Raw genomic sequence first — 55,358 nt, 5'->3', positions numbered from 1 at the left:
AGGAACAGGACCCCGGCCAACACCGCAGCTTTCTTCATCGTCTTCAACATCACTTGCTCCCCTTGCAGACGCGTATTCCGTTATGGTCCAGAAAATCGAAAACTTCCTTGTAATGGATGGAAAAATTGAGTCCTTGCGCAGGCGCGTCGGACCCGGTTTTCTTGATGCCCCAGTCATGCACGCCGACCACGTATTTCCCGTAGAAGACCGGGCCGCCCGAGTTGCCGCCGTTGGAGGCGGCGTCCGTCTGGATGTACAGGACCTTGCTGTTGGTGGACTCCATGAAGTTGATGGGCGGAATTTTCCGGATGGCGCTGATGACCCCCCGGGTGATGGAGAACTCCAGCCCCTGCGGGTGGCCGATGATCTCCAGGGTCTCGCCCAACGGCAGCTCCCGCCTGTCGTAGAAGCAGACCGGTTTGCCGCGCACGTCGGCCTGGATCAGGGCCAGGTCCAGACGCGCGTCGCGGGCGATGACCCGGCCCATGGTCTCGCGCTCGTCGAACCGCTTGAGCTGGACATAGTTGGACTCCTGGACCACGTGGTAGTTGGTGATGACCATGTCGTCGGTCACGTAGAACCCGGTTCCGATACCGGTCCCGGTGTTGCGCACGACCACCACGGAGTCGAACCGCTTGTCCGAGTACTTGTCATACCCGTAGGTCTCGTTCCTGCGCTTGCGCTGGGTGGCGCTGCGATCGGCCGTGAAGACCCGCTGCACGTCCCCCATGTTGCCGTATTTCTTCGCTTCGGAGGAACGGCCGACATACTGCTCAAGCAGGTCCGACAGGTTGACCGCCGCCGGTTCCAGCTCGTAGCGGACCACGTCCTCCTCGAGCACGGACTCCTGCAGGAACCTGGTCCGCTGAGGGTCGCTGTCCTTGAGGGCATAGCACACGGTGAAGAAGGATTTCTCGCTGATGTCGAAGGTGTCCCGGAAGAGGCGCTTTTTGCGCTTGTCGACCACGTAGTAGTTGACCGTACCGGCCTTGTAGATGTCCATGTGCGCCTTGGTCATGGGATACGGCTGGTAATCGGCCACCTGGATGTACTTGGGCGTGACTTTGAGCTTTTCCTTGGCGACCTTGAGCCGCTTGCCCGTGTCGGCCACGAGGTCATCCTTCTCGTTCTCGTCGATGTAGTGCAGGATCGGATCCACCAGCCAGTGGGTGGTCTCCTTGTTGGCGGCGGCCTGCTGTTCCCTGGTGGCCGCTTCCATCTCGGCCTTGGCGATCTCGTACTCCGGGTTGTCCTCGCGCACGTAGGAGGCCACGTAGGTGGACTGGACCGTTTCCTCCCGCTCCACGACCCGCCTGGCCTTGGCCACGGCGATGGAGACCAGGACGAGGATGTCCGCGTTCTGTACTGCCTCGCTCTGGAAGGCCGAACGCATGGAGGCCTTGGCGGCCTCGAACGGCATGTCGAGCTTGATGTCCAGGCCGAAATCGATGGCCTTGTCCTTGATCAGGTCCGGGCTGGTCACCTGCAGAAAGGCGATCTTGATCCCGGGAATGGTCTTGAGGTCCAGCCCGGCCTCCCGGCACTTGCCGTAGGCGGCGACGATGGTTTTCAGGTCCGCCGTGGCCGGGTCGGGGCACAGGGACTTGAAATACTCCTGGGCCAGCCGGTCCCGAGCGGACGACGGAAGGGACTCGCCGTAATGGTTCAGGAATGCCGAAGACTGCGCCAGGGTCATGGAGCCGAGAGCCTTGCTCCAGACGTCCTGATTGACCTCGAGAAAGACCGCTTGGTCGAGCTCCACCGGATAGTCCTCGAAGAAATCGCGCTCGCCGCCCAGGGGGAACGTGGCGAAATTGCCCGGCGCATCCGCCCGGATGGCTTCCTGCCTGGCGGCCACGGCCTTGATGGCCTGGTCGTACCCGGCGGGCCGGAAACGGGGGTATTTGAAAATGCCCATGCCCGTCAGCGATTGCTCTCGCTCGGCCAGGGCCGCCATCCGCGCCTTGACCTCGCTCCAGCGACTGCGGTCCACCGGCCAGCTGACGGCTGCGGCCCCGGCCGCGAGATCGGCTACCTGCGGCGAATATTTGAATTCGAGCCCCTTGGCCAGACGGTCCATGGCGGCCGCCACATCGGCGTTGCCCATGGCCCCGGTGAAATAGGTTTCATTGTCCACCACGACCTTGGCGGCCTGGTCGACCTGCCCCTGATCGAGGAGTTCGGTCACCTTGGCCGCCGGGGAATCGTCGGGATTCGCTAAGGAGCCCCCCATTTTGGCGTTGCAGGAAGAAAGGAGAAGACAGGAACAGACCAACAGGACAGAGACAGCAAAAACACCGCGCATGCAGACCTCACTACTTGTCAACCTCGATAAATACCGAAAATAGCACTCGCTCAACTCCCGATTTCATGCGCCATCGGCTTCACGGGCATACGACAATTAAATACCTATCGCAATATATCAGCTGCAAAAAATCGCATTTCGGCAAAAAAAAGCCCTGTTGAAGACAGGGCTTTGGATATCCGAAGGTTGTTAGACCTACCGTTGCGACAGCGCCAGCGCCCGGTCCAGGTCGTCGATGATGTCGTCCGCGTCCTCCAGGCCCACCGAGATGCGCACCAGATCCAGGGGCACGCCCGCGGCCTCCTGCTCCTCGGGGGTGGACTGGCCGTGGGTGGTGGACGCCGGGTGGATGACCAGGGTCTTGGCGTCCAGGATGTTGGCCAGGTGCGAGCAGAGTTCGACGGACTCGATGAACTTGCGCCCCGCCTCCAGCCCGCCCTTGACGCCGAAACCGAAGACCGCGCCCGGCCCGAGCGGGAAGGTGTTCTTGGCCCGATCGAAGTCGGGATGGCTCGGCAGTCCGGCGTAGTTGACCCACTCCACCGCATAGTGCCCCTCCAGGAACTCCGCCACCTTGCGGGCGTTCTCGCAGTGCTGGCGGGCGCGCAAGGGCAGGGTCTCCATGCCTTGCAAAATCAGAAAGCTGTTCTGCGGGGCGATGGTCGCGCCCGTGTCGCGCAGCATGCCGATGCGCACCTTGGTGGTGAACACCGGGCACGGCTGGCCCGAGGGGCCGCCCAGGGCCTCCCACAGGTTCATGTCATGGTAGGTCGGATCCGGCTCGGTCAGTTCAGGGTATTTGCCCCCGGCCGACCAGTCGAAATCGCCCTTCTCCACGATGGCTCCGCCCATGGCCGTGCCGTGGCCGCCCACGATCTTGGTCAGGGAATAGACCGCGAGGTCGCAACCGAAATCGAAGGCGTTGAAGATGGGCGGCGGGGCCACGGTGGCGTCGAGGATGAACGGCAACCCGTGGCCGTGGGCCACCTTGGCGATGCCCAGCAGGTCGTCCACGTTGCAGCGCGGATTGCCGATGGCCTCGGAATAGACCAGCCGCGTGTTCTCGTCGATGGCCGCCTCGAAGTTGGCCGGGTCGCTCGAATCCACGAAGCGCGCCTCGATGCCGAACCGCTTCAGGGTGTGCTCGAACAGGGTCTGGGTCCCCCCGTACAGGTTGGCCCCGGTGACGATATTCTGCCCGGCGGAGGCGATGGTCGTGACCGCGTAGAAGATGGCGGCCATGCCGCTGGCCGTGGCCAGGGCCCCGGCCCCGCCGTGCAGGGCGGCCAGCCGTTTTTCAAGCACGTCCGTGGTCGGGTTGTTCAGCCGGGTGTAGATGTAGCCCGGTTCCTTGAGGGCGAACAGGTTGGCGGCGTGCCCGGTGTCGCGGAACAGATAGGCCGTGGTCTGGTATATGGGCACGGCGCGGGAACCGGTCTCGTCCGGGGCGTGGCCCGCGTGCAGGGCCACAGTCTGGGGTCCGTATTGATGGTCTTGCATATTCTTTCTCCTTGGTCAGGGCGAAAACGACGCCCGTTTGACCCGTAAAATGCGCCTTACCCCCAGGCTTGGCAAGGGTACGGCACATAGCGATTCATTATCCGGGCCATAAGCGCCGGGGGATGGAACGGATCCTACCGATGAATCGGACGGGAACTATTTCCCGACGCGATTTGCGAAGGCCGTGAACAAACGTTTCACCTTTCGCCAACATGTGGGTCGGCGAAAGGTTTCCGTTCCGGAGACAGAGCAGACCGGAGCGGGGATCAGTCCTTCAGGCCGGACTCTTCGAGCCAGGCCGCGAACGCCTCCTGGGCACGCTTGCCGTACGCTTCCTTCCTGAACTTCTTCTTGATCCTGCCTTCCAGGCCGGGCATGAGTCCGAAATTGACGTTGGACGGCTGGAACCGCTTGTCCGGCTTGGTCCGCAGGTGGTTCATGAGCGCCCCGAGGGCCGTCTCCACCGGCGGTTCGGGCAATGATTCGCCGCGCAACCTGCGGCCCATGGACAATCCGAGCCACAGCCCGCAGGCCGCGGACTCCAGGTACCCCTCCACCCCGGTGATCTGCCCGGCCAGGTACACGCCGGGCCGGTTCTTCAGCTGCAGGGTATTGTCCAGGACCTCGGGCGCGTTGACGTAGGTGTTGCGGTGGATGGACCCCAGGCGCAAAAATTCGGCGTTCTCCAACCCCGGGATCATCCGGAAGATACGCTTTTGCTCCGGGTACTTGAGTTTGGTCTGGAAGCCCACCAGGTTGAATGCGGTCTTGTCCACGTTCTCGGTGCGCAGCTGGACTATGGCGAACGGCCGCTCGCCGGTGCGCGGGTCCGTGAACCCCACGGGTTTGAGCGGGCCGAAGGCGAGGGTCATCTCCCCACGCTCGGCCATGGCCTCCACGGGCAGGCAGGCCTCGAAGTGGACCTCCTTCTCGAACTCGCGCGGCTTGACCTTCTCACCCGCCAGCAGCGCGGCCACGAACGCCTTGTACTCGGCCTCGTCCATGGGGCAGTTCAGGTAGTCGTCGTCCTCGGGCTTCCAGCGCGAGCCCCAGAACGCCTTGTCGAAATTCACGGAATCGCGCGACACGATGGGCGCGATGGCGTCGTAGAAATAGAGCCGCTCGTCGCCCACGGCCGCCATCAGGCTCTCGGTCAGCTCCGGGCTGGCCAGGGGACCGGCGGCGATGACCACCGCGTCGCATCCCTTGAGGGCTTCGTCGTCCAGGGAGGCTATCTCCCGGCGGACCACGGTGATCAACTCGTGATCTTCCAGCTTGTTGGTAATGTATTCGGAGAACAGGGTGCGGTCCACGGCCAGGGCTCCGCCCGCCGGGACTCGGGTGGCGAAGGCCGACTCCATGACCAGGCTGCCCAGGCGCTCCATCTCCTCCTTGAGCAGCCCGATGGCCGCCGCCGGGCCCGTGGCCCGGAAGGAGTTGGAACAGACCAGTTCGGCCAGCCCGTCCTCGGCGTGCGCCTCGCTGCGCTTTTCCGGCTTCATTTCAAAGAGGGTTACCGACACCCCGGCGTTGGCCAGCTGCCAGGCGCAGTCGCACCCGGCCAGGCCGCCGCCCACGATCACTACTTCCGCCATTTCCCCTCCCCGATATCGTTTACGTCCGCAGCAATATGCCGTATAGGTGGCGTGATGGCGAACCTGCGGAATTTCTTATGACAAAACCATTGCTGGACATACGCGAACTGACCACCTGCTTTTCCTCTGCCCAGGGCATTGCCAAGGCGGTGGATAACGTCAGCCTTTCCTTTATGCAAGGAGAAACCCTGGCCATCGTCGGCGAGTCCGGCTGCGGCAAGACCGTACTCGCCCTGTCCATCCTCGGGCTCATACCCGATCCGCCGGGCCGCGTCACGGACGGGACCATCATGTACCGGGACAAGGACCTCCTGGACCTGTCCGAGCACGAGCTCATGCGCATCCGGGGCAACGCCATCTCCATGATCTTCCAGGAGCCCATGACCGCGCTCAACCCGGTCTTCCGCATCGACGACCAGATCGCCGAGCCGCTCAGGCTGCACCAGGGTTTCGGCAACCGCGAGGCGCTGGACAAGGCCGTGGACGCCCTCAAGCTGGTGGGCATCCCCAACCCGGCCAAGATCGCCAAGTCCTATCCGCACGAGCTGTCCGGCGGCATGCGCCAGCGGGTCATGATCGCCATGGCCCTGGCCTGCAACCCGGACATCCTCATCGCGGACGAGCCGACCACCGCCCTGGACGTGACCATCCAGGCCCAGATCCTGGACCTCATGGACGATTTGAAGCAACGCATGAACGGCTCGCTCATGCTCATCACCCACGACCTCGGGGTGGTTGCCCGCATGGCCCAGCGCGTGGCGGTCATGTACTCGGGCAAGATCGTCGAGTTGGCCGGGGCCAACGAACTCTACGCCGAGCCGCTGCACCCCTACACCAAAGGGCTGCTCGCCTCCATGCCGTCCCTGGGCGAGACCAGGGAGCTCAACCCGATCCCCGGCATCGTGCCGTCCATCTTCGACCTGCCTCAGGGGTGCCGGTTCCATCCGCGCTGCCCCAAGGCGTACGAGAAGTGCTCGCTCATGCTCCCCCCGCTCTACGAACCGAAGCCGGGCCGCAAGGTCCGCTGCTGGCTGTACGAGGACTAGGCCATGGCCCTGCTCGAACTGATCGACGTGACCAAGCACTTCAAGGTCTCCGGCGGCATGCTCGGTTTGACCACCGGCACGGTGCGCGCCGTGGACGGCGTGACCTTGAGCGTGGAACGCGGCCGGACCCTGGGTCTGGTGGGCGAATCCGGGTGCGGCAAGTCCACCCTCGCCCGGTGCATCATGGGGCTGGAACCGGTCACCTCCGGCGAGGTCCTCTTCGGCAACCGGTCCATTTCCGCCTGGGACGAGAAGAAGCTGCGCTCCAAGATGCAGATGATCTTCCAGGACCCGTACTCCTCCCTGAACCCGCGCCAGAAGATCTCCTCCATCATCCGCGAGGGGCTGGACATCCACGGCATCGGCACCCGGGACGAACGCCGTGAAAAGGTCCAGCAGCTGCTCAAGCTGGTCGGCCTGCGGCCCGAGCACGGCAACCGCTATCCCCACGAATTTTCCGGCGGCCAGCGCCAGCGCGTGGCCGTGGCCCGGTCCCTGGCGCTCGACCCCAAGCTGGTGGTCTGCGACGAGCCGGTGTCCGCCCTGGACGTGTCGGTCCAGGCCCAGGTCCTCGGCCTGCTCAAGGATCTGCAAAAGAGGCTGGACCTGACCTACGTGTTCATCTCCCACGACCTGTCCGTGGTCAGCCACATCTGCGACCAGGTGGCGGTCATGTACCTCGGCCGGATCATGGAGATCGGCGAGAGCCGGACCCTGTTCGCCGATCCGAAGCACCCGTACACCAAGGCCCTGCTATCCGCCGTGCTCAGGCCCGATCCGACGGACCGGCCCGAGCGCATCGCCCTGACCGGCGACCTGCCGAGCCCCATGAACCCGCCAGCGGGCTGCCCCTTCCATCCGCGCTGCCCCGAAGCCTTCGACAAATGCCGGAACGGTCGCCCCGATCTCATGGACCAGGCCGACGGCATGCGCGTGGCCTGCTGGCTCTACGGCGAACAGTAACTGTACCGGTCCGATCGCCGCCCATCTGTATCTGGACCGGACAGTCGGGCCGGATATGCTTTCTCCCAACCTAACCATAAAGGAGTACTTATGATAACCCGGAATGACGCCGTGGCCCTGCTCAGAAAGCACAACAGCGAAACCAACCTGATCCACCACGCCCTGGAGTCCGAGGCCGTCATGCGCGGCCTGGCCCGCAAGCTGGGCAAGGACGAGGAACTGTGGGGCCTCACCGGCCTGCTGCACGACCTGGACTACGCCGTGACCAAAAAGGACGAGGCCCGCCACGGCCTGGACACCGTGGAACTGCTCGAAGGCCAGTTGCCCGTCGAGGCCCTGAACGCCATCCGCCGCCACGCGGGCGAGATGAACGGGGCCGAGGACCCGGAGACCGATTTCGACTACGCCCTGCGCTGCGGCGAGACGGTCACCGGCATGGTCCACGCAGGCGCGTTGGTGCGGCCGACCAAGATCGACGGCATGACCCCCAAAAGCCTCAAGAAGAAAATGAAGGACAAGGCGTTCGCAGCCTCGATCAACCGCGACTGCATCCGCGAGTGCGACAAGATCGGCCTGGAGCTGGGCGAATTCCTGCAGATCGCCATCGACTCGGTATCCGGCATAGCCGCCGAGGTGGGGCTGACCGCGGACTGACCCCGGTTGCGCGGCCACAGCTTTTGTATTACTCCTGTGGCCCGGCCGGAAGGCCGGATTGACCTCCCCGACATGTACCGAAAACTGGAGCTTGCGTGGCCTCACTGACCGAGCCGTTCGCCTCGGGCGATTCCTTCCTGCACGGCATGGACCCGCGCATCCGCCTTCTGGCCGCGCTGGTCCTGACCGTGCCGGTGGCCGTGCTTCCCGAACCGAGGCCCGCCTGGCTCGCCCTGGCCGCCGGGCTGATCCTGGTCAAAATGGCCCGGCTGAACATGCTCGTCGTGCTCAACCGGCTCATGGTGGTCAACCTGTTCATCGCCTTCCTGTGGCTGTTCCTGCCCTTTTCCGTGCCGGGCGAGCCGATCTTCGACCTCGGTCCGCTGCACGCCACGGCCCAGGGCATCGACCGCGCCCTGCTGATCACGGTCAAGTCCAACGCCGTCGTGGTCAGCCTGATGGCCCTGCTCGGGACCATCTCCATCCAGAACCTCGGCCCGGCCATGCAGCAACTCGGCGTGCCCGACAAACTGTGCCACATCCTGCTCTTCACCCACCGCTACATCTTCTCCATATACCAGGAGTACACGACCATGCGCCAGGCCATGCGGGCGCGCGGGTTCAAGCCGCGCACGGACACGCACACCTACCGCACCTTCGCCTGGCTGGTGGGCATGCTCCTGGTCAAGAGCTGGGACCGAGCGGAACGGGTCCACGGGGCCATGCTCTGCCGGGGGTTCAGGGGCCGCTTCTACAGCCTGGCCGCCTTCCGGACCCGGCCCGCCGACTACCTGTTCCTGCTGGCCTGCGCCGCGCTCAGCGCAAGCCTGATCTACATGGGCTTCATCCAAGGGAGGCCGCTGTGAGCCACGCCGTCATTGAACTGTCCGAGATCTCCTACGCCTTCCCGGGGCGCGGGGAGACCCTCAAGGGACTGACCTTCCACCTGCATCCCGGCGAGAAGCTCGGCCTGTTCGGGCCCAACGGCGCGGGCAAGTCCACCATGCTGCACATCCTCATGGGACTGCTCACCCCGGACAAGGGCGAGGTCACCCTGTTCGGCGCGCCCATGTCCGACGCCAAGGCGTTCGAGGCGGCCCGGCTGAAAATCGGCTTTCTGTTCCAGCACTCCGACGACCAGTTGTTCTGCCCCACGGTCCTCGACGACGTGGCCTTCGGCCCGCTCAACCAGGGCCTGAGCCGGGAGGAGGCCTCTGAGCGCGCCCGCGAGGCGCTCGAGACCGTCGGCCTGGCCGGGTTCGAGGACCGGGTGCCGCACCGGCTGTCCGGCGGCGAAAAGAAGCTGGTCGCCCTGGCCACCATCCTGTCCATGCGTCCGGAGATTCTGGTCCTGGACGAGCCGACCACCGGCCTCTCGCCCGAGGCCAAGGACCGGCTGGTGGACATCCTCAAAAAGCTGGACATGGCACGACTGGTCGTCTCCCACGACCCGGACTTCCTGGCCGCCACCACGGACCGGCTGCTGGCCATGCGCGACGGCCGGGTCCAGCCCGGCGAGCTCAAGCCGCACAGCCATGTCCACGTACACGAGGAAGGGGACGTGCCCCATCAGCATTAGGGAAAAATCAGCAGACCGCGCCGCAGACCTTCTCAATCTTTTCGCGCAGCTGCTGGGCGCTGAAGGGTTTGACCACGTAGTTGGAGACGCCGAGCTTGATGGCATGCAGGACGTTTTCGCGAAAGGCTTCGGCCGTGATCATGATGAAGGGCAGGCAGTTGTAATCAGGGTGCTTGCGGACGACGGTAAGCAGTTCCAGGCCGGTCATGCCGGGCATCTTGTGATCGGACAGGATCAGCTCGATGGCGTCCCGCTGGATAATTTCCCAGGCCGAGCGGCCGTCGTCGGCCGTGATCACGTTTGAAAAGCCCAACTCCTTCAAGTCGTTCTTTATAATCCGCCGCATGGTGCTGGAATCGTCCACCACCAGGATCCGCATATCCATGTTCAACTGTATCTTCCCCACTGTCGTACGGCCAGCCCCCGAAGAGCGCGCCGCTCCCCTTTGGAATTGAGAATTCACCATACAGTGACCCGGCTCCGGCGACAACTCAATTAGAATCGGGCGCAGGGGGAAAAAAATAACCCCAGGCCCTTGGCATTCTGAAATAAGAACCTATTATGAAGCCACACCACGCCGAATCCGGTCAACCCGAAACAAAATCCCAGTCCATGCCGAACAATGATCTCACCGCGCAGATGTCGCACTCCCCTACCCGAACCATCTGGAAGCTGGCCTGGCCCCAGCTGATCATGACCATGTTCCACGTGCTCATCGGCATGACGGACGTATGGGTGGCCGGATACATCTCCCGCGAGGTCCAGGCGTCGCTGGGCATCATCACCCAGTCCCTGTTCTTCCTGCTGGTGGTGGCCATGGCCGTGGCCAACGGCGCGGTGGCGGCCATCAGCCAGTCCATCGGGGCCGGGCTCGAGAAGCGGGCCATGCGCTACGTGGGGCTGTGCCTCATCCTGGCCTGCCTGCTCGGGGCCGTGTTCCTGGTCGTGGGGTTGCCGCTCAAGGAACTGCTCCTGTCCGCCCTGCAGGTCCCGGAGTCCATGCGCCCGGTGACCCACTATTTCCTGACCGTGTTCCTGCTCCTGCTGCCGCCCTACTACATGCTGCTGATCACCAACGCCATCTTCCGGGCTCGCAAGCAGGTCTTCTACCCGCTCTACTGCATGATGATCGTCACCGGCCTGAATATCGTGCTCGACCTCGGCCTGGGGCTGGGCTGGTTCGGCCTGCCGGAAATCGGCTACAAGGGGCTGGCCTGGGCCACCTTCGGCTCGGTCACCTGCGGAGCGCTTTTCAACCTGGCCCTTCTGGCCGGGCAGGGGCAGCTCAACCCCGCCTGCTTCGCGCCCTGGCGCTGGATGAAGCGGGCCACGCCCTACCTGGTCAAGGTGGCCTGGCCCTCGGGGCTCATGCAGGTCGTCTGGCAGTCCGGCTACCTGGTCCTGTACGCCATCACCGCCAGCCTCCCCGGCGGCGCGGTCAACGCCCTGGCCGGCATGTCCATCGGGTTGCGCATCGAATCCCTGCTGTTCATGCCCGCCATGGCCTTCAACATGACCGCCAGCATCCTCATCGGCCACTACCTCGGGGCGCGGCAACCGCTGGAGGCCAAGCGGTTCGGCTTCCGCATCCTGGCGTTGGGGCTGGTGTCCATCTCCCTTTTCGCCCTGGTGGTCTGGCAGTTCATCAATCCGTGGGTGGCCCTGCTTACCCGCGACTCGGCCGTGGCCGCCCAGGCGGTCAGCTACCTCAAGTGGAACATGCTGGCCATCCCCTTCACCCTGACCAGCATGATCCTGGCCGGGGCGTTCAACGGGGCCGGGGCCACCCTGTACAACATGCTCATCATGGGCGGCGCCACCTGGGTCCTCAGGCTGCCGCTGGCCTACGTCCTGGGCCACGAGGTCATGGACGGGGCCGAGGGTATCTGGATCGCCATGTTCTGTTCGCAGATCGTCCAGTCGTCCGTGCTGTTCTATTTCTTCAATTTCAAAAACTGGCAGCGTTTCGCCATGATCCGGCATCGAAACGGCCAAAAAGGATAAGGATTGTCCATGACCCTGAGCTTCGAACCCATTTCACTGGACCGGCAGGACGAATACCACGAAGCCCTGACCGGCTGCCCGCAGTTGCTGACCAGCGACTTTTCCTTTGCCAACGTCTTCGGCTGGGCGGACCACTACGGCCTGGAATGGGCCTTCCACAGCGGCCTGTGCTTCATCCGCCAGACCAGACCCGAAACCATCTGCTGGGCCCCTGTCGGCCCGTGGGAAGACTATGACTGGGCAGGCTGCCGGGCCATGACCGAAGGCAAGAAGTTCGTCCGCGTGCCCGAGGCACTGACCCGGCTGTGGTCCATCGCCTACGGCAACAGGATGACCATCACCGAGAGCCGCGAGCACTGGGACTACGTCTACTCGGTGGAGGAGCTCATCGCCCTCAAGGGCAAGACCTTCCACAAGAAGAAGAACCTGCTCAACCAGTTCAAGAAGAACTACCCGTACAGCTACGAATCCATGGCCCCGGAGTGCGTGGAAGAGGTCCTGGAGATGCAGGACGAGTGGTACAAATGGTACGAGGAGAACAACCCGTCCGAAGCGCTCAAGGCCGAGAACCACGCCATCACCCGCGTGCTCCAGCACATCGACCAGATCAAGGGGCTGATGGGCGCGACCATCCGGGTGGACGGCAAGGTCATCGCCTACACCGTGGCCGAGCCGCTGTGCGAGGACTCCCTGGTCATCCACTTCGAAAAGGGCGACATCCGCTTCAAGGGCGTGTACCAGGCCATCAACCAGATGTTCCTGGAAAACGACGCGGCCGAATTCACCAACGTCAACCGCGAACAGGACCTCGGTGACGAGGGGCTGCGCAAAGCGAAGCTGTCGTACAATCCCACGTTCTTTCTCAAAAAATTCGAGGCGGAACTGCTCTAACCCATGTCCCTGCTCCTGCCCTCCGAGCCGCGCCCGAGGCTGGCCGTCCTCGGCCTGGACGGCCTGCCGCTCGACCTCGCCCGTTCCCTGGGCGGTTCCCTGTCCAACCTGCGCAGGCTCGTCGAAGACGCGGTCACGGTCCGGGCCGAACGGCCCGAACTCTCCCCGGTGAACTGGACCTCCTTTTACACCGGGGAAGGCCCGGAGGCGCACGGCGTGTTCGGCTTCTCGCACCTGGACCAGAAGACCTACGCGCTGCGCGTCACCCAAGCCACGGACGTGGCCTGCCCGACCATCTTCGACCGGCTCGGCGGGCGCGGCCTGGTCTCGCGGGTGGTCAACCTGCCCAACACCTACCCGGCCCGCCCCCTGCGCGGCATGCTCGTGGCCGGGTTCGTGGCCCCGGAACTGCGCGGCGCTGCCTACCCGCCGTTTCTGGCCGACAAGCTCCATGAGGCGGGCTACAAACTCGAGGCCGACACCAGCCGAGGCCGGGCCGACCTGGATTATCTGCTGAACGAACTGCGCGCCACGCTCGATTCCCGGCTGGCCGCCCTGGACATGCTCTGGCCCGACCTGGCCTGGGACCTGTTCGTGCACGTCTTCACCGAGACCGACCGGCTCTTTCACTTCCACATGGACGCGGTACTCCACGCCAACCATCCGAACCACATGGCGTGCATGCGCTTCCTGGCCGACTGGGACCACGCCCTGGGCCGGTTCCTGGAACTATACGACGCGCTGCCCGGTCCCAAGCGGCTCCTGGTCCTGGCCGACCACGGCTTCACCGAATTGAAGACCGAGGTCTGCCTGAACACCTGGCTCATGCGGGCCGGGCTGCTCTCCCTGTCCGGGCCGCCGCGGGACGAATGGGACGCTTCGAAGATCACCCCCGAATCCAAGGCCTTTGTCCTGGACCCCGGCCGCATTTATCTTCACGAGCGCAGCCGGTTCGCGCGCGGAACCGTGGGGCCGGTCGAGCGCGAGGGGCTGCTCAGGCGCATCGCGGACGGGCTCATGGCGCTGAAATACGAGGGCGAACCGGTCATGAAGGCCGTGCATCGGGGCGCGGACCTCTATCCGGGCGCGACCTCGGACCAATGCCCTGACCTGGTCGCCGAGGCCAGGCCCGGGTTCGACCTGAAGGCCAAATTCGATCGCCGAAATATTTTTGGTTTGCATGGACGCACAGGGACACATACGGTGGACGGAGCCATTTTCGCCGATTCCGACGGCGCGCGGCCCGAACGGATGCGGGACGTCGGGCGCATCATACTGCAACACTTCGACATCACGGAATAAATGATCATCGACTTCGAAAACGAACTGAACGAGGCCCAGCGCGAAGCCGTGACCGCCACCGAGGGGCCGGTGCTGGTCATCGCCGGGGCCGGCTCGGGCAAGACCCGAACCATCGTCTACCGGCTGGCCCATCTGGTGAACCAGGGCGTGGACCCGGCCCAGATCCTGCTCCTGACCTTCACCCGCAAGGCCGCCCAAGAGATGCTCGCCCGGGCCGAGACCATCCTCGGCCGCCCCCTGCACGGGACCTCGGGCGGAACCTTCCACTCCTTCGCCTACGCCACCCTGCGGCGCAACGCCACGGACATCGGCTTCGATTCCGGCTTCACCCTCATGGACCGGGCGGACAGCGAAAACATCTGCAAGGAGGTCCGGGACCTGCTCAAGCTCGGCAAGGGCGACCGTTCCTATCCCAAGAAGGCCACCCTGCTGGACATGATCACCAAGTCCCGGAACAAGGAGTTGACCATCGAGGCGGTCATGGAGCGCGAGGCGTACCACCTGAGCCCCTACCTGGAGGATATCCAGCGCATCGCCGACGGCTACGCCCAGTTCAAGCGCGAGCACGCCCTGGTGGACTACGACGACCTGCTCTTCCTCCTGGACGAGCTGCTGGCGGGGAACGAGCCGCTCAGAAACCAGCTCCAGGCCCGCTACCGCTACATCATGGTCGACGAGTACCAGGACACCAACCTGGTCCAGGCGCGCATCGTCAAACACCTGGCCGGGACCAAGGGCAACGTCATGGCCGTGGGCGACGACGCCCAGTCCATCTACGCCTTTCGCGGGGCCAACGTGGCCAACATTCTGGAATTTCCGAGGATATTCGAAGGGGCCAAGGTCATCCGACTGGAGAAGAACTACCGTTCGGTGCAGCCCATCCTGGACCTGACCAACGAAATCCTCAAGGGCGCGACCACCAAGTTCGACAAGCACCTGTACTCGGACCTCAAGAGCGACAAGCTGCCCCAGGTGGTCCACCCCCTGAGCGACCAGACCCAGGCCCGGCTGGTGGTGGACCAGATCCTGGAACTGGGCCGCAAGCACATGCTGCACGACGTGGCCGTGCTCTTCCGCGCGGGCTACCAGTCCTTTCCGCTGGAAGTGGCGCTGACGCGCATCGGCATCGACTACCAGAAGTTCGGGGGCATCCGCTTCCACGAGGCCGCCCACGTCAAGGACGTGCTCTCCTACATACGGCTGATCCTCAACCCCCACGACCTGCTCGCCTGGCAGCGGGCCATGGAACACATCAAGGGCGTGGGCCCCAAGACCGTGGCCAAGATCTACCAGGCCATGCATTCGGGCGACAAGAAGTACATGGCCAAGATGGTCAAGAAGCACGAGCCGTTGAAGGAACTGCTGACCGAACTGGACCGGCTGCGCTCCGGGCCCATGAAACCGTCCACCATCCTCGAGGCCGTGCTCGCCTTCTACCAGCCCATCCTCATCGAGAAATACCCGGACGACTACCCCAAGCGCCAGGCCGGGCTGGAACAGCTCAGCCAGATCGCGGCGAGCTACCAGGACATGGAGCAGTTCATCGGCGACCTGTCCCTGGACGGCGACCCTGACGAGGAAAAGCGCAAGGAAAACGCGGTGGTCCTGTCCACGGTCCATTCGGCCAAGGGGCTCGAATGGGCGGCGGTGATCATCATCGACCTGGTGGAGGACCGCTTCCCGTCGCGCAAGGCCATGCAGCGGGCCGAGGATTTGGAGGAGGAACGCCGCCTGATGTACGTGGCCTGCACCCGGGCCAAGGAGGAGCTCAGGCTGTTCGTGCCCGGCTCGGTCTACAACCGGGCCAGCGGCATGTCCGACCCGACCCTGCCCAGCCCGTTCGTGCTGGAGCTGCCCGACACGGTCTTCGAGCGGCTGAACGAGTCCTACGGCGGCAACCTGGAGACCCGGCGGCGGTCCGTGTACACCCTGCCCGATCCGGCCGTGCCCTTGGCTGACGGCGACAAGGCGGACGATGCCGCCCCCGCACGGCCCAAGGTCGCCCCGTCCAAACTCGGGTTCTGCAGACACAAGATTTTCGGCAAGGGCAAGATCGTCGCCCAACTGGAACCGAACAAATACAGGGTCAACTTCCCCGGGTTCGGCCTCAAGGTCATCATCGGGGACTATCTGGAACTGCTCTGATGGAGTATACAAACGCATGCGAAGCGAAGCACACTTTCTGGAACTGATCGACAGCCACTTTTCCCGCGAGCACGATTTCCTGGCCCTGGGCCGGGGGGACGACTGCGCCGTGCTGCGCGGCGGGACCGACTACTGCGTCACCTCGGACCTCTTTCTCGAGGACGAGCACTTCCGACGCGGCTATTTCTCGGCCGCCGACATCGGCTACAAGGCCCTGGCCGTGAACATCAGCGACATCGCGGCCATGGGGGCCAAGCCCGTGGCCTTCACCATGGACCTGATGGCGCCGGCCGACCTGCCGGACACGTTCTGGGACGAATTCCTCAAGTCCATGGCCGGGTTGGCCCGGCAGAACGACATGGTCCTGGCCGGCGGCGACCTGAGCCGCTCCAAGCGGCTGGGCGTGTCCATCACCGCCTTCGGCGCGCCCGGCGCCACCGGCTTTCTGCGGCGCGGCAACTGCGCATACGGCGACATCCTGTTCACCGTGGGGGACATCGGGTTGGCCCGGACCGGGCTCATGGCCCTGGAAGCCGAGGGCATCAAGGCGAGAGAGACCCTGCCCGCCGCGGTCATGGCCCATCTGCGGCCCAAGCCCAAGGTCATGATCGGCACCCTGCTCAACGCCGCGGGCGTCAAGGGGCTCATGGACCTGTCAGACGGCCTTGCCCGCGACCTGCCCCGCTTCACGGGCCCTGACCTGGGCGCGAACCTGACCATCGACCCCGAGGCCCTGCACGGCGACGTGCACGCCTGGTGCAAGAAGGCAGGCCTCGACCCGCTGGAATTCGCGGTGCTCGGCGGCGAGGACTACGCCCTGCTCGGCGCGGTCTCGCCGTTCGACGCGGGCAAGGCGCGGTCCGTGCCCGGCTACACGGAGATCGGCACGGTCACCAGGGAGCCCGGCATCGTCCTCAACGCCAAGCCCTTCGACAACCCCGGATTCGACCACTTCAGCCAATAAAGGGAGGCCCCATGGACAAGGAACTGGTCATCATCGGCACCATACAATCCGAGATCAAGAACCTCGACTCGGCCCCCAAGATGGAGGACGAGGCCGGAGCCGTGCGCGCCCGCATCGTCATGGACCCGGCCTATGCCGAGGCTCTGGACGGACTCAAGCCGGGCGCGAAGCTCGAACTCTTCACCTGGTTCCATAAATCCGACCGCACGGTCCTCAAGGTCCACCCCCGGGGCAACAAGAACAATCCCGTGCGCGGCGTGTTCTCCACCCGCTCCCCGGCCCGTCCCAATCCCATCGGCCTGCACCGCGTCACCCTGGTGGCCATGGAAGCCCCCCTGACCCTGGTGGTCGAGCCGCTGGAGGCCATCGACGGCACCCCGGTCATCGACATCAAGCCCAAGCCACGGGGAAAGTAGCCGGATGGACCGGTTCGAAGCCGTGGAGACCACCGGCGAGAGCCAGGTGGGCGGTTGGGTCCGGACCACCGACGGCGTGCGCCTGTGGGTGGAGATTCGCGGCACGGGTATCCCCGTGGTTCTGCTCCACGGCTGGACCATGAGCTCCTTGTTCTGGCGCCGCCAGGCCCAGCTGGCCGACAGCTGCCAGGTGGTGACCATCGACTTTCGCGGCCACGGCCGCTCCCAGTCCACGCCGCGCGGCCACAACGTCCCGCGCTACGCCCTGGACGTGCGCGAGGTGATCACCGCGCTGGGGCTGGCCCGTGCGCTGCTCGTGGGCTGGTCCATGGGCGGTTCCGTGGCCCTGGAATACTGGCACCGTTTCGGCTCCGACCGGCTGGCCGGGCTCGGGCTGGTGGAGACAGGTCCCTACCCCATGTCCCCGGCCCCTTGGAACGTGCACAAATGCCACGGGCACAACGAGGAGGCCATGCGCGAAGACCTGGCCGCCATGAAGGCGGACCGCAGGGAATTCGCCGAGCGGTTCGTCGGCTCCATGTTCCTGCCGGGCCATGCGCCGGGACATGCCCTGAAATGGATGGTCGCCGAGCAACTCAAGACGGACCCGGCGACGGCCGCCTCCATCTACGAGGATTACGCCCGGCGAGACTACACGCCCGTGCTGCCCTCGGTCGGCGTGCCCGCCCTGGTGGTCTACGGCCGCTCCCTGCACATGTGCTACGGCCCGTCCACCGGCCGGTTCGTGGCCGCCACCCTGCCCGATGCGCGTTTCGTCATCCTGGACCAAAGCGGCCATATGCCGTTTTATGAACAACCCGAAGAGTTCAACCGGACCGTCACCGGATTCCTGGACACCCTGGATGCCTGAGGAGGCCTCTATGAAACGGATTTTTTGCGCCGCCCTGCTGTTGATCCTGCTCTGCCTCTCCCCGGCCCAAGCGGCCGAGCTGGCGGGCGTGACCCTGCCCGACACCGTGGAGGTGGGCGCGCACAAGCTTGTGCTCAACGGCATCGCCCTGCGCGAAAAGTTCGTTTTCGACGTCTACGTGGCGGGCCTGTACCTGACGGAAAAATCCGGCGATCCCGAAGCGATCCAACGAAAGGAAACGCCGCGCATGATGGTCATGCACTTTGTCCGCGACGTGGGCGCCAAGGCCATCCGGGAGGCGTGGATCGACGGGCTCGAGGCCAACGTCGAAACCATCACCCCCGAACTTCGGGACAAGTTCGACCAGCTCAACGACATGATGACCGACATCAAGGACGGCCAGGAGATGGGGTTCACCTACGATCCGGCCACGGGCACCGACGTCATGGTCGCCGGGCAGCCCAAGGGCGGCATCCCGGGCAAGGACTTCGCCGACGCCATCCTGGCCACCTGGATCGGCCCCAAACCGGGCCCGGGCAAGACCTTCAAAAAACAAATCCTGGGCGAAAAATAGCCCGCACAAACGGGGACGCAAGGGTGCGCCCCCTATCGCTGCCGTCGCTATCTCTAAGGCTCGATGACTCGCCAAAGAGCTAGTGCCGCCCGCCGACAAATCCGCAGGACAGCTGATTTGGACGCCGGGTTTCCCGGCGCCCCGAGGGGGTGAGCCCCAGGACGGGGCGAATCAAGGCAAAATCACCCGACAATCGCCGCGAAGCGGCTTTCCCCTCGCCTCTACCGAAACCGCCAGCCGTTGGCGTAGACGTTGAAGGAGTTGCCCCGGATGCGTCCGACCAGACTCAGGTTGTTGCGCTCCGCAAAGGTGATGGCCGAGCTGGTCGCGGCCGAGAACCCGCACAGCACCGGGATGTTGGCGGTGGTCGCCTTGGTGGCCAGTTCCAGGGCCAGGCGCGACGAGAGCATGGCGATGGTCACCGATTCCAGGGTCCCCTCGAGCAGGGCCCGGCCCACGGCCTTGTCAAAGGCGTTGTGTCTTCCCACATCCTCCCCGTAGGAGATCAGTTCCCCTTCCGCCGAGAACAGGGCAGCCGCATGGGTGGACCCGGTGTTCTTGAACAGATTCTGCCGCCGCTCGAAGACCTCCTTCAGGTCGAAAAGCAGCTCCGGAGCGATGTGCACCGGCCGGGGCGAGGGGTAGATGCGCCGCACTGCCACCGGGGCCCTGAGGTCCACTTCCACACGCGACGGGCCGTGATAGGAAAAGGCGATGTTCAGGATGTCCTCCGGACACATGACCCTGGACTGGGCGAACAGATAGCCCGCCACCAGGTTCAGGTCGTCGCCCGGCGTCCGGGCCAGGACGGCCTCGGCCCTTCCGTTGACGGTCAGGCGGATGTCCGCCTCCTCGGCGATCTGGTCGTCCTTGAAGGACAGCTTGCCGTCCGAATAGCGCTGGATGGTCACCGGGCAGGCCAGCTGCATGGGGCGGACTTCGGCCTGCTCCATCCGCTTGGGTTCCGCCTGGCCGCTCACGGCCCTGAGATGCGACGATGGGGCCATGGCCTACTCCAGGCTGTTCCAAAGGGTCGTGGAAATGGGACTCAGATCGTGGTCGCGGGCGAACATGTCCAGATGGATCAGCCCGATCTGGGCGACGTCCAGGTCTGGCAGCGGCTCGCATTCGCGCATGTCGATGCTCAGGCAGTACTTGCCGCACTTGTGGCAGGCCTCGACGCGCTCGAACCGGGCGTCCTCCTGGTAGTAGACCTCGCGTGAATCATTCTCGTCGTTGCCGCAGGCCGGACAGGCGTTGCGCTTGTAGCGCCAGTCATGGCCGCACAGGGAACAGTGCAGAAATTTCTTTCCGCCGCCGCCGACCAGCTGGTCCAGGTCGGTCACTTCCTTGGGGGAGAGTTGAGCGATGGAAGGCGTTGCCCCGCACACGGGGCAGTAGCCCTCGTCCCAGCCCAACGTGGAGAGGGGCTCGCCCAGACCTGCGGCCACGGCGCGCAGGACAGGCGAGAAAACGGTCTCTGAAATATACAGCAGCTTGGTGTACGGTGTGATGCCGAGCTGTACGGAGGTGCTCTCAAAGTGTTTCCAGTTGCCTTCGATCCGGGCCTGGGCAAGCCCCGCAATGTCGTTGGAGTCGGCCATGAACCGTTCGAGCTTTTGCCACGCCTCCGGGTCGGGCCCGAGCACGTCGAAGAGCAGGGGCAGCATGGCCGCCGCCGACTTCTTCAGGCTCTCGGCCCAGGGGGCGAGGTCCGTATCCACCAGGATGGGCACGCCCTGGTTGGCGCGCGCCGTGTCGATCTCGGGCAGGGCCAGCCCCTCGTCCGCGAGCTCCTCGCTCAACCGGGCCTGTTCCAGGAACAGCGGACCGAATTTGTCGGCCAGCTCGGTGTAGGCGGGAGCGCGTTTCTTGATGGCGTCGAGGGTCGAGACAACTGTTTTCCGGTCGGAAGCCGATTTCATGGAGTTCTCCGCTTCCCCGCTTCGGGCCGGAGCGCCCTTTCAGGCGCTCCGGCCGCTTGCGGAGACAGTTTCAGGTTATGCCTTCATGGCCTTGAATGGTCTTGCCAGGGTGGCGAGGAACTGCTTCTTCGACATGGGGCCGACATTGGCCTCGGCCACCGCATGATCAAAGTAGTTCACGGGTTCGTCGATAAGCAGATAGATGACGTTGACGTCGTCGGGATCGGCCAGCATGGCCTTGGGCCACTTCTCCTTCAGGACGGCGAGGCGCTTTTCGGCCAGGGCCAGCATCTCCTCGCGCTCCCCGAAGTTCATGGTCCCGGTGGGGCAAACCTTGACGCAGGCGGGCAGCATGCCCGCGTGCACCCGGTTGTTGCACATGGTGCACTTGCTCATCAGCCCGGTCTGGTCGTTGCGCCGCGGGATATTGTACGGGCAAGCCTCACGGACCTCCTCGGCCTCTTCCTTCGAGAACTTCCTGGTCTTCTCGGTGAAGAGGACCGCACCGGTCTTCTCGTCCTGGACGATGGCCTCCTCGACGTACACGTCGCCCAGCTCCTTGCACGGGGGGACAACGCAGTGGCGGCACTGTTCCGGGAAGAAGTTCCAGCGGATCACGCCGTCCTCGAGGTGTTCGCTGAAGCGAACGAGTTTGTAGTTGTTGGGATTCAGGTCCTGCGGATTCTGATGACTGCCCCAATGGTACTGGGTCGTCTTGTTGGCGGGCAGTTCATGCCACTCCTTGCAGGCTATCTGACAGCCGCGGCACGCGGTGCAGCGGGAGGTGTCTATCAAGAATGACTTAGGCATGGCGCATCTCCTTAAGTTGCCAGCTCGGTGAGCTTGTCGGCCTTGCGAACGTTCACGCAACAGGCTTTGTACTCGGGAATGGTGGTGTTCGGGTCGCCCACCGAAGGCGTCAGCCTGTTGGTGGCGTCGCCCGTTCCCGGAGTCGTCCAGCCGAAGCAGAACGGCATGCCGATTTCATGGATGATACGTCCGTGCACCTTGAGCGGCCGCATGCGGACCGTGACCATGGCGATGGCCTCGACCTTGCCGCGGGCGGATTCGATGATCACGCCGTCGCCGTTCTTGATGCCCTTTTCCTGAGCCAGTTCCGGGCTCATCTCGACGTACTGCTGGGGCTCGGCCTCGAGCAGGTTCGGGACGTTCCGGGTCTCGCCGCCGCCGCACCAGTGCTCGGTCAGGCTGTAGGTGGTCAGCACGATCGGGTACTTGGGATCAGCGGGTTTGGCAAGCTTGTCCATGTTGGAGGAAACGAACTTGTACACCGGGCTGTTAAGCTGCTTGGAGAACTTGTTCGAATCCACCGGGGTCTCGACCGGCTCGTAGTGTTCGGAGAACGGGCCGTCCTGCCGACCGGGGCCGAATATCTGGCCGAGGCCGTGCTTGGACATGATGAACGGGTATTTGCCCTTGCCGCTGGCCATGGGAGGCCAGCCGCCGTCGGGCACGTCGCCGATCCACTTGCCGTCCTTCCACTCGATGACCGCCTTGGCCGTATTGTACGGCTTGCCGTTGAGGTCGACCGAGGCACGGTTGTAGAGGATGCGGCGGTTGACCGGCCAGCACCAGGACCAGTTCGGGAACAGGCCGATGTTGGCCTGCATCTCGGTCTGCTTGGTGGACCGGCGCTTGCACTTGTTGCCGTCTTCCTCGGTGTAGCTGCCCGCGTAGAGCCAGTTCAGGCTCATGGTCGAGCCGTCGTCCTTGAGCGCGGTGAAGGAAGGCACCTGCTGCCCCTTCTTGTACAGTTTGTCACCGACCTTGGAGTCGGCGGTGAAACGGCCGTTGATGCGCTGGCAGAGGTCGTCCGGGTCGTAGGCATCGGGGTAGTCAAGCCAGGTGACGGCCTCGGGCAGTGTGCCGCCCTCCTTCCCGTACAGGGCCTGGACGCGCTTCATGAACCCGCAGAACAGGTCGCCGAAGGAGCGGGCCTCGAAGGCGGGCTTGATGGTCTGGTAGTGCCACAGCAGCCAGCGGCCGGAGTTGGTCACCGATCCCTCCTTCTCCAGCCGGTGGGCCGAAGGCAGGAGGAAGACCTCGGTCTTGACCGTCTTGGGATCAACGCCCGGACGGTGCCAGTTGTCGGTGGTCTCCGAGTGATGCAGCTCGGACGTGACCAGCCACTCCAGATTGTCCAAGGCCTTGCGGACCTTGTTGGTGTTGGGCACGGAGTTCATCGGGTTCAGGCCGATGATGATTCCGCCACGGATCTTGTTTTGGTACATCCGGTCGAAGAGGAACATGTAGGAGTAGTCCTCGCCCTTTTCGATCTTCGGGAGCAGTTCGTAGCAGAAGCCGTTTTCCTTGGTGGCGTGATCGCCATACCAGGCCTTGAGCAGGCTGGCGAAGTACTTGGGCTTGTGCTGCCACCAGTTGGCGGACATGGGGTCGTTGCTGACCGGGGTGTTGGCCTTGATGTACTCGTCGTAGGTCTGCCAGCCGTTGTGCGGCATGGCCATATAACCCGGAATGATGTGGTACAGCAGGGTGTGGTCCGTGGACCCCTGGACGTTGGGCTCGCCGCGCAGGGCGTTGATGCCGCCGCCAGCCACGCCGATGTTGCCCAGCAACAGCTGGATGATGGCCGCGGAACGGATGTTCTGCACGCCCACGGTGTGCTGGGTCCAGCCCAGAGCGTACATGACGGTTCCGGCCTTGTCCGGCCTGCCGGTGGCCGCGAAGGCCTCGTACACCTTGAGCAGGTTCTCCTTGGACACGCCGGTGGTGGCCGAAACGGTGTCCAGATCATAACGGGAATAGTGTTCCTGCATCAGCCGGAACACGCAACGGGGGTTCTGCAGGCTGACGTCGCGCACCGGGACGCCGTCCGCGTCCATCTCGAAGCCCCATTTGCTCTTGTCGTAGGAGCGGGTCTTGGGATCGTAGCCGGTGAAGATACCGTCCTTGAACCCGTAATCCTTACCCACGACCAGGGCCGCGTTGGTGTAGTTGGCGACGTACTCCTTGAAGTACTTTTCATTGTCGAGAATGTACTTGATCATGCCCCCCAGAAAGGCGATGTCCGTGCCGGACCGCAGGGGGACATGGAAATCCGAGCGCGCGGAGGTGCGCGAGAACTTCGGGTCCACGTGCATTACCGTGGCTCCCTTGTCCTTGGCCTGCAACACCCACTTGAACGAAATCGGATGATGTTCGGCAGCATTGCTGCCCATGATAAGGATTGCATCGGCATTCTTGATGTCGATCCAATGGTTGGTCATCGCACCGCGTCCGAACGACTCTCCCAGAGCCGCAACTGTGGCGCTGTGTCAGATACGCGCCTGGTGGTCCATGTGGACGACACCCAGGCCGCGCATCGCCTGGTGGGCGATGGCACATTCCTCGTTGCCCGCGTGGGAGGTGCCCAGCAGGAACATGGATTCGAGACGGTTAACGGTTTTGCCCTTGTCATCCTTGAGGATGATGTCCTTGTCGCGGGTGTCCTTGATGCGCCGCGCGATGCGGTCGAGCATCCAGTCCCAGCTCTTCTCTTCCCACTTGTCGCTGTAGGGAGCGCGATACAGGGGCTTCTGCAGCCGGTGATGGCTGGTGGTCATGGTGAACATGGCCGCGCCCTTGGCGCACAGCGAGCCCTCGTTGACGGGGTAGTCCGGGTCGCCCTCGGTGTTCACGAGCTTGCCGTCCTTGACGTACCCGATGATGTGGCAGCTCACCGAACAGAACGGGCAGACCGTCACGACCTCCTTGGCGCCGGAGATCTTGAGCTCCGCCGCGTAGGCCTTGATCGGGGTCAGACTGACTCCGAGCTGTCCGAGGGTGAGACACGCCGCTCCGGAGCCTGCGAGCTTCATGAAGCTTCGGCGGTCGAGTTTCATACCTATGGCCTCCTTGTTATGCGCCGGACCATGATTCCGGTCCGGCCGTTGCTTTACCGGGCGATATGCCCAGTCGCCGCCACGATAACATTAAGTCCAATCAATTCAACTTGTTATTATTAGCACGTTGAAAAACACAAGAATGCGCTCACTTGTACTGATCGAGCGGAAAAGGTAAGAATTCATGGCTTTTGGAGAGCGCGAAGGCCTCAACTTCCCGATACCACTTGTCGTAGCACTGGGCGATGGATTTACCGAAGGCGGTCAGATGGTACCCGGCGCGCCGGTTGGAGGCGCGCTCGATGAGCTTGCGGCCAAGGGCCTCCTCGGTGGTCTTGATCTTGCCCCATGCGCCCCGGTAGGACATGCCCAAGGCCTCCGCCGCCGCCTTGAGGGAGCCGTGTTCCTCCACGGACATGAGCAGTTGCAACCGGCCCAGGCCGAACAGGACGCCCCCTTCGGTCTCGAACCACAGGTGCATGCGCATGGTGGGATTGTTCTTGCCGCAAACGTTCTTGGTCGATCTCGCATCCAGCATGGTCTACCTCCCCGTGAGCGTGGCGGGAATCCCATCCGGCCTCGGGCCGCCCCGGAACCGGACATCGCCCTCCGACAAGCCCCCGCAAGGGGCTGCGCCGGATTGCGCGAAATCAAACGCACAGACGGCACGGGTCATCCACACCGCCATTATGCTCACATAGACATAACCATTTCCTAGGTGACTCGCGGGAGACCCACAACACACTCGCAACTGCACAACGTTTTGACACTAACACACCTGCAACATACTCAAATACAGAGGTAAACAGCGGGGAAAAGACAAGACCGAAAAATACCCCCTGTTTGCGGTCTTAAAATTTGCCATACTAAAACGGTATGTTACAGAGAAGCATTCATTTTTGTATCCGGATACAAAAAAAGTGTCGAATCGTTGAGAAGTGCATTTTCCTGTTGCCAGCCGGGTTTTAAAAATAGAAAACTCACTTGGTTCGCATTGCCAAAATCAATATCTGAACCGTCCACAACGTCCACCTCGGGGAGTACCGAATGTCCGAAAGCACGCATCACGAAATGTGGGAAAAACTGAATATGGACCTCGAGGCGCACGACGGCCTGCTCGAGGTGCTCGGCAAATTTTACGGGGACATCTACCTGTCCCAGGAGAACCGGCTCAAGGGAGCTGAATACCTCGACTTCGTCCTATCCGAGGTGCACGGCCTGCGGATCAAGGAGCTGCAGGACGCCAAAGCGCAAGGCCGCAAGGTCGTGGGCACCTTCTGCGTGTTCGTGCCCGAGGAGATCACCCTGGCCGCCGACGCCATTCACGTCGGGCTGTGCGCCGGGGCCGAGGCGGGCAGCGAGTTGGCCGAACAGCTCGTGCCGCGCAACACCTGCGCCCTGATCAAGTCCTTCATCGGCTTCAAGATGGCCAAGCTCTGCCCGTACATCGAGTCCTCGGACATGATCGTGGGCGAGACCACCTGCGACGGCAAGAAGAAGGCCTACGAGGCGTTCAACGAGATCGCCCCCACCTACGTCATGGAAGTCCCCCAGACCAAGTCCGAGGCCGCCCGCGACCTGTGGAAGTCCGAAGTCCTGCGCTACATGAAGGCCGTTGAGGAGCTGACCGGCGTGACCATCACTGCCGAAAAGCTCAAGGAAGGAATCAAGGTCATCAACGGCAAACGCCGGGCCCTGCAAAGGCTGACCCGCCTGCGGGCCGCCTCCCCGGCCCCCATTTCCGGCCGTGACGCCCTGTTGGTCAACCAGATCAGCTTCTACGACGATCCGGTCCGGTTCACGGCCAAGATCAACGAGCTGTGCGACGAACTGGAAGCGCGCATCGAGACCGGCGACGGCGTGGCCCCGGCCGACACCCCCCGGCTGATGCTCTCGGGCTGTCCCATGGCCGTGCCCAACTGGAAGCTGCCCTACGTGGTGGAGAGCTCCGGCGCGGTCATCGTGGGCGAGGAATCGTGTATCGGCACCCGCAACTCGCGGGACCTGGTGGATGAATCGGGCGAGACCCTGGAAGCGATGATCGACGCCATAGCCGACCGCTACATGAAGATCGACTGCGCCTGCTTCACCCCCAACCAGGAGCGGCTGGACAACATCACCAGCCTGGCCAAGGACCTCAAGGCCGACGGCGTGATCCACTACAGCCTGCTCTTCTGCCAGCCGTACTCCCACGAATCCATGAAGGTGGACAAGGCGTTGCAGGTGGAAGGCATCCCCATGCTGTCCATCGAGACCGACTACTCCATGGAGGACGTGGAGCAGCTCAAGACGCGCATCGAGGCGTTCGTGGAGACCCTTGCGTGATCGCGGGCCTGGACATCGGGTCCCGCTCCATTGAGCTGGTCACCCTGATCGACGGCGTGGTGGCCGAGGCGAGAAAGCTCCCCACCACCTTCGATCCCGTTTCCCAGTGTTTCAAACTGCTGGATGGATTGCGCCCCGCCTCCTTGGTCGGGACCGGCTACGGGCGCAATCTCATCCAGCGGCTTGGCCTGGACTGCGAGTGCTCGACCATCACCGAGATCAAGGCCCACGCGTTGGGCGCGGCGCACCTCTTTCCCGAGGCGCGCACGGTCCTGGACATCGGCGGGCAGGACACCAAGGCCATGTCCCTGGCGGGCGGAAGAGTCCTAAAATTCGAGATGAACGACCGCTGCGCGGCCGGGACGGGCAAGTTCCTGGAATATACGGCCGGAGTCTTCCAGATTCCGGTGGAGGAATTCGGGCCCTACGCCATGAAGGGCGAGAACCCGCCAGAGATCAGCTCCATCTGCACGGTCTTCGCCGAGACAGAGGCCACCTCGCTCATGGCACGCGGCGAAAGGCCCGAGGCCATCGCGCTGGGGTTGCACAAGGCCATCGTCAAGCGCACGGCCAACATGCTCCGACGGGTGGGGCTGAACTTCCCCCTGGTCTTCACCGGCGGCGTGGCCAACAACCCGTGCGTGCTCGACCTGCTGGCCAAGAGCGTGGGCGGCGAAATCGGCCGGGACATCCTGGTCCCGGACAATCCCGACCACATGGGCGCGTTGGGCGCGGCCCTGCACCGCCATCACGGCAACGCTGCCGACGCCCGCTAGCTCCCTTCAACCGCCAGGGAAAATACGATCAGATCTGCGGAACGAGCCGCCTGATGGGCCGCAGGACCTTGTCCATGCGGCTTTCGGACGGGCTGGGCACTTCGCTGGCCCCGCCAGCGGTCTCGAAGGTGTAGAACAGGTCGGGATCGACCCGGCGGGCCTCACCCAGGACGAGCTTCATGTCCTTGCGTTTGCAGACCACGAACTGGACCGTGACCGCGCCCTCGGAGCCCTCTCCGGCCACGGTGGTGATCATGAATCCGGCGCGGCGCACGGCGTCGGCGATCTCGCCGCCCTTCCAGGCGCTGATAATGCGCACCACCACGTTGCCCAGGGCCAGCTTCTTCTCGGCCAGGATGCCGACCACGTTGCCCGTGGCGAAGCCCACGGCGTAGAACAGGCCGAGCACGGGCGCGTCGCCCACCTTGGTCATGACCGCCGAGGTGCCGAAGACCCACAGGGTCATTTCCAGGCAGCCGAGAAGAAAGGCCGCGCGCGACTCTCCGAGCATGGTCACGATGGTCCGCACGGTGCCGATGGTCAGGGCCATCACTTCCAGGAGAAATATGGCCAAGCCGAGAAATAGGACATCCAAAGTCATTATCTCACCCTCGAATTCGATTTTGGAGAGCGAGCACTATGCATCTTTGACCCATGGGTCAAGGGAAAATCAGGGGGAAAAATGTGACAATTTCACACTCATTTTTCGGCCTACAAAAATGTATGGACCACAGCCCTTGAAGACAGCCCTTCCCACAGCAAAGAACCTACTGAAAATAAAAACAAACCGCGCCGCAGGCGCAGCATGGGATGCAAGGGGGCGAGCCCTTGCCCGCCGGAGGCGAAGCCACCCCGAGAAAACGCCGCGAAGCGGCCTTCAGTTTCAGCCTTAAAATCGACCGAAAAAAAGGCGGCCCCGATCGGGACCGCCCTTGAATAGCCATTGCGGGACGAGCTTACTTCTGGAGCCAGCTCATCATCTTGCGCAGGCGGGCGCCGACTTCCTCGATCTGGGTCTCGGCGCCGATGCGGCGCATGGTCTTGAGGCCGACCTGGCCGGCCTGGTTGTCCAGGATGAAGTTGCGGGCAAAGGTGCCGTCCTGGATCTCCTTGAGCACGCGGCGCATTTCCTCGCGGGTCTCGTCGGTGATGATGCGGGGACCGACGACGTAGTCGCCGTACTCGGCGGTCTCGGAGATGGAGTAGCGCATCATGGACATGCCGCCCTCGTACATGAGGTCAATGATCAGCTTGAGCTCGTGCAGGCACTCGAAGTAGGCCATCTCGGGCTGGTATCCGGCCTCGACCAGGGTGTCGAAACCGGCCTTGCACAGGGCGGTCAGGCCGCCGCAGAGCACGGCCTGCTCACCGAACAGGTCGGTCTCGGTCTCTTCCCGAAAGGAAGTCTTGATCACGCCGGAGCGCGCGCCGCCGATACCCTTGGCATAGGCCAGGGCGATATCGGTGGCCTTGCCGGAGGCGTCGGCGGCCACGGCCACCAGGCAGGGAACGCCGCCGCCCTCGGTGAAGGTGCGGCGCACCAGATGGCCGGGGCCCTTGGGGGCGATCATGACGCAGTCCACGCCCGCAGGCGGGGTGATCTGCTGGAAGTGGACGTTGAAGCCGTGACCGAAGGCGATGATGTTGCCGTCCTCGAGGTACGGGAGAATTTCATTCTTGAAGACCGCGGCCTGATACTGATCGGGCAGCAGGATCATGATCATGTCGGCCTGCTTGGCGGCATCGGCGACGGACATGGGCTCGAAGCCGTGCTCCTTGGCCAGGTCGTAGTTGGGGCCACCGGGGCGCTGGGCCACGATGACGTTGACGCCCGAGTCGCGCAGGTTCTGCGCATGGGCATGGCCCTGGCTGCCGTAGCCGACCACGGCCACGGTCTTGTCCTTCAAAAGGCTCAGGTCCGCATCTTTCTCGTAATACACTTTCATGGGAGTTTCTCCTCGATATTGTTTGCCCCACTTGGGACACAACGGCTTGAATTATATGAACATGCGAAAAAGCCGGGCGAGGAGAGAACTCCTGGCCCGGTGAGTCGCCTGGTTGCAAATTATAGGTCGATCTGCATGGAGCGGCGCATGGCCACGTTGCCGGTGCGCGCGACTTCCTTGATGCCGAAGCGGGTGAGCAGATTGACGAGTGCGCCGATCTTGCCCTGGTCGCCCGTTACCTCAATGGTCAGCTCGTCGACGCTCACGTCTACAACCTTGCACCTGAAGATGTCAACAATACGCAGGATCTCCGCGCGTTTTGAATCCTCGGCATTGACCTTGAGCAGGACCATTTCGCGTTCAACGGACTTCAGTTCGGTGAGATCCTTGACCTTTATGGTGGGTACCAGCTTGCGCAGCTGCTTGACGATCTGCTCGACGATGGCGTCGTCGCCCTCGGCCACGATGGTCATGAGGGAGACGCCCTTCTCCAGGGTCGGGGCCACGTTCAGCGAGTAGATGTTGAAGCCGCGGCCGGAAAAAAGTCCGGCCACACGGGACAGGACGCCCGGTTCGTTTTCAACCATCACGGAAAGAGTGTGCTTGCTCATCACGGCCTCCTAAACCAACAGCATCTCGGTCAGCGACGCTCCGGCCGGGACCATGGGATAGACGTTTTCTTCCTTTTCCACGCGAATGTCCACGATGACCGGCTTGTCCACCTTGAAGGCTTCGCGCAGGGTCTTCTCCACGTCCTTCTTCTCGGTCACCCGGAAACCGGCGGCCCCGTAGGCCTCGGCCAGCTTGACGAAGTCGGGCTGGGCGTCCATGCAGGTGGCGCAGTAGTTCTTCTCGTAGAAGAGCTCCTGCCACTGCCGGACCATGCCGAGATAGCCGTTGTTCAGGATGACGATCTTGACCGGGAGCTTGTTGCAGACCACGGTCATCATCTCCTGGATGCACATCTGGATGGAGCCGTCGCCCGCGATGTCGATGACCAGCTTGTCCGGGAAGGCGCGCTGCGCGCCCATGGCGGCCGGGAAGCCGTAGCCCATGGTGCCCAACCCCCCGGAGGTCAGCAGCGTGTTCGGCCGTTGGTACTTGTAGAACTGGGCGGCCCACATCTGGTTCTGGCCCACCTCGGTGGCGATGATGGCGTCGCCCTTGGTGATCTCGTAGATCTTCTCGACCACGTACTGCGGTTTGATGCCCTCGGTGTCGTCCTTGTAGGTCAGGGGGTGCTCCTTGGCCCAGCCCTTGACCTTTTCCACCCACTCCTTGTGGTCGGCGGCCCAGTCGTATTCGTCCAGCGTGCCCTCGGTCTCGGTCTTGAGCGCGGCCAGGGCGGGCTTGCAGTCCGCCACCAGAGGCACCTGGACCGAGACGTTCTTCTGGATGGAGGTCGGGTCCACGTCGATGTGCACGATGGTCGCGTTGGGCGCGAAGGTGTCCACCTTGCCGGTCACGCGGTCGTCGAACCGCGCGCCCACGGCCAGGAGCAGGTCGCAGTTGTTCACCGCCATGTTGGCGGCAAAGGTGCCGTGCATGCCGAGCATGCCCAGGAACAGCTCGTCGTCGCCCGGAAACGCGCCCAGCCCCATGAGGGTGGAGGTCACCGGGATGTGCAGCTTCCGCCCGAGCCAGGTCAGTTCCTCGTGGGAGCCGGAGGTGATCACCCCGCCGCCGGAGTAGATCAGCGGCCGCTTGGCCTTCTTGAGGAGCTTGACCACCTTGCGGATCTGGCCGATGTGCGGGTTCTTGGTCGGCTTGTAGCTGCGCATGGACACTTCTTCGGGATAGCTGAACTCGGCCACCTGCTGTTGGATGTCCTTGGGCAGGTCCACCAGGACCGGGCCGGGACGCCCGCTGCGGGCCAGGTAGAAGGCCTGCTTGACGGTCCTGGCCAGGTCATTGATGTCCTGGACCAGGTAGTTGTGCTTGGTGCAGGGCCGGGTGATCCCGACGATGTCCACTTCCTGGAAGGCGTCATTGCCGATCAGGGCCCGGGGCACCTGACCGGTGAAAATGACGACCGGAATGGAATCGGCGTAGGCCGTGGCGATTCCGGTCACGGTATTGGTGGCGCCGGGGCCGGAGGTGACTAGACATACCCCTACCCGGCCGGTGGCCCGGGCATAGCCGTCGGCGGCGTGAATGGCGCCCTGTTCGTGACGCACCAGGATGTGCTCCACGGACGACTTGGGTATCTCGTCATAAATGTCGATCACGGCTCCCCCGGGGAAACCGAACATGACATCAACACCTTCCTTTTCCAGACACTTGAGCAGAATCTGGGCCCCGGTCAACTTCATTTGCTATGCCTCCAATTGGCGGTATTTTTCGAGCAGCGACGACAGGGTCGTCTTCCCCGCCAGTTTCTTCTTCTTGAGTTCCTTCATCTCCTGCATCTCCGTGGGAGAAAGGTAGGACTTGGACTCGAGCTTATCCAGCATTTTCTCATAATTGATATGCTGGTCCCACAGAGCCTTGAGTTGCGTGTCTTCGGCCCCATACTTCTCGATGAGATCAAGGTCATTGGCTTCCATGTGCTGCTCCTTTTTACAGGTTAACGCGGTGACAAGCCTGAAAGAAGACTTCCCCAGTCCGGCTCTCCCGCTGTATTAAGTGCCAGGTTCTTCTTCCGGCTGGAATGGCCGGAGGTGATCTCCACCTGGCTTTTTTTCAACCGCAACAAACGGGCGATGTACGCGACCAGGCCCTTGTTGGCCTTGTTGTCCACCGCCGGTGCCCTGAGGCGGACCTTCAGGCACCCCTGGTACTCGCCGGCGATTTCGTCCTTCCTGGCGCCCGGCTGGGCCCAGACGTCGAGGGACCACCCCGACTCCCGCTTTGAGACGAACACCGGCCGTGAAATACGCGCCCCCTACTCGACCTTCTTGAGGTACTTGAGCTTGGACTCGATCTCCTCGACCTTCTCCCGCTCGGGGTCGCTGCGCTCGAGCATCTCCAGATGCGCGTTGAGCATGCCCTTGAGCTGGACCTCGAACTGGGTGCGGGTCCGCTTCAGGGATTCGATCTCCTCATGGATCTGGGCGAGCCGGTTGTGGCCCTTGCGCACGGTGTCGTCCGCCTTGGCCCGCGCCTCGTCCAGGATGAGCTGCGCCTCGCGCCCGGCCGCGACCTTGAGGTCGTCGACCATCTTCTGGGTGGACATGAGGGTGTCCCGCAGGGTCTCGTCGCGCCGGCGGTACTCCTTGAGGGCGCTCTCCAACCTTTTGATCTTCTTACGCATGCCCTTCTGTGCATCGGCGGCGTCGCCCAGGACTTCGGCCAGTTCGAGCATGAACTGGTCGACCTCCATGCGCGAGTAGCCGAGCAGGCCGCGCGAAAACTGCTTGTTGAGCAAATCGATCTTGGAAACGGTCACCTCGGTCCTCCTTGGTCAAAGGGCTACATGGGACTGCCTGAATTCAACGAATAGGCCAGCCGCACGAGATTCCCCACCACCACGATCTGGCAGACCTTGATGGCCAGCAGGACCACGATGGGCGAAAGGTCGAAACCGCCGACCACGGCGAACGGAATCCAGCTGCGAATCTTGTAGAAAACAGGCTCCGTGACGCCGCGCAGAAAACGCACGATGGGGTTGTACGGGTCCGGGTTCACCCAAGAGAGCAGAGCGGATATGATGACGACCCAAAAGTAGGCGGAGAGAACGATATCAATAACGGTAGCGATTGCTTGGACAATCAAGTCCATGGGGCCTCCTGACGACGCGGCACTAAACACCGGCGATGAGTATCAATGTTGGTAATTTCGCACACGGTAATGCAAGAATCAAGTCCTAAAACGCGGGGGCACACCCTTTGTAGCAGCGCTGCATGGCCGCCCGGATGTCCCAAAAATCCTCGATGAACAGATCGGACTCCAGCGCGGGGTCCCGGTAGGCCCAGAAGCGCACTCCGGCGGCCCGCGCCGCGCGCTGGTCCACGATGGAATCGCCGATGTAGGCCACTTCGTCCGGGCGCACGCCGTGGGTGCGCATGATCCGGTGCAGCCCCTCGGGATGGGGCTTGGGCTTGCTGACCACGCAGGAAGTGACGATGGGGTGGAAGAAGCCCTCCAGGTCCGTAAGCTTGAGGATCAACCCCATGGACTCGCCCCGGCTGGTGTTCACGGCCAGGTTGAACCCGGCCGCGCGCAGCCACCACAAAAACTCGCGGATGCCGTCCGAACGCTTGAAGTACGGGGCCAGGTCCGCCTGGTTCATGGTCGAGCCGATGGCGAAGGCCTCCTCGAGCCTGTCCTCGGGCACGATATGGCGCACGGCCTCGTCGTGGGTGCGCGAGTGCACGAAATAGCGCTCCGCGTCGTTCATGGGCGGCATGCCCAGTTTCTCGCGGATGGTGCCGTAATAGACCATGTTGGCCTCGTAGGAATCGATCAGCACCCCGTCGTTGTCGAAAACGATGGTCTTGAGGCCCTCGACAAGACGGGGGTTCATCAACGGGTTGGCGATCGCCATGTATCCTCTCCGGGGTTTACTTGAGAATTGCGACGGTCAGTCGTTTCAGCGCGGCGGGCATGCCCTGGGGCTCCCGGCGGCGGCAGCCGAACTTCCAGGCCGGGGCCGTGGCCCGCAAATGTCCGTCCTCCCCTTGCTCGAAGGCGATGCCGAACTCCTCCCAGACCTCAAAAATCTCGGGATCGGCGCAGACCAGGACCGTGTCCTCGGGCACAAAGGCGGGCAGCGCCTCGATCACGCGCTGCCAGGGCAACTGGATTTCCTGGCCGTCTGACGTCCCCCCGGTGTGGCTGAGGGTCTCGCCCAAGGCGGTCTCGCGCTCGCCCAGGCTGTCCTCCTCGTCCACGCCGATGGTCCGGTCCATGGCGTCCCAACCGCTGCGGATGCCCTCTTCCAGACCGGCCAGTTCGAGGATGCGCTCCTCAAACGCCCAGGCCAGAAGCAGCACGAACTGCGCCTTGGACGCGGCCTCGCGCGCCTCGCGCTCCTGCCTGGTCCCCTTGCCGTCGTCGAACTGGCGCGACAGCTGGGCCTGGATGGACATGGACGATCCCTCGTAGAAGTCGTCGACGGTCACGGCTCCGAAATAGGCCATCTCGCCCGGGTCCTTGAACTGCTCGCCGAAACGGATGCAGTCGTTGATCAGCGCCCCGGCCGTCTTCGGATCGAGCGGCAGCCCCCCGGGCCGGAAGGCGTGCGGGTCCGGCTCGGCGGCCAGGCCCGGATCGAAAAAAGTCAGCCCGTCCAGGTCGTCGCCGGACCACAGTTCGGGATGCATATAGGGAAAAGCCAGCAGCATGCTCGTTCTCCTTGTTCTATTCGTCGGCGGCCGGGCCAAAATGGCGGCACCGCCCGTAACACCGGGGCAGTCCCATGACGCAGACCCCGTCCAGATGATGGCCGCAGCCCGGTGCGGCCGCGCCCTGCCGGTATGTGTACATCCCGCAGTGGAACGTGTCCCGGGCCAGACGCTGGAACTGGCGGCCCCAGAGGTCCGGGACCGCGTCCTCCGTCACGCCGAAATACTCGGCGCGGCGCAAAAAGTCGTCAAAGGAAGACTCCCACCGGGCCGTGACCTGGCAGCGCCATGACTTCGTGTATCCGGGATTGAGCCACTCCTCGTACAGGCAGCGGCCGTTGATGTGGTGCCGACAATCAGTGCCCGGCAGCCGGGAAATCTTGCCCATTCCTACCTTTGGTTCAATGCGTGCGGAACGACCTGCCCTCCTCCGGCCGGTCATCCTGTGCCGATGGGACAGATGTAAAGCCCGAGCATTCAATTGTAAAGTCAAACCGCCCTTTTCCGAGCCCGAATCGGGCCGGGGCCGCTCCATGCGAATGATCCGCCGTCCTTGACTGGGCATGGTGGCGGGTGTATAGCCTCTAGCACAAATAATCGTGAAGTCATTCACGCAATTGGAGGCTATATATGTTTGGCGGATTCGGCGTTTGGGAACTCTTGATCATTCTCTTGATAGTATTGGTCATTTTCGGCGCGAAGAAGCTGCCGGAAATCGGCGGCGGCATCGGCAAGGCCATCAGCAATTTCAAGAAGGCCACCAGCGAGCCTGACGAAATCGACGTGACCCCCAAATCCTCCAACTCCGACGACGAGAAAAAGGACAGCTAACCGCTTTCTCCCTCCAACCAAGCCCTCTCGGACCCGATCGCCCTTGTGACCGGGTCTTTTTTTGCGCCTTCGGCGCGGCCAGGGCGCTCCCCTGATGCCGCTTCGTGATCATTGCGTTCGCGCCAATTCTTCATCCTTCACTTTAACAACAACCGTCATCACTCCCCGTCCTCACCAAAGCACACACTTTCTCGCCCCCCTCCAACCGCGCGAATGCGCATACAAAAAGTTTAGGAGGGGAAAGGGGATGGAGGGCCGGGGGCGCCTCACCCTACCCTTCGGCCTGTTCGGAGAAGAGTTCGAAGCCCCGGCGGACGTAGGCAATGCCGGACAGGCTGGTGGACACGGCGGTTATGGCGACCAGGGTGCCGAGCAGATAGCCGTAGTCCAGGGCAAAGGTGCGGTGGATCATGACCGCGACCACGAGGACGATCTGTACGGCTGTATTGAATTTGCTGATCCAGATGGGCCGGATGCGGTTCTTGACGTCCACGCCGAGGAAGTTGAGTACGGCCAGACCGCCGACAATGATCAGGTCGCGGCTGACCACGAGCACGGCGAACCAGAAGGGAATCCAGCCCTTGGCGGCCAGACAGATGAAGGACGTGACCAGCAGGGCCTTGTCGGCCAGGGGGTCGAGCACGGCCCCAAGCTGGGTGCGCTGGTCCCAGACCCGGGCCAGAAAGCCGTCAAAGGCGTCGGTCAGCCCGGCCACGAGAAAGAGCATCCAGGCGAGATTGAAGTTCTCGCCCACGTAGGCCACGACAAAGAGCGGCGTCAGCAGGATGCGGACGATGGTCAGGATGTTGGGAACGGTCCAGATGGCGTCGCGCGGCACGGGTCCCCTCTCGCAGCTCTAGCCCCGGGGCTCGGCGGCCAGGTGGAAGCTCAGGCCGCGCTGGGGCAGGAAGGCGTTGAGCAGCATCTCCAGCCGGGCGCGGTTGATGACGGACAGGGACCAGGTGGCTCCGGCCCCGGAGGGCTGCATGTCCATGGTCACCAGTTGGGCGTTCTGGACCGCACCGTCCCAGCCGTGCAGCACACGGTCGAATTCCAGTACCCCGTCGGGCGAGAACCAGCCGGACACGGTCAGGGTCTCACCGCCGGCCTGGGCGGCCTGGGCCGTGGGCCGGTCGAAATACCTCGGCCACAGGGTGAACCAGGCCGTGGCCATGTCACCGTTGATGGCCAGCCATTCCTGGCCTTCATAGGACAGGTGGCACTTCCAGGTACCCTTGTCGCTGCCACGCTCCAGAGTGAAAACCGGGGAACCGCCCTCGGTGGGCGCGATCCCGGTCAGGTTGATGAGATGGTGCAGGGCCTGCAATTCCTCGTCGGTGAGGTCGCCGGGCCAGACCACGGTAGCGGGCTGGGGCTGCGCCAGGGTGGCGAAGAAGCCCATGCCGCCGAGGCTGTCGCGCAGGGTTCTGCGGTCCACCCGAACGTCCATGGTCAGACTGAGGCCTTCGGGGAAATCCTGGGAGGAGACGACCTTGTATCCCTGGATGAACGGCTCGGCGTGGCCGAGGAGGTATTCCTTGAGCAGCGCGGTGCGCGTCTCGGGAAGCTTGTCCGCAAGCATGACCTTGGCCTCGTCGAGCACGGCCTGGGCGAACCCCTGGGCACGCGCCTTGTCGCGCAGGTCGCGCTGGGACATGCCTTCGGCCATGGACTCGAAGACCCGGACCTGGCCGGCCAGGGCGGGCCATGCGGCCAGCAGGCAGCAGGTCATGGTGAGCAGGAAAATATATTTACGCATCGCCCTCTCCCTCGGCCTTCCGGGCCGCGCCCGCGTTCTCGGGCGACTTTTCCGGTGCATCCACCAGGATGACCACCTTGCATCCGTCCGCAATGGAACCTGTCTTGACCACGGCCCGGACCAGCCGGGCGTCCGAGGCGGCAATGACCACATCGGTCCGCCAGGAACCGTAGGCGCTCAGGGCCTTGACCATGAGCGGCCGGTTGCCGACACGTTCGGCCAGCACCTTGGGGTTGTCATCGACGGCGTAAGCGACCATGCCCTTGTCGGCCACGTTGGTCCGGCCGACCTGGAAATAGCCGTAGGCGCCGAACCCGTCCTGGCCGTAGATGACCGGGGCCAGGGCCGGAGTCAGCTTGAGGCCGCGCGCGTCGACGATCACGCCGGTGTAGCCGCGCGTGCCGCTGCCCACTTCCTCGGGCGCGTTGTCGGGCATGTCCATCACGCCCTGCCCCGTGGCCGTGGACAGCCGGGGCGGGATGCCGCTCTGGAACTGGACGGTGTTGGGCAGGATGAGTTCGGCCAGCTGTCCCCGAAGCTGCTCGGACACGCGGACCGTGCCCGCCGCGTCATAGAGGCCCGGCCCCCGGTACAGGGAATTCTGGATGAGCCCGCGGACCTGGGCGGCCAGGTCGCTGTCCCCGGACAGGAACGCGCCCACGGTCTGATGGCCGTCGATGCGCACGGACAGGACCATGTCCAGAAGCCGCTTGCGCGCCTGGACCACGGCCTTGCGCACGGAGAGCGGCGACAGGGCCGCGTCGGATTCGTCCGTGGCCGCGCCCTCTATGGACCGGACCACGGCCAGATCGCCGGAGCCCCAGGCAATGGTCCCGTCGGCCCCGAAGGCCTGCACGAGCCCGTCAAAGGCCTGGGCGGGCGCGGTAAAAAGGAGAAACGCCAATATGATGGGAACAAATATTCGAAACGACATCTGATAACTGTCCTGAAGTGTTCAAGGCCTCGCACGGCCGGGATGGCCAAGGCATCATCCATGTAGCGTGGTTGCGGGATTTCCGCAAGCCGCTTGCCGCCCGGCGTGACCGGTGGTAGCCTTACGGGATACCGCCAATCAACCCCGGAGCGAGACATGCTTATCCACCTGATGCAGCACGGCGCCTGCCTGCCCAAGGAAGTCAACCCGAACCAGCCCCTGAGCCCCGTGGGCCGCGAACAGGTGGAAAAGACAGCCCGGGCCGCCGCCATCCTCGGCCTGCGTTTCCAGCTGGTGGCGGCCAGCTCCAAGGTCCGCTCCATCCAGACCGCCGAGATCATGGCCGAGACGACCGGCTACCCCGTGGAGCGCGTCGTGGTCACGGACGCGGTCAAGGCCATGGCCCCGACCGCCGACACGCTGAAATTCATCAACGAATATGAGGGACTGGACTCCATACTCATCGCCGGACACCTGCCCTCCCTGAGCCTCCTGGCCTCGGCCATCCTGTCGCCGGGGAAAAGCGTGGACGTCCGCGTGGAAAACGGCGGGCTCATGCAGTTCAGCCTGCCCCCCGGCAAGTCCGCCGGGACCCTGAACTGGGCCATGACCCCGGCGCAACTGACCGTCCTGGCCGGAAGCTGATCAGCCCCGCTCCGAAAGCCACCGCTCCGTCAGGTCCGCTATGGGCCCGTTCTCGCCGGGCGCGAACCAGTGGATGTCGGCTTCCTTGTTGAACCAGGTGATCTGCCGCTTGGCGTACGCCCTGGTATTCCTGACCCATTTCTCGCGGGCCTCGGCCATGGTCAGTTCCCCGCGCAGGAAGCCGAGCAGTTCGGCGCAGCCGATGCCGGTCCAGCCGGGCGCGTCCGGGTCCGGACAGCGCCCGTAGGCGGCCTGCGCCTCGTCCAGGGCTCCGCGCTCCAACATGACGTCGATGCGCGCGGCCAGATGAGGCTCCAGGTCGCTCAGGGCGATGCGCATGCCCACCTTGAGGGCGCCGTACGGCGCCGGGGCGTGCTCGCTCTCGGTGTGCCACCAGGTCATGGTCCGGCCCGTGGCCAAATAGACCTCGGCGGCCCGGGCGTTACGCTGGGTGTCGTTGGGGTGGATCTTCGCCGCGTAGTCCGGGTCGGTTCGCGACAGCTCGGCGTGCAGGGCCTGGGGCCCTTCCTCGGCCACGCGGTCAAGGACCTGGCGACGGATTTCCCCGGGGATCTCGGGGATGGGCGCTATGCCGGACAGCAACGAGCGCAGGTAGAGGCCGGTGCCGCCCACCAGGATGGGCAGCCGCCCCTGGCCGCGCACCTCCTCGATCTTGTCCACGGCCAGTTCCACGAACCGGGCCGCGGTCATCTTCTCTTCCGTGGGCAGGAAGCCGTAGAGATGGTGCGGACAGGCGGCGCGCTCTTCCGCGTCGGGCTGGGCCGTGACGACCGGAAAGTCGCGGTAGACCTGGCGGGAGTCGAAATTGATCACGCTGGCGGGCAGACGGCCCGCGATGGCGATGGCCGCCGAGGTCTTGCCCGTGCCGGTCGGGCCGAGAAGGCAGACGATGGGAGGCCGGGCGCTCGTCATATGTAGTGGTTGTGCCCCCAGTCCTGGGGCTTGACGCCGAACTTGACGGACAGGGCCGTGGCCACCGGGCCGGGGACGAGCCCCCGGATGTCGCCGCCGTACTGGGCCACTTCCTTGACGATGGTGGAACTCAGGTACATCCACTTGAAGTCGGTCATCATGAAGACGGTCTCGATCTCCCACTTGAGCTTGCGGTTCATGAGCGCCATCTGGAACTCGTACTCGAAATCCGAGACCGCGCGCAGGCCGCGCATGATCGCCCCGGCCCCCCTGCTCTCCACGTAGTCGATGAGCAGGCAGTCGAAGGAGGCCACCGAAACCCTGGGCTCGTCGCGGAACACGTCTTGGGCCAAGGCCACCCGCTCGCCCACGGTGAACAGGGTCTTCTTGGGCGTGCTCTCGGCCACGGCCAGGATGATGTTGTCGAAGACCTTCAGCCCGCGGCGGGTCAGACTCACGTGACCCATGGTCAGAGGATCGAACGTGCCGGGGTACACGGCCAGCCTGGGGTTCAATTTCGCCATAGTAAAATCCTGGTTTGACCGTACTCCCGGTCGGTTAGCAATTCCATGTCCCCCAAGGGCCCGTCCTGCGGGGGGGCGACCGCGCTCTCCACCTCGGCCAGGACCAGCGCGCCCCGCGCGATCCAGCCTTTCTCGAGCGCCTTGGTCAGGGCCGGGACCAGCAGGTCGCGGCCGTAGGGCGGATCGATGAAGACCAGGTCGAAAGGGCGCTCCGGGCCTTTGGACAATACACCAAAAAGGTCCTTGCAGACCACCCTGTATCGGGACTTATCCACATTCAGATCGGACAAATTACGACGGATGAGCGCGGCGGCCTTGGGGCTCTTCTCCACGAACCAGGCCGTGGGCGCGCCCCGGCTGAGGCACTCCAGGGCCAGGGAGCCGGAGCCCGCGAACATGTCGATGACCCGCGCATCCTGAAAATCCACGCCCCGCGCCGTGAGCATGGAGAACACGGACTCGCGCACCTTCATGGTCGCGGGACGGTATCCGGGGCCCTCGCAGGTCAGAATCCTGCGCCCCTTGTATTGGCCTCCGACAATCCGCACGGCTACATCTCGGAGACGAGCTCCACGATGGTGCGGTTGATGCCAAGGAGCTTGTCACGCAGCTCCGCCTGGTCCACCCACGGGCGCTTTTCCACATCCCGGATGCGATTGCGCAGCTCCTGGTACAGGGTCTCGGAGTCGGCCAACAGGAATTCCCAGTCCACGCGCGGCCGGGCCACTTCCAGGTCCACCACTGGCGCCAGTTCCTTGCCCGGTTCGAGTTCCAGAATCTCCATGTATTCGGGGATGTGCACCTCGAAGCCGAACTTCTCGGTGATCAGCTTGGCGAACTCCGTCTGGACCTCGGCCTCGCCGTGCACGAGCATGATCTTGATGGGCTTGCCCTGCATGGTCCCGAGCCAGCCCAGAAGCTCGTCGCGCCCGGCATGGCCGGAAAAGCCGTTGATGGTGAAGACCTTGGCCTTGACCAGGACCTCCTCGCCGAAGATGGTGATCTTCTCGGCCCCGTTGACGATCTTTCGGCCCGGCGTGCCCACGCCCTGCCAGCCCACAAAGACCACGCTGGCCCCGGGACGCCACAGGTTGTGCTTGAGATGGTGCTTGATCCTGCCCGCGTTGGCCATGCCGCTGGCCGAGATGACGATGGCCGGCCCCTCGGTCTCGTTGATGGCCTGGGACTGCTCGCGCGTCTGGGTGAAATGGAGATTGGGCAGGTCCAGGGGGTTCTCCCCGTTCCGGATGTATTCCTGGGTCTTCTCGTCGAAATATTCTGGATGCTTGCGGAAAATCTCCGTGGCCCGGATGGCCAGCGGGCTGTCCAGGTAGACCGGCATGTCCGCAGGCAGCTTGCCCTGCTTCCTGAGCAGAAACAGGGAATAGATGATCTGCTGCGAACGCTCCACGGCAAAGGCCGGGATGACCACCTTCTCGCCGTTGCCGTAGCTGTAGGCGATGGCCTCGGCCAATTCCTCCAGGCTGCCCTTCTCGTCCACGTGGTTGCGGTTGCCATAGGTGGACTCCATAAACAGGTAATCCACGCACTCCATGTCGGAAGGGTCGTTGACGATGAGCTGCTCCGGCCTGCCCAGGTCGCCGGAAAAGACCGCCTTGGTCCGCTTGCCGTCCTCCTCGTACTCGATCTCGATAAAGGCCGAGCCGAGGATGTGCCCGGCGTCCTTGTAGGTCACCTTGACGCCCGGCACGGGCTCGAACGTCTTGGAGTACTCGATGGTCGCGAACAGCGGCGTGGTCCGCTCGGCGTCGGCGATGGTGTACAACGGCTTGACCATGTCGCCGCCGGTGCGGCGCTGCTTGCGGTTGTCCCACTCGGCCTCCATCTCCTGGATGTGGGCCGAGTCCAGGAGCATGATCTCCAGAAGGTCGCGGGTCGGCGCGGTGCAGTAGATGGGATTGCGGTAACCCTTGGCCACCAGGGCGGGCAGCAGCCCGGTATGGTCCATGTGGGCGTGGGTGATCAGGATGAAGTCCAGCTTCTTGGGGGCGTACGCGTCGATGTTCCAGTTGCGTTTCTCGATCTCCCGGTTGCCCTGGTGCATGCCGCAGTCCACGGCGAACCGCCTGCCTCCGCATTCAAGGATGTAACAGGAGCCGCTGACGGTCCGGGCCGCGCCCATGAAGGTCACTTTCATACGTTGTCCTCGCGTTGCCGTTCCGCCGGAAAGCCGGAATATAACCCCCTTCCGAACGGAACAAAATCAGTGTAGTAAAGCAGTCGGCGGGATCCTGCATCCGCCGCCCCGACTACATGCCCCATAAACCGTGTCCAGGCAACCTTTGCCCCGGGAGCACAGGAGAACCAATGATTCATCGTTCCAAGCAATACCTCATCGACGACCTGTCCATCCACGAGTCCTGGCGGCTCTTCAAGATCATGTCCGAAATCGTCGACGGTTTCGAGAACCTGTCCGAGATCGGCCCGGCCGTGTCCGTGTTCGGATCGGCCCGGGTCAAGCAGGACGAACCGCTCTACCAGAAGACCGTGGAGCTGTCCAAGGCATTGTCCGAGGCGGGATTCTCGGTCATCACCGGCGGCGGCCCGGGCCTCATGGAGGCGGGCAACAAGGGGGCGTTCGAGAACGGCGGGGAATCCATCGGCCTGCACATCCATCTGCCCATGGAGCAAAAGAACAACGAGTTCCTGAACGTCAAGAGCGAGTTCCGCTACTTCTTCATCCGCAAGCTCATGTTCATCAAGTACGCCCTGGCCTACGTGGCCCTGCCCGGCGGCTACGGCACCCTGGACGAATTGTCCGAGGCATTGGTGCTCATCCAGACCCACCGCATCAAGCCGTTCCCCATCGTCCTCTTCGGCACCGAGTTCTGGTCCGGGCTCATCGACTGGTTCAAGAGCCAGATGGTCCCCAACGGATTCTGCAGGGCCGAGGATCTCGACCTGTTCAAGGTCACCGACGACGTGGACGAGGTGGTCAGCTACATCCGCAAGCACGTCATCGTGTAGCAGTCGTGACCGACAGCAAGAAAGCCACGCTCTACGGCCTGGCCACGGTGTCCATCTGGTCCACCGTGGCCTCGGCCTTCAAGATAGCCCTGCGCGGCCTCGACCCGCTGCAACTGCTGCTCTGCGCCTGCGCCGTGTCCATCCTGGTCCTGGCGGCCATCCTGCTCATTCAGGGCAAGCTTGGCGAACTGACGCGCATGGGCCGCAAAGAGACGGTGCGCTGCGCCCTGCTCGGGCTGCTCAACCCGTTCCTCTACTACACCATCCTGTTCAAGGCCTACGACCTCCTGCCCGCCCAGGAGGCCCAGCCCATAAACTACACCTGGGCCGTGACCCTGTCGCTGCTGTCCGTGCCCCTGCTCGGCCAGAAGCTCTCGGCCAGGGCGCTCATGGCCATCCTGCTCAGCTACCTCGGGGTGGTGGTCATCTCCACCCACGGCGACCTGCTCGGCATGCGCTTTTCCAGCCTGCAGGGCGTGGCCCTGGCCCTGGGCAGCACGGTCATCTGGGCCCTGTACTGGATCTTCAACACCCGAAGCCAGGCCGACCCCATGGCCGGGCTGCTGCTGAGCTTCTTGACCGGATTCCCCTTCATCCTGGCGGCCACCCTGCTTTTCTCCGAAATACCGCCGCTCGCCACCGGCCCGCTTATGGCCGCCGCCTACGTTGGGCTGTTCGAGATGGGAATCACCTTCGCCCTGTGGCTCACGGCCATGAAATACGCGGCCCGGCCCGAGGGCGGGGGCACCGCCCGGGTGGCCAACCTGATCTTCCTGTCGCCCTTCCTCTCCCTGGTTTTCATCCACTTCCTGGTGGGCGAGACCATCCACCCGGCCACGGTGTTCGGCCTGGCCTTCATCATCGCGGGCAACGCCCTGATGCAATACTCCCCGAGAAAACGCGCCTGACCTCCCCTTCTCCCTTGAAAGAAAAACGGCACGCGACTTGGTCGCGTGCCGTCCGTCGTCGCCAGCCGCGCGTTGCGGTGATACCCGAAACGCGAGGTCTCGCCGGTTGTTACGCCTTCAGTTCAAAGGTCACGGGCTTGCCGAGCAGGCCGTGGATGGGGCAGCCCTTCAGGGCCGCGAGCAGCCGCTTGGTGTCCTTTTCGCTCACTCCTTCGGGCAGTTCGACGCTGTATTCGAAGGTGGTGCCGCTCTCGCCCGGGACCAGGGTGACCGTGGTCTCCACGTGGCCCAGTTCGATGTCGTGCGACTTGGCGAAGGCGCGCAGGGTGATGTTCAGGCATCCGGCCAGGGAGGCCTCCAGCAGGGCGAAAGGCGTGAAGGCCGCGTCCCGGCCGCCCTTGCCCACCGGGGCGTCGCACTGTCCCACGTGGTCGCCGTCAGTGAATTCCGTCAGATAATCGTCTTGTTTGCTCTTGGTCGTGATCATGGTCATACCTCGTTTTTGCAATCGATTGATCCGGCCGGCGCTACGCCGGTAGATAGACCATAGTGCCGTCGGGGACACAATGCAACGCCCCGGGCGTGCATCGCGCGTCCGGGGCGGTCCATCCCCGCTCCCATGCCGGGGACAAAAGGGAAAAAACGGAGGCGGCGCTAGGCGGAGACGCTCACGTCCGCGGCGATCACGCCGAGCATCCGGCCGTCCCGACCAAAGAACGGACCGGACACGGTGATGCACTCCCGGCCCGAGGCCGAGGAGGTATAGACGTCGGAGATGTGGAAGGCGCCGGTCTCGGCCACGCCCTTGAACCAGGGCCGGTCGGCCCAGTTCGAGCCGAAGGCCGAGGCGTCCTCGGCATAGCCCGAGACCTTGCCCCCGAGGTTGCTGACCGTCTGCCTGCCCTCGGCGTCGGTGATGTACATGAGTTCAAGAAACTCGTTTCGCTTCAGGGCGTCGCGCACGGCCTGCTCCAGACGGTCGCGCCGTCCGGACCGGACCGCCTCGGATTCGGCCAGGGCGCCGATGATCTCCTGGACCCGGCCGCTGCCCACCAGGCGGAACACGCCGGTCATGACGGCCAGCTCCTCCACGCGGCGGCTCAGTTCGTCCACGGCCCGGGTGGCCTCGGCCATGCCCTCGTCCGTGTCCGAGGATATGTCATGCACGGCCGTGATGGTCCGGGTGACCGCCTCGCTGGCCACGGACTGCTGGCTGGAGGCGGTGGCGATGGCCCCGATGCGCTCGGCGCTGGTCCCGGAATGGGACACGATTTCCTTCAGGGCATCCCCGGATTCGCGGGCCAGCCCGGCGGCCTCGTCGGCCAGGCCGGACATGTTTTTGACCCCGTCTATGGTCCGCGCCACCTGGTCCTGGATGCCCTCGATGGCCACGCCCACGTCGCGGGTGGCGTCCATGGTCTTCTCGGCCAGCTTGCGCACCTCGTCGGCCACCACGGCGAAACCGCGCCCGGCGTCGCCCGCCCGGGCGGCCTCGATGGCCGCGTTGAGCGCCAGCAGGTTGGTCTGGTCCGCGATGTCGGAAATCACGCCCATGATCGCGCCGACCCCCTCGGCCTGGGAGCCGAGCCCGGCCACGCTCTCGACCAGGGACTGGGAATTTTCGGAAACAGCGCCGATGGATTCGATGGTCCGCGCGACCACGGCGGAACCGGACTCAGCCTGTTCCATGACCTTGTCCGCGTCCTCGGCGGCCGCACCCGCGCTGACCGCAGTCTCGCCCACGGCCGCGTTCATCTGCTCCATGGCCGAGGCGGCCTCTGAGATGAGCCGCTGCTGCTCGGCCGCGCCTTCGCGCGCCTTGCCCGTGGACACCCCGAGGGTGGCCGAATGGTCGCGGATGGCCTGGACCGAGTGTTCCAGGGTTCCGGCGGCGGACAACAGCCCCTCGCAACGAGCGGCCTCGCCCTGCTTGCGCGCCTGGGCGGCCTGGGCCAGGGATTCCTTCACGCGGACCTCGGCCTCCCGGGCTACATTTTCGCTCTTTTCGGCCTTGGCTTCCAACTCGCCGATGTAACTCACGATCTTTTTCAGATCAACGGCCATCCTGCCAAAATTGTCATCGCCGCCCTCGGGCACTTCTACAGGGGATACGCCCTCGGCCATGCGTTCTAAAACACTTCTCAACACACTATATTTATTGTTAATAATCTTGGCAGTCAACAGGATGCAGACCGCACAGGCGACCACCCCAAGCAGGCCGGGAACCACCAGTCCCCAAGCCGAGCCCCCGAAAAATCCTGACAGAATTGTAACCCCGCCGTCTGAAGCCCAGGCGCATTCCGGCCCGACCGGCGAGCCGAAGATCGCCGAGGAAACCGCCAATACCGCCAAGTACATACCTTTTTTCTTCATTATCCCTCTTCTTCCCCAAAACAGACTGTATTAAAGACAATACGTAGCTCAAGCAAAAGACGGGCCATAAATTGACCCGCGAGTCGATGATCGCCTAGCGGAAGGAAAAGGTGTTCAGAACACCGGTCAACCTGGCCCAACAATCCTCCAGGGAAAACTCCCGTTTTTCCCCGGGGGTGTACATCTCCATGGCCGTATAGCCGACGAACAGCCGGATGTCGTACCGCCGTCCGTCGTGGACGATCCAATAATCCCGGGCCTCCAGACGGTGGCCCATGGCCGCGTCCGACATATCGGCGCGCCGCAAGCGCAGGCCATTGACGACCGCGTCGCGGACACCGCCCTCCTCCCCGCACAGGGTATCCCCGTCGAACCGGGCGCAATCCCCGTCCCGCCCCTCGTCCGGCGAGACCGAGACCGTGATGCAGGCGCTGCCGAAATTCGTGCCCGCGTACTCCTCTCCCGAATAGCAGCCGCCGAGGCGCATGGAGCCGTCGTCCAGGGGAAAATAGCTCTTCGCGGCCAACTGCTTGGCGTCGGTGGAGACCGTGAAATCCACGGGAAAGGCCATGGCAAAGGAGCGGCCGACATCGTCAGGGGCATCGGTCCGCGCCTTTTCCGGGCTGCCCCCCGCACGGGCGAAGACCGGACTTCCGACCGCGCACAGGACGACTAACAGGAACAGCCATGCTGAGACTCGTTGCCCGCAACCTCGAAGGATTCGGCATTTCATCCATGAATCGTCAAACATTCCCACCCTCCTATGCGGCCCGCTTCGCTCGGCGTCACCGCCCGGGACCGCAATAAAAATCCCCTACGACTGCGCCGCCATAGGGGATTGCGTCTCATTCGATTTGCCCGGTTACCACGTTGGGGGGCTTGTCCGCCTAGAGGAAATCCGGGTCGATGCCCGCCTTGCCCCCGGCCAGGATGAGCTTGAGATAGCGGATGGTCCGGTCGTCCACCGGCACGATGGGGAAGTTCTCGCGGCAGGCGTCGCACTGGGCCATGGCGGGCCGGGACGGCGCGATGAGCGGGACCTCCCGGCCGCAGTGCGGGCAGGGGTAGAGGAAGATCATTTCCATGGCCGCCGGTTTCACCGGGGTCAGGGGTTTCTTGCTTTCAGCCATTGTTATCCCTTGTGTACCAGGTTCTTGCCGGTCATTCCGGCGGGCGGCTCCATGCCCCACAGACCGATGACGGTGGTGGCGATATCGCCGAGGATGCCCTCGTCCAGGACCGCGTCCTCGCGCCCCTTTTCCATAAAGACCAGGGGCACCGGATTGGTGGAATGGGCCGTGTGCGGCGCGCCGCTCTGGTCGAGCATCTGCTCCGCGTTGCCGTGGTCGGCGGTCATCAGCACCCGGCCGCCGCTTTCCAGCACCGTGTCCACGATGCGGCCCACGCAGCCGTCCACGGCCACGCACGCCTTTTCGGCGGCCTCCATGATCCCGGTGTGCCCGACCATGTCCAGGTTGGCCAGGTTGCAGACGCACAGATCGTACTCGCCCCACTTGGCGATCAGGGTGTCGGCCACCTCATCGGCGCTCATCTGCGGCTTGAGATCGTAGGTGGCCACCTCGCGCGGGGACGGGATCATGATCCGGTCCTCGCCCGGGAACGGCTCCTCGCGCCCGCAGTTGAGAAAATAGGTCACGTGGGCGTATTTCTCGGTCTCGGCGATGCGCAGCTGCTTCATGCCATGGGCCGAGGCGAACTCGCCCAGGGTGCCCTCGTAGTCCTCGGGCGGGAAGGCCGTTTCCATGGGGAAAGTGGACTCGTACCGGGTCATGGTCGCGAACATGGCCGGGACCGGCACGTTGGGTCGGTCGAACTCGTTGAAATCCTTTTCGAAGATGGCACGGCTGATCTCCCGGGCGCGGTCCGCGCGGAAGTTGAAGAAGAACAGGCCGTCGCCGTCCTGGATGCGCCCGTCCACGCCCGCCACCACGCTCGGCTTGACGAATTCGTCGAACTCGCCCTCGGCGTAGCGCGCCTCCACGGCCGCGACCGGGTCGTCGATGGACACGCCCTGGCCGTCCACCAGGGCCCGGTAGGCCTTTTCCACGCGCTCGAACCGCTTGTCGCGGTCCATGGCCCAGAACCGGCCGGACAGGGTGGCGATCGTGCCCAGGCCGAGTTCGTCGAGCTTGGCCCGCAGGGTGCGCAGATAGGCGAGCCCGCCCTTCTGCGCCGTATCGCGGCCGTCCATGAAGACGTGGATGAAGACCTCGGGAACGCCCTCGGCCTTGGCCATGTCCAGCAGGGCGAACAGGTGGCGCAGGTGCGAATGGACCCCGCCGTCCGAGAGCAGCCCCATGAGATGCAGCCGCCCGGAACCCGCCTTGGTCCTGTCCATCAGCCTCTTGAGGACGGGATTGTCGAACAGGGAGCCGTCCTCTATGGCCATGTCGATGCGGGTCATGTCCTGGTAGATTACCCGCCCTCCGCCGATGTTCATGTGGCCCACCTCGGAGTTGCCCATGAAGCCGTCGGGCAGCCCCACGGCGCGTCCCGAGCAGGTCAGGCGGGTGGAGGGATATTCGGCCAGGAGCCGGTCGAGATGCGGGGTGGCGGCATTGCGCACACAGTTGCCCGCGCCGTCCGGGGCGATGCCCCAGCCGTCCAGTATCAGCAGCAGTGTCTTCTTGGGTTCGGCCATGTCCATATGTCCGTTAGGCCTCGAACTCCACGCGGGGAGCTTCGGTCCACATGCCTTCGATGTTGTAGAACTCCCTGAGCTCGTCCAGGAAGACGTGCACGAGCACGTCGTTCAGGTCGATCAGGACCCACTCGCCGGTCTTGTGGCCCTCCATGCTCAGGAATTCCATGTTCTCTTCGGCGGCCTTGTCCAGAATGTGCGAGGCCAGGGCCTGGGCGTGCTTCACGCCCCGGGCCGAGACCACCAGGATCATGTCCGTGACCGAGCTCAACCCCGTCACGTCGATGATGCTGATCCGCTCGCCCTGTTTGGCGTCGAGCCATCCGGCCACGTCACGGGCCTTGTCGACGCTCGCCATTTCGGCGAATTTCTTTTCTTTGTTAAGCAATGTCTGTCCTTGTGTTTACCGTGAACCACCGTCAATTCTTGGGGAAACGCCCCACCAGAATCTCGTCGAGCCCGCGCTTGGGCACGTGGTGTTTGCCGTCCTCGCCGGTCCAATACTTTATACTGCCGTCCGAGGGAAGCGATTCCAGGACCACTTCCTGGGCCGGGACGCCCAGGGCCAGGACCATGAGGATCTCGAGGCGGTCCGGGAGGTCGAAGAGCGCGGCCAGCTTCTTGCGGTTGACCGTGGCGATGATGCAGCCGCCGTATCCCTTTTCCACCGCGCCGAGCATGAGGCTCTGGCAGGCGATGCCGTCATCGCAGTGGGGCGTGTCGGCCACATCCTTGTCCAGAAGCATGATGATGTATCCCGTGGGTCGCTCGCCCTCGGCCGGGCCCTTCCAGTCGGCGAGGTACCCTGCCCAGCCCAGAAGCGGGAAAATTTCGACGCACTGCGCCGGATCGGCGGTGACGATGTACTTGAGCGGCTGGAGGTTCCTGCCCGAGGGCATGAACCGGACCAGGTCCACCAGTTCGGTCAGTTCATCCGCGCTCACCGGCCTGGACTCGTCGAACTTGCGCCGCGACCGGTTGCGCTCCATCAATTCCCTGAATGTCATAGCAACTCCAATGTCGATTGTTAATCTCCGATTGTGTAATGCACTTTGGATTGGTCCGCAACAATCGAGCCCGGCGCGGCGGACGCCCGTTGACCGGCCTCAAGCCCACAAACCCCTTGACGCAAACCGGAACATTGGGCACTGTTTCGCCTATGCAAAAATACCTATTTGCGCGCTTTTTCTGGTTTACGGGCTCTCTTTAGGAGGCTCGTGGCTTTTGGAACGGCGCGGGGAAGGCGCTAGAGCGGACCACGGGCTGTATCAGACCGTGGTTTTTTCATATGGACAGCTTGGCCGATCAAAGGCCGCCCAAGGAGGATGAAGGGATGATCTACGATGTGAAGAACGAGACCCTGCCCAGGGAGGACATGGAAGCGCTCCAGCTGCGCAGGCTCAAATCGCTGTGCGAGCGGGTCTACGCCAACGTCCCGTTCTACAAGAAAAAATTCGACGAGAAGGGAGTCAAGCCACAGGACATCAAGACCCTGAAGGACGTCTCCCTGCTGCCCTTCACCGTCAAGCAGGACCTCCGCGACCAGTATCCCTTCGGCATGTTCGCCGTGCCCAAGGACCAGATCGTCCGCATCCACTCCTCCTCGGGCACCACCGGCACGGCCACCGTGGTCGGCTACACCAAGCGCGACATCGAGAACTGGGGCGAACTCGTGGCCCGGTGCATGATGGCCGCCGGGGCTTCGGCCGCTGACACTGTCCACAACGCCTACGGCTACGGCCTGTTCACCGGGGGGTTGGGCGCGCACTACGGGGCCGAGGCCCTGGGCGCCACGGTCGTGCCCATGTCCGGCGGCTCCACCCGAAGGCAGGTCACCCTGCTCAAGGACTTCGCCCCGGACGTCATCTGCTGCACCCCCTCCTACGCCCTGTTCCTGGCCGAGACCGGTCTGGAGATGGGCATCGACATCCGCGAGCTGCCCCTGCGCATCGGCATCTTCGGGGCCGAGCCCTGGACCAACGAGATGCGCGCGGACATCGAGAAGAAGCTCGGCATCACGGCTATCGACATCTACGGCCTGTCCGAGATCATGGGCCCGGGCGTGGCCATCGAATGCGCCGCCGCCCAGGACGGCCTGCACATCCAGGAAGACCACTTCCTGGCCGAGACCATCGACCCGGTCAGCGGCGAACCCGTGGGCCCTGGCGAGGAAGGCGAACTGGTCTTCACCACCCTGACCAAGGAAGGCATCCCGCTCATCCGCTACCGCACCCGCGACCTGACCACCCTGAACTACACGCCGTGCAAATGCGGCCGCACCACCGTGCGCATGAGGCGCGTCACCGGCCGCTCCGACGACATGCTCATCATCCGGGGCGTCAACGTGTTCCCGTCCCAGATCGAGTCCATCCTCATCGACACCGAGGGGCTGACCCCGCACTACCAGCTGATCATCGAACGCCAGGGCAACCTCGACACCCTGGAGGTCCAGGTGGAGGTCAACGAGGCCCTGTTCTCCGACGAGATCAAGAGTTTACAGCGTGTGGAATCGAAGGTAATGAAGAACATTAAGGAATTCCTGGGCGTCACCGCCAAGGTCAAACTGGTCGAACCCAAGAGCATCGAGCGTTCCCTGGGCAAGGCCAAGCGCATCATCGACAACCGCCACAAGGACTAACCAGTCAATAAGCCAAGGAGAACACCATGAAAGTCGATCAACTCTCCATATTTCTGGAAAACCGGGCCGGACGCCTGGCCGAGGTCACCCGCATCCTCTCCGAGGCCGGGGTGAACATCCGCGCCCTGTCCCTGGCCGACACCTCGGACTTCGGCATCCTGCGTCTGATCGTGTCCGACTTTGAAAAGGCCAAGGCCAAATTGAAGGAGGCGGGCTTCACCGTGGGCCGCACCTCGGTGGTTGCCGTGGAGGTCAACGACCAGCCCGGCGGCCTGAACAGCATCCTGACCATGCTCCAGGACGCGGGCATCAACGTGGAATACATGTACGCCTTCGTCCAGCAGTCCGGCGATTCCGCGGTACTGATCTTCCGCTTCGACCGCACGGACCAGGGCATCGAACTGCTCCGCAAGAACGACATCAACATCATCCCCGGCGACAAGCTCTACGCCATGTAGCGCTCCGGCCACCGCGCGAAAAAAGGGTGAAGGCGCCATGCCCTCACCCTTTTTTTCGGCCATTGCCCCGAAAGAGGCTCAGTAGCGTTCCATTATCCTGTCGTAAACCCCGGCCCGCCGGTTGGCCCGGATGCGCTCGTTGACCTCGGGAAGGCGGGCCTCCCAGCCCGGGTGTCGGTTGAAAGCGAAACGCAAATCCGAGCTGCCCAGTTCCTTTTTGGCGATGTAAAAATCGTCCGTCCCCATCTCCGGGGAGGTGCGGATGATCCAGCGGACCGTGTATTCGTCGAACAGGGCCACGTCCACCCGGCCCGCCTTGAGCATGCGCAAAAGGACCACGTCGCTGTTCACGTCGTAGCGAAATGCCTTGCCGCTGTTGAACAACGGGACCACGTTGGGATAGCTGTAGGACTTGATGCAGCCGATGGTCAGACCGTGCAGGCTGGTTTCGCCCCGATACTCCACAGGGCTGCTCCCCCTGCTCACGAGTACCGTGCGCAGCGCCAGCACGGGGGCGCTCCATAAATAGAGATCGGCGTTGTCCAGCCAGTCCCGGCATTCGAGTCGCGTGTAGACCGTGTCCCCTTCCGACCGGAGGGCGCTGCGCGAGGCGGGCAGCATCAGCACTCGGGTCTCTGTGCCCTTGGGCATGGTGACGCGGAAGATGTCCAGGGCCGCTCCCCGGGCTTCGCCGTCCACGACCATCTCGAACGGCGGCCACCCCCTGGTGAACAGGGCGAAGGTGACCGAATCGCCGGCCAGGACCGGACGCGCCAGGCACGCCCACGCCAGGACCAGCAAGCCAACCGCCGCAAAAGGCCGCTTAGGGAACACTGCGAACAACCGAGCCTCCTTCATCGATATCGTCCATTCATATATGCGGAAGAAGACCCTTATCCGAAAGATAGATGCGAATAAACCGGCATTGCGGAAGATTTAAACCTATTCCACAGCGTTTCCACAGACTGTGCGAACAGGAAACTTTTTTCGCAAAAATCTGTGGAAAACATGAAAACAAAAGAAATGTGGCGTTTGCATGACAACCGCCCGATAAGCTGGACCGGCCCGGCAACCGCGCGTATATACGCGACATGCCCGCCCCGTTTCTCTGGCTCGAATTCCTGGTCCTGTTCGGCCTGCTCCCGTCGCTCCACGCCCGCGGCTGGTTGCCGTTTCCCAAAATCCCCCTGCTCCTCGTCTTTGCGGGCGGTTGCCTGATCTATCTAGGCAAGGGCGGATTCCTCCCAAAAATGGAATTTTCCACTTTTCTTCGCAAAAACAACCATTTTTTGCGGGCCATAGCCCTCCGGTCCCTGATGGTCGCCCTCTGTTCGGCCATAACGGTTTTTATCTGGGCTCCGGACCAACTTTTCGGTTTTCCACGCGCCAGGCCCCTTCTGTGGTTGGCCGTCATGGCCCTGTACCCCCTGCTGTCCGCCTTTCCGCAGGAGACCATCTACCGGGCCTTCCTCTTCCACCGCTACGCCCCCATCCTGAGGACGGAACGCGCCCGCACCTGGGCCAGCGTCCTGGCCTTCTCCTTCCTGCATATCGTCTTCGCCAACTGGGTGGCCGTGGCCCTGACCCTCCCGGCGGGCTGGATCTTCACCCGGACCTACCGCAGGACCGGCTCCCTGCTCCTCGCCTCCCTGGAGCACGCCGCCTACGGCTGTATCGTCTTCACCGTCGGCCTCGGCCGGTTCTTCTACAACCCAGCCTGATCGACTTCTCCACTTTGTGAGCAAACCAGTTGCCGAAAACGATCCATCAAAGTATACAGGTAGAATGCGATCGGCGAAATAGGGGTGTGCACAAAGGCGGGAGACAAGGTGGGAAAGGAAATAGTCGACAGCAAGTTCCTGGAATCAATGGCGGATCGCCGCCCGTTCATGAAGCGGATGTTCACCGTGTTCATCTCCCAGGAGCCCAAGAGAATCCAAAGTATCAAGGACGCCCTGTCCTCCGGCGACGTGGAGAAGCTGCGCCATTTGGCCCACTCCCTCAAGGGCGGAGCCGCGACCATCGGCGTGGAGCGCGTGCGCGAATGTTGTCTTCAGCTGGAAAACGCCTGCAAGGCGGGCGACCTGGACAAGGCAATGACGCTCATGGACGATCTCGAGGAAGAGATGCGCAACGCCTACGAATTCATGTTCAACTATCTGGCCGAGCACTGATCCGGCCCGCGACGGCGATTTTTCAGGCCCGGCGGCAACACCGACGGGCCTTTTTCGCGCCCTGCGGCCCGCCCTATCCCCTGAGAGGCGCACGGCCCACGCCGGGCCAGATGCGCACCAGTCCGAAGCCCGCCCGGATGAAGGTCCACAGGGTCGAGGCCAGCCAGATATAAACCAGCACTTGCGGCGGCTCGAAGAACTCCACGGCCAGCACGCACGCCACGCCCACGGCCGAGGCCGCCAGCATGCTGTTGCGCAGGTAGGCGAAGTCGCCGGTACCCCAGTGGATGCCGTCCGTGGCGAATGACAGGGAGCCTATGGGCTGGGACAGGGAGACCACGATCCACCCCGGCCCGAACACGGCATAGGCAGCCGGGGGGACCAACAGCCAGGCCACCAGGTCGGTGCCCAGCAGCATGGCCGCGCACAGTGCCACGCCCGTGCCGAAGCTCCACCAACAGACCAGCCGGGCCACGTCGCGGGCCTTGGCCCGGTCGTCCGCTCCCAGAAAATAGCCGACCAGGCTCTGCCCGGTGATGGCGAAGGCGTCGAGAAACAGGGCCGAAAAGAGGAAGAATTGCCGGGTGGCCTGGAAGGCCGCG

General features: G+C 63.7%; 60 protein-coding genes (2 of these 60 cut by a window edge). 23 read left to right on the top strand and 37 right to left on the bottom strand.

Annotated features, from left to right (window positions below; translation table 11 throughout):
* The 4 genes from traT to trmFO all read right to left on the bottom strand — a co-directional run.
* A protein-coding gene (gene traT, locus BerOc1_RS17855; protein WP_071547275.1) for a complement resistance protein TraT crosses the window boundary here: on the bottom strand, positions 1–50 show its start. It extends 709 nt beyond the left edge of the window; the window shows 50 of its 759 coding nt (coding positions 1–50); its start codon is at positions 48–50; the stop codon falls past the left edge of the window.
* Positions 50–2,188, bottom strand: coding sequence for a S1C family serine protease (locus BerOc1_RS17850; protein WP_071547274.1), 2,139 nt, complete (start codon positions 2,186–2,188; stop codon positions 50–52). Before BerOc1_RS17850 ends, traT begins: the two co-directional genes overlap by 1 nt.
* Before the next feature lie 312 nt (positions 2,189–2,500).
* Positions 2,501–3,805 (bottom strand): O-acetylhomoserine aminocarboxypropyltransferase/cysteine synthase family protein, encoded by a 1,305-nt coding sequence (locus BerOc1_RS17845; RefSeq protein WP_071547273.1) that lies wholly within the window; start codon positions 3,803–3,805, stop codon positions 2,501–2,503.
* Between the two features lie 266 nt (positions 3,806–4,071).
* Positions 4,072–5,472: a methylenetetrahydrofolate--tRNA-(uracil(54)-C(5))-methyltransferase (FADH(2)-oxidizing) TrmFO gene (gene trmFO / locus BerOc1_RS17840; protein WP_341349801.1), complete on the bottom strand. Its 1,401-nt coding sequence runs from the start codon at positions 5,470–5,472 to the stop codon at positions 4,072–4,074.
* Positions 5,473–5,477: 5 nt separating this feature from the next.
* Between trmFO and BerOc1_RS17835 the strand changes: the two genes are divergently transcribed.
* The 5 genes from BerOc1_RS17835 to BerOc1_RS17815 all read left to right on the top strand — a co-directional run bounded on the left by BerOc1_RS17835 (position 5,478) and on the right by BerOc1_RS17815 (position 9,642).
* Positions 5,478–6,446, top strand: a complete 969-nt coding sequence (locus BerOc1_RS17835; protein ID WP_071547271.1) for an ABC transporter ATP-binding protein — start codon at positions 5,478–5,480, stop codon at positions 6,444–6,446.
* A 3-nt stretch (positions 6,447–6,449) separates the two neighbouring features.
* Positions 6,450–7,409: an ABC transporter ATP-binding protein gene (locus tag BerOc1_RS17830; RefSeq protein WP_071547270.1), complete on the top strand. Its 960-nt coding sequence runs from the start codon at positions 6,450–6,452 to the stop codon at positions 7,407–7,409.
* Positions 7,410–7,499: 90 nt separating this feature from the next.
* A complete protein-coding gene (locus BerOc1_RS17825) occupies positions 7,500–8,063 on the top strand; it encodes an HD domain-containing protein (protein WP_071547269.1) in 564 nt (187 codons plus the stop codon).
* Positions 8,064–8,158: 95 nt separating this feature from the next.
* Complete coding sequence (gene cbiQ, locus BerOc1_RS17820) at positions 8,159–8,929, top strand: cobalt ECF transporter T component CbiQ (protein ID WP_084641754.1); 771 nt, start codon at positions 8,159–8,161, stop codon at positions 8,927–8,929.
* Positions 8,926–9,642, top strand: coding sequence for an energy-coupling factor ABC transporter ATP-binding protein (locus BerOc1_RS17815; RefSeq protein WP_071547268.1), 717 nt, complete (start codon positions 8,926–8,928; stop codon positions 9,640–9,642). The genes cbiQ and BerOc1_RS17815 overlap by 4 nt, the downstream gene beginning before the upstream one ends.
* Before the next feature lie 7 nt (positions 9,643–9,649).
* Here the strand turns inward: BerOc1_RS17815 and BerOc1_RS17810 are convergent, their stop codons facing one another.
* A complete protein-coding gene (locus BerOc1_RS17810) occupies positions 9,650–10,027 on the bottom strand; it encodes a response regulator (protein ID WP_071547421.1) in 378 nt (125 codons plus the stop codon).
* A gap of 227 nt (positions 10,028–10,254) precedes the next feature.
* Here BerOc1_RS17810 and BerOc1_RS17805 point away from each other — a divergent pair, with 227 nt between their 5' ends.
* From BerOc1_RS17805 to BerOc1_RS17770, 8 genes are read left to right on the top strand one after another with little or no spacing between them, the layout of a single operon-like run.
* A complete protein-coding gene (locus BerOc1_RS17805) occupies positions 10,255–11,646 on the top strand; it encodes an MATE family efflux transporter (RefSeq protein WP_071547420.1) in 1,392 nt (463 codons plus the stop codon).
* 9 nt (positions 11,647–11,655) lie between these two features.
* Positions 11,656–12,537: a DUF2156 domain-containing protein gene (locus tag BerOc1_RS17800; RefSeq protein ID WP_071547267.1), complete on the top strand. Its 882-nt coding sequence runs from the start codon at positions 11,656–11,658 to the stop codon at positions 12,535–12,537.
* Between the two features lie 3 nt (positions 12,538–12,540).
* The gene (locus BerOc1_RS17795) at positions 12,541–13,839 is read left to right on the top strand and encodes an alkaline phosphatase family protein (RefSeq protein WP_071547266.1); all 1,299 of its coding nucleotides are present in this window, start codon (positions 12,541–12,543) and stop codon (positions 13,837–13,839) included.
* Positions 13,840–15,984 carry an ATP-dependent helicase gene (locus tag BerOc1_RS17790; protein ID WP_071547265.1) on the top strand — a complete coding sequence of 715 codons (2,145 nt, stop codon included), beginning with the start codon at positions 13,840–13,842 and terminating at the stop codon, positions 15,982–15,984. It abuts the gene before it with no gap.
* Positions 15,985–16,000: 16 nt separating this feature from the next.
* On the top strand, positions 16,001–16,948 hold the full coding sequence (thiL, locus tag BerOc1_RS17785) for a thiamine-phosphate kinase (protein WP_071547264.1): 948 nt from the start codon (positions 16,001–16,003) through the stop codon (positions 16,946–16,948).
* Positions 16,949–16,959: 11 nt separating this feature from the next.
* On the top strand, positions 16,960–17,364 hold the full coding sequence (gene tsaA, locus BerOc1_RS17780) for a tRNA (N6-threonylcarbamoyladenosine(37)-N6)-methyltransferase TrmO (RefSeq protein ID WP_071547263.1): 405 nt from the start codon (positions 16,960–16,962) through the stop codon (positions 17,362–17,364).
* Positions 17,365–17,368: 4 nt separating this feature from the next.
* Positions 17,369–18,235, top strand: a complete 867-nt coding sequence (locus BerOc1_RS17775) for an alpha/beta fold hydrolase (protein ID WP_071547262.1) — start codon at positions 17,369–17,371, stop codon at positions 18,233–18,235.
* A gap of 10 nt (positions 18,236–18,245) precedes the next feature.
* Positions 18,246–18,809 (top strand): chalcone isomerase family protein, encoded by a 564-nt coding sequence (locus tag BerOc1_RS17770; protein WP_071547261.1) that lies wholly within the window; start codon positions 18,246–18,248, stop codon positions 18,807–18,809.
* A 221-nt stretch (positions 18,810–19,030) separates the two neighbouring features.
* On the opposite strand, the gene BerOc1_RS17765 is transcribed toward BerOc1_RS17770, so the two are convergent.
* The 5 genes from BerOc1_RS17765 to BerOc1_RS17740 form a co-directional block, all read right to left on the bottom strand.
* On the bottom strand, positions 19,031–19,816 hold the full coding sequence (locus tag BerOc1_RS17765; RefSeq protein WP_071547260.1) for a formate dehydrogenase accessory sulfurtransferase FdhD: 786 nt from the start codon (positions 19,814–19,816) through the stop codon (positions 19,031–19,033).
* Positions 19,817–19,819: 3 nt separating this feature from the next.
* Positions 19,820–20,734: a formate dehydrogenase accessory protein FdhE gene (locus BerOc1_RS17760; protein ID WP_071547259.1), complete on the bottom strand. Its 915-nt coding sequence runs from the start codon at positions 20,732–20,734 to the stop codon at positions 19,820–19,822.
* 75 nt (positions 20,735–20,809) lie between these two features.
* Complete coding sequence (locus tag BerOc1_RS17755; protein WP_071547258.1) at positions 20,810–21,544, bottom strand: 4Fe-4S dicluster domain-containing protein; 735 nt, start codon at positions 21,542–21,544, stop codon at positions 20,810–20,812.
* Between the two features lie 11 nt (positions 21,545–21,555).
* Positions 21,556–24,597: a formate dehydrogenase-N subunit alpha gene (fdnG, locus tag BerOc1_RS17750; RefSeq protein ID WP_165610840.1), complete on the bottom strand. Its 3,042-nt coding sequence runs from the start codon at positions 24,595–24,597 to the stop codon at positions 21,556–21,558.
* A gap of 148 nt (positions 24,598–24,745) precedes the next feature.
* Positions 24,746–25,135, bottom strand: coding sequence for a winged helix-turn-helix domain-containing protein (locus tag BerOc1_RS17740; RefSeq protein ID WP_071547255.1), 390 nt, complete (start codon positions 25,133–25,135; stop codon positions 24,746–24,748).
* 509 nt (positions 25,136–25,644) lie between these two features.
* Here BerOc1_RS17740 and BerOc1_RS17735 point away from each other — a divergent pair.
* The gene (locus tag BerOc1_RS17735; protein ID WP_071547254.1) at positions 25,645–26,922 is read left to right on the top strand and encodes a double-cubane-cluster-containing anaerobic reductase; all 1,278 of its coding nucleotides are present in this window, start codon (positions 25,645–25,647) and stop codon (positions 26,920–26,922) included.
* Positions 26,919–27,698 (top strand): acyl-CoA dehydratase activase, encoded by a 780-nt coding sequence (locus tag BerOc1_RS17730; RefSeq protein ID WP_071547253.1) that lies wholly within the window; start codon positions 26,919–26,921, stop codon positions 27,696–27,698. Before BerOc1_RS17735 ends, BerOc1_RS17730 begins: the two co-directional genes overlap by 4 nt.
* Before the next feature lie 28 nt (positions 27,699–27,726).
* Here the strand turns inward: BerOc1_RS17730 and BerOc1_RS17725 are convergent, their stop codons facing one another.
* The 11 genes from BerOc1_RS17725 to BerOc1_RS17675 all read right to left on the bottom strand — a co-directional run bounded on the left by BerOc1_RS17725 (position 27,727) and on the right by BerOc1_RS17675 (position 35,317).
* Positions 27,727–28,272 carry a DUF2179 domain-containing protein gene (locus BerOc1_RS17725; protein WP_242653090.1) on the bottom strand — a complete coding sequence of 182 codons (546 nt, stop codon included), beginning with the start codon at positions 28,270–28,272 and terminating at the stop codon, positions 27,727–27,729.
* A 382-nt stretch (positions 28,273–28,654) separates the two neighbouring features.
* Entirely contained in the window at positions 28,655–29,644 is a 990-nt protein-coding gene (gene ilvC / locus BerOc1_RS17720; protein WP_071547251.1) for a ketol-acid reductoisomerase, read from the bottom strand.
* A 119-nt stretch (positions 29,645–29,763) separates the two neighbouring features.
* Entirely contained in the window at positions 29,764–30,255 is a 492-nt protein-coding gene (ilvN, locus tag BerOc1_RS17715) for an acetolactate synthase small subunit (RefSeq protein WP_071547250.1), read from the bottom strand.
* A gap of 9 nt (positions 30,256–30,264) precedes the next feature.
* The gene (ilvB, locus tag BerOc1_RS17710; protein WP_071547249.1) at positions 30,265–31,956 is read right to left on the bottom strand and encodes a biosynthetic-type acetolactate synthase large subunit; all 1,692 of its coding nucleotides are present in this window, start codon (positions 31,954–31,956) and stop codon (positions 30,265–30,267) included.
* Between the two features lie 3 nt (positions 31,957–31,959).
* Positions 31,960–32,190, bottom strand: a complete 231-nt coding sequence (locus BerOc1_RS17705; protein ID WP_071547248.1) for a DUF465 domain-containing protein — start codon at positions 32,188–32,190, stop codon at positions 31,960–31,962.
* A 20-nt stretch (positions 32,191–32,210) separates the two neighbouring features.
* A complete protein-coding gene (locus BerOc1_RS17700) occupies positions 32,211–32,507 on the bottom strand; it encodes a DUF167 domain-containing protein (protein WP_084641745.1) in 297 nt (98 codons plus the stop codon).
* A gap of 21 nt (positions 32,508–32,528) precedes the next feature.
* Entirely contained in the window at positions 32,529–33,032 is a 504-nt protein-coding gene (locus tag BerOc1_RS17695) for a DivIVA domain-containing protein (RefSeq protein ID WP_071547246.1), read from the bottom strand.
* Between the two features lie 23 nt (positions 33,033–33,055).
* Positions 33,056–33,364 (bottom strand): YggT family protein, encoded by a 309-nt coding sequence (locus tag BerOc1_RS17690; protein ID WP_071547245.1) that lies wholly within the window; start codon positions 33,362–33,364, stop codon positions 33,056–33,058.
* Positions 33,365–33,449: 85 nt separating this feature from the next.
* The gene (locus tag BerOc1_RS17685) at positions 33,450–34,130 is read right to left on the bottom strand and encodes an HAD family hydrolase (RefSeq protein ID WP_071547244.1); all 681 of its coding nucleotides are present in this window, start codon (positions 34,128–34,130) and stop codon (positions 33,450–33,452) included.
* Between the two features lie 16 nt (positions 34,131–34,146).
* Positions 34,147–34,929, bottom strand: coding sequence for a hypothetical protein (locus tag BerOc1_RS17680; RefSeq protein ID WP_071547243.1), 783 nt, complete (start codon positions 34,927–34,929; stop codon positions 34,147–34,149).
* Between the two features lie 16 nt (positions 34,930–34,945).
* Positions 34,946–35,317 (bottom strand): hypothetical protein, encoded by a 372-nt coding sequence (locus BerOc1_RS17675; RefSeq protein WP_071547242.1) that lies wholly within the window; start codon positions 35,315–35,317, stop codon positions 34,946–34,948.
* 242 nt (positions 35,318–35,559) lie between these two features.
* Here BerOc1_RS17675 and BerOc1_RS17670 point away from each other — a divergent pair, with 242 nt between their 5' ends.
* Positions 35,560–35,760 (top strand): twin-arginine translocase TatA/TatE family subunit, encoded by a 201-nt coding sequence (locus tag BerOc1_RS17670; protein ID WP_071547241.1) that lies wholly within the window; start codon positions 35,560–35,562, stop codon positions 35,758–35,760.
* A gap of 271 nt (positions 35,761–36,031) precedes the next feature.
* On the opposite strand, the gene pgsA is transcribed toward BerOc1_RS17670, so the two are convergent.
* Genes pgsA through BerOc1_RS17655 form a run of 3 tightly spaced genes read right to left on the bottom strand, consistent with a single transcriptional unit; the run spans position 36,032 to position 38,453 of the window.
* Positions 36,032–36,598 (bottom strand): CDP-diacylglycerol--glycerol-3-phosphate 3-phosphatidyltransferase, encoded by a 567-nt coding sequence (gene pgsA / locus BerOc1_RS17665; RefSeq protein ID WP_071547240.1) that lies wholly within the window; start codon positions 36,596–36,598, stop codon positions 36,032–36,034.
* An 18-nt stretch (positions 36,599–36,616) separates the two neighbouring features.
* Positions 36,617–37,519 carry a hypothetical protein gene (locus BerOc1_RS17660; RefSeq protein WP_071547239.1) on the bottom strand — a complete coding sequence of 301 codons (903 nt, stop codon included), beginning with the start codon at positions 37,517–37,519 and terminating at the stop codon, positions 36,617–36,619.
* Positions 37,512–38,453 carry a TP0624 family protein gene (locus BerOc1_RS17655; RefSeq protein WP_071547238.1) on the bottom strand — a complete coding sequence of 314 codons (942 nt, stop codon included), beginning with the start codon at positions 38,451–38,453 and terminating at the stop codon, positions 37,512–37,514. Before BerOc1_RS17655 ends, BerOc1_RS17660 begins: the two co-directional genes overlap by 8 nt.
* A gap of 156 nt (positions 38,454–38,609) precedes the next feature.
* On the opposite strand from BerOc1_RS17655, the gene BerOc1_RS17650 reads away from it, so the two are divergent.
* Positions 38,610–39,098 (top strand): SixA phosphatase family protein, encoded by a 489-nt coding sequence (locus BerOc1_RS17650; RefSeq protein ID WP_071547237.1) that lies wholly within the window; start codon positions 38,610–38,612, stop codon positions 39,096–39,098.
* On the opposite strand, the gene miaA is transcribed toward BerOc1_RS17650, so the two are convergent.
* From miaA to BerOc1_RS17630, 4 genes are read right to left on the bottom strand one after another with little or no spacing between them, the layout of a single operon-like run.
* Positions 39,099–40,031, bottom strand: coding sequence for a tRNA (adenosine(37)-N6)-dimethylallyltransferase MiaA (gene miaA / locus BerOc1_RS17645; RefSeq protein WP_071547236.1), 933 nt, complete (start codon positions 40,029–40,031; stop codon positions 39,099–39,101).
* A complete protein-coding gene (gene coaD, locus BerOc1_RS17640; protein ID WP_071547235.1) occupies positions 40,028–40,555 on the bottom strand; it encodes a pantetheine-phosphate adenylyltransferase in 528 nt (175 codons plus the stop codon). Before coaD ends, miaA begins: the two co-directional genes overlap by 4 nt.
* Positions 40,543–41,103, bottom strand: a complete 561-nt coding sequence (rsmD, locus tag BerOc1_RS17635) for a 16S rRNA (guanine(966)-N(2))-methyltransferase RsmD (protein ID WP_071547234.1) — start codon at positions 41,101–41,103, stop codon at positions 40,543–40,545. The genes coaD and rsmD overlap by 13 nt, the downstream gene beginning before the upstream one ends.
* A gap of 2 nt (positions 41,104–41,105) precedes the next feature.
* Entirely contained in the window at positions 41,106–42,713 is a 1,608-nt protein-coding gene (locus tag BerOc1_RS17630) for an MBL fold metallo-hydrolase RNA specificity domain-containing protein (protein ID WP_071547233.1), read from the bottom strand.
* Positions 42,714–42,883: 170 nt separating this feature from the next.
* On the opposite strand from BerOc1_RS17630, the gene BerOc1_RS17625 reads away from it, so the two are divergent.
* Complete coding sequence (locus BerOc1_RS17625; protein WP_071547232.1) at positions 42,884–43,543, top strand: LOG family protein; 660 nt, start codon at positions 42,884–42,886, stop codon at positions 43,541–43,543.
* A 5-nt stretch (positions 43,544–43,548) separates the two neighbouring features.
* Positions 43,549–44,451, top strand: a complete 903-nt coding sequence (locus BerOc1_RS17620) for a DMT family transporter (protein ID WP_071547231.1) — start codon at positions 43,549–43,551, stop codon at positions 44,449–44,451.
* Positions 44,452–44,560: 109 nt separating this feature from the next.
* Here BerOc1_RS17620 and BerOc1_RS17615 read toward each other — a convergent pair whose 3' ends face one another.
* The 7 genes from BerOc1_RS17615 to BerOc1_RS17585 all read right to left on the bottom strand — a co-directional run bounded on the left by BerOc1_RS17615 (position 44,561) and on the right by BerOc1_RS17585 (position 50,493).
* Positions 44,561–44,938: an OsmC family protein gene (locus tag BerOc1_RS17615; protein ID WP_071547419.1), complete on the bottom strand. Its 378-nt coding sequence runs from the start codon at positions 44,936–44,938 to the stop codon at positions 44,561–44,563.
* 167 nt (positions 44,939–45,105) lie between these two features.
* Positions 45,106–46,491: a methyl-accepting chemotaxis protein gene (locus tag BerOc1_RS17610; RefSeq protein WP_242653089.1), complete on the bottom strand. Its 1,386-nt coding sequence runs from the start codon at positions 46,489–46,491 to the stop codon at positions 45,106–45,108.
* Positions 46,492–46,918: 427 nt separating this feature from the next.
* On the bottom strand, positions 46,919–47,575 hold the full coding sequence (locus tag BerOc1_RS17605; RefSeq protein ID WP_129586582.1) for a hypothetical protein: 657 nt from the start codon (positions 47,573–47,575) through the stop codon (positions 46,919–46,921).
* 136 nt (positions 47,576–47,711) lie between these two features.
* Complete coding sequence (locus tag BerOc1_RS17600) at positions 47,712–47,954, bottom strand: hypothetical protein (RefSeq protein WP_014320939.1); 243 nt, start codon at positions 47,952–47,954, stop codon at positions 47,712–47,714.
* A 2-nt stretch (positions 47,955–47,956) separates the two neighbouring features.
* On the bottom strand, positions 47,957–49,486 hold the full coding sequence (gene gpmI, locus BerOc1_RS17595; RefSeq protein ID WP_071547418.1) for a 2,3-bisphosphoglycerate-independent phosphoglycerate mutase: 1,530 nt from the start codon (positions 49,484–49,486) through the stop codon (positions 47,957–47,959).
* A gap of 13 nt (positions 49,487–49,499) precedes the next feature.
* Positions 49,500–49,874, bottom strand: a complete 375-nt coding sequence (rsfS, locus tag BerOc1_RS17590; RefSeq protein ID WP_084641739.1) for a ribosome silencing factor — start codon at positions 49,872–49,874, stop codon at positions 49,500–49,502.
* Between the two features lie 31 nt (positions 49,875–49,905).
* Complete coding sequence (locus BerOc1_RS17585; protein ID WP_071547228.1) at positions 49,906–50,493, bottom strand: nitroreductase family protein; 588 nt, start codon at positions 50,491–50,493, stop codon at positions 49,906–49,908.
* Positions 50,494–50,819: 326 nt separating this feature from the next.
* Here BerOc1_RS17585 and BerOc1_RS17580 point away from each other — a divergent pair, with 326 nt between their 5' ends.
* A complete protein-coding gene (locus BerOc1_RS17580) occupies positions 50,820–52,124 on the top strand; it encodes a phenylacetate--CoA ligase family protein (protein ID WP_071547227.1) in 1,305 nt (434 codons plus the stop codon).
* Between the two features lie 26 nt (positions 52,125–52,150).
* The gene (locus BerOc1_RS17575) at positions 52,151–52,582 is read left to right on the top strand and encodes an ACT domain-containing protein (RefSeq protein WP_071547226.1); all 432 of its coding nucleotides are present in this window, start codon (positions 52,151–52,153) and stop codon (positions 52,580–52,582) included.
* A 78-nt stretch (positions 52,583–52,660) separates the two neighbouring features.
* Here the strand turns inward: BerOc1_RS17575 and BerOc1_RS17570 are convergent, their stop codons facing one another.
* Entirely contained in the window at positions 52,661–53,383 is a 723-nt protein-coding gene (locus tag BerOc1_RS17570) for a substrate-binding periplasmic protein (protein ID WP_071547225.1), read from the bottom strand.
* Between the two features lie 290 nt (positions 53,384–53,673).
* On the opposite strand from BerOc1_RS17570, the gene BerOc1_RS17565 reads away from it, so the two are divergent.
* Entirely contained in the window at positions 53,674–54,303 is a 630-nt protein-coding gene (locus BerOc1_RS17565) for a CPBP family intramembrane glutamic endopeptidase (protein WP_071547224.1), read from the top strand.
* Between the two features lie 108 nt (positions 54,304–54,411).
* Entirely contained in the window at positions 54,412–54,756 is a 345-nt protein-coding gene (locus BerOc1_RS17560; RefSeq protein ID WP_084641733.1) for an Hpt domain-containing protein, read from the top strand.
* Between the two features lie 73 nt (positions 54,757–54,829).
* Here BerOc1_RS17560 and BerOc1_RS17555 read toward each other — a convergent pair whose 3' ends face one another.
* Positions 54,830–55,358 carry the 3' portion of an MATE family efflux transporter gene (locus BerOc1_RS17555; RefSeq protein ID WP_071547223.1) on the bottom strand. 824 nt of this gene lie beyond the right edge of the window, so only the last 529 of its 1,353 coding nucleotides appear in the window; its start codon lies beyond the right edge, outside the window; it ends in the stop codon at positions 54,830–54,832.

Source organism: Pseudodesulfovibrio hydrargyri, assembly GCF_001874525.1.
Lineage (GTDB): Bacteria > Desulfobacterota > Desulfovibrionia > Desulfovibrionales > Desulfovibrionaceae > Pseudodesulfovibrio > Pseudodesulfovibrio hydrargyri.
The sequence above is the reverse complement of the archived record's forward strand: the minus strand, read 5'-3'. Positions and strand labels throughout refer to the sequence as shown.

Excerpts from the sequence above, each read along its gene's own strand:
- BerOc1_RS17845 (WP_071547273.1), bottom strand. The coding sequence starts at position 3,805 with ATGCAAGACCATCAATACGGACCCCAGACTGTGGCCCTGCACGCGGGC.
- BerOc1_RS17835 (WP_071547271.1), top strand. The coding sequence starts at position 5,478 with ATGACAAAACCATTGCTGGACATACGCGAACTGACCACCTGCTTTTCC.
- BerOc1_RS17830 (WP_071547270.1), top strand. The coding sequence starts at position 6,450 with ATGGCCCTGCTCGAACTGATCGACGTGACCAAGCACTTCAAGGTCTCC.
- BerOc1_RS17825 (WP_071547269.1), top strand. The coding sequence starts at position 7,500 with ATGATAACCCGGAATGACGCCGTGGCCCTGCTCAGAAAGCACAACAGC.
- BerOc1_RS17810 (WP_071547421.1), bottom strand. The coding sequence starts at position 10,027 with ATGGATATGCGGATCCTGGTGGTGGACGATTCCAGCACCATGCGGCGG.
- BerOc1_RS17805 (WP_071547420.1), top strand. The coding sequence starts at position 10,255 with ATGCCGAACAATGATCTCACCGCGCAGATGTCGCACTCCCCTACCCGA.
- BerOc1_RS17800 (WP_071547267.1), top strand. The coding sequence starts at position 11,656 with ATGACCCTGAGCTTCGAACCCATTTCACTGGACCGGCAGGACGAATAC.
- BerOc1_RS17795 (WP_071547266.1), top strand. The coding sequence starts at position 12,541 with ATGTCCCTGCTCCTGCCCTCCGAGCCGCGCCCGAGGCTGGCCGTCCTC.
- BerOc1_RS17790 (WP_071547265.1), top strand. The coding sequence starts at position 13,840 with ATGATCATCGACTTCGAAAACGAACTGAACGAGGCCCAGCGCGAAGCC.
- thiL (WP_071547264.1), top strand. The coding sequence starts at position 16,001 with ATGCGAAGCGAAGCACACTTTCTGGAACTGATCGACAGCCACTTTTCC.
- tsaA (WP_071547263.1), top strand. The coding sequence starts at position 16,960 with ATGGACAAGGAACTGGTCATCATCGGCACCATACAATCCGAGATCAAG.
- BerOc1_RS17775 (WP_071547262.1), top strand. The coding sequence starts at position 17,369 with ATGGACCGGTTCGAAGCCGTGGAGACCACCGGCGAGAGCCAGGTGGGC.
- BerOc1_RS17770 (WP_071547261.1), top strand. The coding sequence starts at position 18,246 with ATGAAACGGATTTTTTGCGCCGCCCTGCTGTTGATCCTGCTCTGCCTC.
- BerOc1_RS17765 (WP_071547260.1), bottom strand. The coding sequence starts at position 19,816 with ATGGCCCCATCGTCGCATCTCAGGGCCGTGAGCGGCCAGGCGGAACCC.
- BerOc1_RS17760 (WP_071547259.1), bottom strand. The coding sequence starts at position 20,734 with ATGAAATCGGCTTCCGACCGGAAAACAGTTGTCTCGACCCTCGACGCC.
- BerOc1_RS17755 (WP_071547258.1), bottom strand. The coding sequence starts at position 21,544 with ATGCCTAAGTCATTCTTGATAGACACCTCCCGCTGCACCGCGTGCCGC.
- BerOc1_RS17740 (WP_071547255.1), bottom strand. The coding sequence starts at position 25,135 with ATGCTGGATGCGAGATCGACCAAGAACGTTTGCGGCAAGAACAATCCC.
- BerOc1_RS17735 (WP_071547254.1), top strand. The coding sequence starts at position 25,645 with ATGTCCGAAAGCACGCATCACGAAATGTGGGAAAAACTGAATATGGAC.
- ilvC (WP_071547251.1), bottom strand. The coding sequence starts at position 29,644 with ATGAAAGTGTATTACGAGAAAGATGCGGACCTGAGCCTTTTGAAGGAC.
- ilvN (WP_071547250.1), bottom strand. The coding sequence starts at position 30,255 with ATGAGCAAGCACACTCTTTCCGTGATGGTTGAAAACGAACCGGGCGTC.
- ilvB (WP_071547249.1), bottom strand. The coding sequence starts at position 31,956 with ATGAAGTTGACCGGGGCCCAGATTCTGCTCAAGTGTCTGGAAAAGGAA.
- BerOc1_RS17705 (WP_071547248.1), bottom strand. The coding sequence starts at position 32,190 with ATGGAAGCCAATGACCTTGATCTCATCGAGAAGTATGGGGCCGAAGAC.
- BerOc1_RS17690 (WP_071547245.1), bottom strand. The coding sequence starts at position 33,364 with ATGGACTTGATTGTCCAAGCAATCGCTACCGTTATTGATATCGTTCTC.
- BerOc1_RS17685 (WP_071547244.1), bottom strand. The coding sequence starts at position 34,130 with ATGGCGATCGCCAACCCGTTGATGAACCCCCGTCTTGTCGAGGGCCTC.
- BerOc1_RS17680 (WP_071547243.1), bottom strand. The coding sequence starts at position 34,929 with ATGCTGCTGGCTTTTCCCTATATGCATCCCGAACTGTGGTCCGGCGAC.
- BerOc1_RS17675 (WP_071547242.1), bottom strand. The coding sequence starts at position 35,317 with ATGGGCAAGATTTCCCGGCTGCCGGGCACTGATTGTCGGCACCACATC.
- BerOc1_RS17670 (WP_071547241.1), top strand. The coding sequence starts at position 35,560 with ATGTTTGGCGGATTCGGCGTTTGGGAACTCTTGATCATTCTCTTGATA.
- BerOc1_RS17660 (WP_071547239.1), bottom strand. The coding sequence starts at position 37,519 with ATGCGTAAATATATTTTCCTGCTCACCATGACCTGCTGCCTGCTGGCC.
- BerOc1_RS17655 (WP_071547238.1), bottom strand. The coding sequence starts at position 38,453 with ATGTCGTTTCGAATATTTGTTCCCATCATATTGGCGTTTCTCCTTTTT.
- BerOc1_RS17650 (WP_071547237.1), top strand. The coding sequence starts at position 38,610 with ATGCTTATCCACCTGATGCAGCACGGCGCCTGCCTGCCCAAGGAAGTC.
- miaA (WP_071547236.1), bottom strand. The coding sequence starts at position 40,031 with ATGACGAGCGCCCGGCCTCCCATCGTCTGCCTTCTCGGCCCGACCGGC.
- coaD (WP_071547235.1), bottom strand. The coding sequence starts at position 40,555 with ATGGCGAAATTGAACCCCAGGCTGGCCGTGTACCCCGGCACGTTCGAT.
- BerOc1_RS17630 (WP_071547233.1), bottom strand. The coding sequence starts at position 42,713 with ATGAAAGTGACCTTCATGGGCGCGGCCCGGACCGTCAGCGGCTCCTGT.
- BerOc1_RS17625 (WP_071547232.1), top strand. The coding sequence starts at position 42,884 with ATGATTCATCGTTCCAAGCAATACCTCATCGACGACCTGTCCATCCAC.
- BerOc1_RS17615 (WP_071547419.1), bottom strand. The coding sequence starts at position 44,938 with ATGATCACGACCAAGAGCAAACAAGACGATTATCTGACGGAATTCACT.
- BerOc1_RS17605 (WP_129586582.1), bottom strand. The coding sequence starts at position 47,575 with ATGTTTGACGATTCATGGATGAAATGCCGAATCCTTCGAGGTTGCGGG.
- BerOc1_RS17600 (WP_014320939.1), bottom strand. The coding sequence starts at position 47,954 with ATGGCTGAAAGCAAGAAACCCCTGACCCCGGTGAAACCGGCGGCCATG.
- gpmI (WP_071547418.1), bottom strand. The coding sequence starts at position 49,486 with ATGGCCGAACCCAAGAAGACACTGCTGCTGATACTGGACGGCTGGGGC.
- BerOc1_RS17585 (WP_071547228.1), bottom strand. The coding sequence starts at position 50,493 with ATGACATTCAGGGAATTGATGGAGCGCAACCGGTCGCGGCGCAAGTTC.
- BerOc1_RS17580 (WP_071547227.1), top strand. The coding sequence starts at position 50,820 with ATGATCTACGATGTGAAGAACGAGACCCTGCCCAGGGAGGACATGGAA.
- BerOc1_RS17575 (WP_071547226.1), top strand. The coding sequence starts at position 52,151 with ATGAAAGTCGATCAACTCTCCATATTTCTGGAAAACCGGGCCGGACGC.
- BerOc1_RS17565 (WP_071547224.1), top strand. The coding sequence starts at position 53,674 with ATGCCCGCCCCGTTTCTCTGGCTCGAATTCCTGGTCCTGTTCGGCCTG.